Genomic DNA, 57671 nt, shown 5'->3' with positions numbered 1-57671 from the left:
CCTGGGCTACCAGGTGGTGTGGGCGACCTTGGCCCGCCGGGCCGACATCAGCGTTAGCCGCCTGTTTACCGATGGCTCCGAGCCGCTGCCCCCGACGATAGACGTGCTGGGCTTTTCGCTTTCCTGGGAGCTAGACTACGCCAACCTGCTCACCCAGCTCGAAACCCTTGATATTCCCATCTTTGCCAGCGATCGCACCGAAGCTCACCCCCTGCTCTTCGGCGGCGGCCCGGTGCTGACCGCCAACCCTGAGCCCTTTGCCGACTTTTTTGATGTGATCTTGCTAGGGGATGGCGAGACGCTGCTGGACGATTTTTTTGACGCGCTGGTTGAGCTAAAATCCGCTAGCCGTACACAAACCCTGCGCCGGCTAGCGGCGGTGCCTGGGGTGTATGTGCCGTCGTTGTACAGCGTCACCTACGAGGGGCCGACTGGCGGGGTGCGGGCGATCGCCCCTGTGACCAGCGAAATCCCTGCTACCGTACAAAAGCAGACCTACCGGGGCAATGTGCTTTCGGCCTCGACCGTGGTTACCCCCCACGCCGCCTGGGAAAACATCTTTATGGTGGAGGTAGTGCGCAGCTGCCCCGAGATGTGCCGCTTTTGCCTGGCCAGCTATCTGACGCTGCCGTTCCGCACCGCCAGCCTGGAAGACTCGCTGCTGCCCGCCATTGAGCAGGGGCTGGCGGTGACCAATCGGCTGGGGTTGCTGGGGGCGTCGGTGACCCAGCACCCCGAATTTGAGACCCTGCTGGATTATTTAAATCAGCCCCAGTTCGACGATGTGCGACTCAGCATTGCCTCGGTGCGCACCAACACCGTCACCCCGAAGCTGGCCGAAACCCTCACCCGCCACGACACCCGCTCGATCACCATTGCGATCGAGAGCGGCTCGGAGCGGGTGCGCCAGATTGTCAACAAAAAGCTTGAGACCGACGACATTGAGCGCGCCGCTGTCAACGCCAAAGCTGGTGGCCTCAGCGCTATGAAGCTCTACGGCATGGCGGGAGTGCCGGGCGAAACCATGGCCGACCTGGAGCAAACCGTTGCCCTGATGCTGCGGCTCAAAAAAGCGGCCCCCGGCCTGCGCCTCACCTTTGGGTGCAGCACCTTTGTGCCCAAGGCCCACACCCCCTTTCAATGGTATGGCGTGAACAAGGAGGCCGAAAAGCGGCTCAAATACCTGCAAAAGCACCTGCGCTCTAAGGGCATTGACTTTCGGCCCGAAAGCTATAACTGGTCGGTGATTCAAGCGCTGATCTCGCGGGGCGATCGCCGCCTTGCCCCCGTGCTCGAACGGGTGCGCCACTACGGCGATAGCTTAGGCAGCTACCGCCGCGCCTTCAATGACTTTCAGGGCCAAATTCCACCGCTGGAATACTACGTCCACGAAGACTGGGATTTGCATCAGCCGCTGCCTTGGGATCACCTGCTGGGGCCGCTGCCCAAGGCCACCCTGCAAAAGCACTTTGACTCGGCAGGGGTGGAAGTAGTGGCGGTGTGAGGACGCTGTGTGAGGTAGACCCCCGAGGGCAAACGACCGTTTGCCCCTACCTCATCCAACCATCCACCCATTTACCGACAGCCCAAACTGTCTCTGGTCGCCACTCCAGTAATTTCATTCACGCCGTCGGCGTACTTGCACATTTGGGCGACCTGAAAGCGATCGATAATCGCTCCTGAGAAATCGGCCCCGGTGATGTTAGCCTCGCCAAAGCTGCTGCTGGTGAGCAGGGCATCGGTAAAGATGGCGTTGGACAGGTCAGCGCCGTCAAAAATGACGCGATCGGCGAAGGTGCCCGACAGGTCGGCAAACGAGAGGTTGGCCCGCAAAAACGAGGCCTTGGTCAGAATAGTTTTGCTCAGGTTGGCCTTTCTAAAATTGGCCTCCCGCATTTCTGCCGCCGCAAAGGAGGTGCCCGAGAGCTGCTTGCCCGAAAAGTCGCGGAAGCTGAGGTCGGTGAGGGTGTAGTCAACAGTGTTGTCCTGGGCGTAGGCGGCGGGGGTAATGCCGCACCAGCCAGCGATCGCAACGACCAGAGTGCAGACTACAGCGAGGGCTTGGGTGAGGGTGAAGAACATAGTTGGGGCAACCGTAGAATGGGCAAGGGGGCCAGGCCGTGCCCAGCCAAACTTAGCGCTAGAGCGCATTGGGCACACTTTGCTCATCCTACAAAGTTTTGGGCTAAGTTTTGAGGCCGGGGTTTTGGGGTAGCGCAGACCAATGCCTGCATCAAAGCATAGTCGCTAGGGCCGTTTGCAGGGGGTCGGGCAGGCGGCGCAGCACCCGCCGAGTTTTGACATCGACCGGAACCAGCGTCACGCTGCCCTCAATACAGGTTTCCTGGGTAGCGGCATTTTGAATGTCGTAGTGCCACACGAAGCGTACTCCTTTAGCTGGCCCCAGGCGGGCTTTGACTAGGGCCGTGTCGCCCATGGTGAGCGATCGCCGATATTTCAACCCCAAATCTACCACCGGCAGGTCAACGCCAGCCTTGACCCAGTCGGCAAAGCTCAGCCCACAGTCGCTGAGGTAGTTCACCCGCGCTTCCTCCATCCAGGCGATGTAGGTGCCGTGCCAGACAATACCTGCGTAATCGGTGTGGTGGGGCTGCACTACGACCCGGTGCTCATACCAGTGGTAAGGGTTGATCAAGGTTGTTTCACGCATCGATCTGCCGGTTGGGCAGACTCTACTACAAATTATGAATCGCGCCAAAATAGGCTCAAAACCAGTGCCTATGATGATTGAGAACACATTAACTCACTTTTACATCCCGTTGATCCGCTGTTTTAGCGGAGTGAGATGAGGCATAGCCTAGGATCCTTGCGGTCACCCATCGGGGCACCTGCTGTGGTTCTACCAGTGTCCGCTCAGCCCTATGCCGTCGAGCGCAACCCTACGAGGACATCATGATAGAAAAAATTCTTTTGGCCGATTCTGGCACTGGCAATACCGAAGCCATGATGAAGGCGCTAATGAATATTCCCCTGGTGCAGCGAGCCTCGATCACGGTGCTGCACGTCGTGCCCTCTCAGGTGTCTGCCGAAACCATGGCCGAGCGCTGGGAAGCCGGGGGGCGCACCCTGGCTGCCGCCATTACCAACCTCAACCTCGACCCCAGCCGGGTAAACGCCGTGCTGCGGGAGGGCGACCCCAAAGATGTAGTGATTCGGGTCGCCGAAGAAGTCGATGCCGACCTAATCATCATGGGGTCGCGGGGCTTGCAGGGGCTAAAGGCCATTCTCGAAAACTCGGTCAGCCAGTACGTATTTCAGCTGTCGTCGCGGCCCATGCTGCTGGTCAAAGATGATCTTTACAGCATTCGCCCCACTAAGCGGGTGATGGTGGCGATGGATAAGTCGGACTCAGCCAAGGAGGGTTTGAACATTGCCATTTCGCTGCTGCGCGATATTAAGGGCGGCGAGATCACGCTGGTGCACACGGTGTCGAGCCTCAAGACCAAGCCCTTTGATGTGGCGAGCAGCGACCCCAACCAAGACCCCATTTTGACCAATGCCCTAGCCGAGGTGAAGCGGTACGGCATCGACTACAAGCTAGCGGCCCCCGAGGGCAAGCCCGGTCGCCGCATTTGCCAGCTGGCCGAAGAGCGCAACATGGATTTGATCATTCTGGGTTCACCCGATCGCCGTCCTACTATCGCCAAGGGACTGCCCGATTTAGACAAGGTGCTGGGCGAGTCGCTGACCGACTTTGTGCGGGTGTACGCCCCCTGCCCGGTGCTGCTAACTCGAATGGCGGGCTAGGCACCTAGCCGAAAAACTCCTCTACCCCTTGGGCTATGACTTAAGAAAGATGACTTTCGGACAAGTTCTAAGCCTGACTGTGGTTCAATTGTTTCCTTAGAAAAACGGGCTTTCAGTAATAGCCTGTAAAAATTCGTAATGGAAACGGCAATCAAATCGGTCTAAGTTAAACAAACGTGTCCTTTGTAATGGCCAGTTAAGGCGCTCTCATTTTTGGCGCTGAGCCAGTCTGGGCAGGTATTGGCTAACCGAAACTCCGTTTAAACCACACCTTTTAATTCACCCTAGAGCGAGATAGTCAGCATGAGCAGTAACCTATCCACCGAGCTGCGCGAAGGCACCAAGAAGGCCCATACCATGGCCGAAAATATGGGCTTTGTGCGCTGCTTTTTGCGGGGCGTGGTCGAGAAGAACTCTTACCGCAAGCTGGTGGCCAATTTCTATTACGCCTATGCGGCGATGGAGGAGGAGCTGGAGCGTCACAAAGATCACCCCGTTGTCTCCAAAATTTACTTCCCTGAGCTGCACCGCAAGGCCTCGTTGGAGTCTGACCTGGCCTACTACTACGGCCCCAACTGGGCAAATGAAATTTCGATGACGCCTGGCGGTCAGCGCTATGTCGATCGCATTCGCGAGGTGGCGAGCACCCAGCCTGAACTGCTGGTCAGCCATTCCTACACCCGCTACATTGGTGACCTGTCGGGTGGCCAAATTCTCAAGGGTATTGCCCAGCGGGCGATGAACCTCTCCGAGGGTGAGGGAACGGCGTTCTACGAGTTCCCTGAAATCTCCGACGAGAAGGCGTTTAAGGCGAAGTACCGTGAGTCGATGGATGCGGCTCCGGTGGATGAGGCTATGGTGTCCAACATTGTGGAAGAGGCCAACGACGCCTTTGGTTTGAACATGGAGATGTTCAAGGAGCTGGAGGGGAATCTGATCAAGGCGATCGGTCAGATGCTGTTTAATACGTTGACCAGCCGTCGGCGTCGGGGCAGCACTGAGCTGGCGACCGCCGAGTAGATTGGGCTGAGGCTGGAGCGCTAGACTCTAAATTTTCGATTACGGTATTGAGGAAGCGACCTGCGATCGCTTCCTCGATTTTTTTTGGCCGTAGGGTGCATTCGCGCAGCAATGCACCGCTAGTTTGAGCGGGGAAAATGGGTTTCAAAGCCAAATCTACCGCTGGGGGCGTTTCGATTGCCCCCAGACCCCGTCGACCAGGGCCGTGCCGCCGCCCTGGACCCAACGGAAAGGAGTGATTGATCATCGGTTTAAACCTTTGTTCTGCAAACTGACCGCTTGGTAGCTCTGGTAGGGCGAAACGAGGCCCCGTTGAGCCGGCAGCATTGTAGGGTGGGCAGTGCCCACCATGTGATCAGGCCTTCTCAAAAAGCCTGTGTGGCAGGCTAGAAGGAATAGCTGAGGTTGAAAATGAAAGCAGCGGCGACCTGGTTGCGAAAACTAATCTACACCTGGGACTGGCGGCAGGCTAGTTTGGTCGCTCTTAGCGGGGTGCTGATGGCGATCGCGCTACCGCCCCTCAGCCTGTGGCCGCTGGCGTGGGTGGGGCTGGTGCCGCTGTGGTGGGTGGTCGTGGCGACGCCCTCGATCGCTCTGGCGGCGGCCTATGGGCTGCTGTGGGGGTTGGTGTACTACGGTATTTCGCTGGCCTGGATTACGCATTTGCACCCGCTGATGTGGATGGGGGTGCCGTGGCTTAGCAGCGTTGCGATCGCCCTTTCAGCCTGGATATTTATTGTGATTTGGGGCTCGGTCTGTATTGCAGCCTGGGGTGGGGCGATCGCGTGGCTAACCCATCGCTGGCCAGGGCGCAGGGTTTGGACTGTGCTGGCGGGTACGGCGCTGTGGTGCACCCTGGAAACCCTACGCAACTACAGCCCCCTCGACTGGTCGCCCCTCAGCCTTAGCCAAAGCCCCAACAACCTGTGGATACTACACCTCACCCGTCTGTCGGGGCCACAGATTATTTCCGCTATTCTCGTTGCCACCAATGGCTTGCTTGCCGTTGTCCTCACCCCTCATTCCCTCATCCCCTCATCTTTCCCATCCTCCCATCTCCTCATCCCTGCATCCCGCCGCCGCTCCCTTGCCCTTACAGCCTGCGCTCTCGTTTTTGCGAGTCACCTGCTTGGCGCACGGCTCTATGCCCAGGCCGCTCCCGCTGCCGCTGGCCAATCCCTAACCCTGGGGCTGGTGCAGGGCAACGTGCCGACCCGCGAAAAGCTCACTCCCCAGGGTGTGCGGCAGGCGCTAGAGGGCTATACCGAGGGCTACCGATCGCTGGTCGAACAGGGGGTGGCGGCGGTGGTGACGCCCGAAGGAGCGCTGCCGCAGCTGTGGAACCCCAATTCGCCCCAGCTGGCGGCTATGCTGCAAACTGTTGGTCAGGCGGGGGTGCCGCTGTGGCTGGGCACCTTTGCGCCTGTGCCGGGGGAGGGCCGTACGCAGTACACACAAAGCATTTTGGAACTGCGAACCGACGGCCAGTACCACGGGCGCTACAACAAGGTGCAGCTGGTGCCCCTGGGTGAGTACATTCCCTTTGAGGCGCTGTTGGGCCGACTGATTAGCCGCCTCTCGCCGCTGGATAGCTACCTGGTGCCGGGCCAGCCCATGCAGCAGTTTGAGACCTCGGTGGGTAAAGTCACGGTGGGGATTTGCTACGAGTCGGCCTACAGCCGCTTGTTTCGCCGTCAAACTCGGGCGGGGGGTGAATTTGTAGTCACTGCCTCTAACAACGACCCCTACCCGGTGTGGATGATGCAGCAGCACCACGGGTTTGACGTGCTGCGGGCGGTGGAGAGCGATCGCTGGGCGCTGCGGGTTACCAATACAGGCCTCTCGGGCCTGGTCGATAACCACGGTCGCACCCTCTGGCTGGGGGAGCCGCAGACGTATCTCGTTCACCGGGCCGAGCTGGAGCGCCGTCAAACCCTCACCCCCTATGTGCGCTGGGGCGACTGGCTGACGCCCTTGCTGCTGGGACTAACGGTGGCTTGGGGCTGGTGGGGCGTCAGCCGTTAGGTTCATTCAGCCCATAGGGTGTTTGGTCACGCCCGCATCCCCAACCTCTTTTTTCTGGGGGTAAAGGCTGGGGCTGGCAAATAGATGGTTACTGCTGGGCAGTACTCAACTCCTTTAGCTGGGTTTGTTCTCTATTCCAGGCCGCAGAAAATCGAGCGTAGCCAGCAACGCTCCGCCAACAATTAACCCGCAGGCTAGCCCCACCGACCAGGTGGCCTCTGCCCGTCCGGAGACAATCAGCAGCAGGGTTGAGAGCAGCGGTGCCGCGTAGGACAGCGCCCCCAGTACGCGAATATTGCCGTGCTTAACGCCGTAGTCCCAGGTGAAAAAGGCGAGGCCGACCGGCCCCAACCCCAGGCACAAAATCGCTAGCCATTCCCAGGTCGCAGGTACCACCGTAGTCTCAAACAGGGCGTGACAGACCCAGGCCAGCACCGCTGTAGCGCCGCAAAAGCCCCCCACCGCACTGGTCGGAATTGCCCCAAACCGCCGCGAGAGAATTGAGTAGCCCGACCAGGTGAGGGCGCAAACCAGCGCCGCCAGGTACCCGGTGGTGTACTGGGGATCAAAGCTGAAGCCCTGGCCCTTGGTGACGAGTAGACCCGCGCCGAGAAAGCCTGCGATCGCCCCCGCCCCGTGAAACCACCGCAGCCGCTCCCCTGGCAGCAGGGCCGAAAAAAACACAATCAGCAGCGGCCACAGGTAGGCAATTAGACTCGCCTCCACCGCTGGGGCGTGGCGCAGCGCCATGAAGTAGAAAAAGTGGTAGCCGAACAAGCCAACAATGCCGAGCACCCAAACCCGCCAGGGCAGCCTGAGGTGTTGAAGCACGTTGCCCCCAGCCTGCCGCCAGGCCGCTAGGCCAATGCCGAATGCGATCGTAAACGCCATGGCGGTGAGCTGAAACGGCGGTACCGTGCCGCTGAGGTCGGTGAGCAGGGCCAGGGTGGCCCACATGAGTACTGCTGAGAACCCAATTAGGGTCGATCGCCGCTGGTTTGAGGTAGGTGCCACTGCGCATTTCCTCTGGTGTTGCCCTGCTGTGTATTGTAGAAGTGTCTCTGCGGTAAACATTCCGGTATGGCAGATATTGGTGATCTGGTGATTGAATGAAATCTAGCCAAGCTCTGCTATCTGTCGAGGGCCTGGGTCGCCAGCTGGGCGATCGCTGGCTGTGGCGAGGGGTAAATTTTGAGCTGTTTTCGGGAGACTGCGTTGGCCTGGTTGCGCCCTCGGGGGCAGGCAAAACTCTGCTTATGCGCAACCTGGTGCTGCTCGACCCGCTTCAGCAGGGGGAGGTGAGGTTGGAGGGCAAACCTCTGTCGGCGTGGTCGCTGCCTGCCTACCGCAGTCGAGTGATGTATGTGCCCCAGCGGGCGACGCCCATCGGCATACTTGTCTCAAGTCGCGTGGCAAACGCGGCGCGAAGTGAGTTTGACGGCACAGTGCAAGACAACCTCAAGCAGGTGTTTGAGCTGGGGGTGCATCGCCAGCGCCAGTTTGACCCCGATATCATCCACACCTGGCTGGCCCGGCTGGGGCGTGGCCCCGAGTTTTTGAGTTTACAGGGTGCCAGGCTGTCGGGCGGCGAGGCCCAAATTTTGGCGCTGCTGCGATCGCTCCAGCTTGACCCCCAGGTGCTCTTGCTCGATGAGCCCACCGCCTCCCTCGATGCCGCCACCACCGCCAGCGTCGAAGCCCTGCTGCACGACTGGCTCCAGCACCCCCATCGGGCCTGCCTGATGACCAGCCACGACGCCGAGCAAATTCACCGCTTCACCCATCGCCAGCTCGACCTGAGAGACTTCGCGTAAGCGGGTATGGGGTTCAAGGTGTAAGGTTCAAGGAGCGGCCCTAAACCTTATACCTTGAACCCCTGTACCTTGACTCCTTGTATTCTGAGCATCGGCCTATGGAGAGCGACTACATTGCCATCAGCTATGGTCAACTGGCGCTGGCGGCGCTGCTGATTTTGGTGAACGTGGCGCTGTCGGCAGCGCTGCAGCTGGGCCTGGGCAAATCGCTGCTGATTGCCGCCCTGCGTATGGTGGTGCAGCTATTGCTGATTGGCTTTGTGCTGGAGTGGCTGTTTACCCAAGAAAACGCGCTGGTGGTGGTGGCGATCGCGCTGGTGATGACCGCGATCGCCGGGGTTTCTGCGGTTAACCGCACCCAGCGTCGCTTTGCGGGCATCTACTGGCACAGCCTGCTGTCTGTGCTAACGGCCTCGGCCCTGGTGACGGGCTTTGCTATGGTTGGCATTATTCGGGTGCAGCCCTGGTACGACCCGCAGTACCTGATTCCCATGCTGGGCATGGTGCTGGGCAACACTCTCAACGGCATTTCTTTAGGGCTAGACCGCTTTTTGGAAGGGCTGATTGCCCAGCGCGATCAGGTCGAAACCCTGCTGGCTCTGGGGGCAACCCGGTGGGAGGCCGCCCACGCCCAGGTGCGCAACGCCATTCGGGTCGGCATGATTCCGACGATTAATTCGATGATGGTGATGGGGCTAGTCAGCCTGCCCGGCATGATGACCGGGCAAATTTTGGCTGGGGCCAACCCCATCGATGCCGTGCGCTACCAAATTGTGATTTTGTTCATGATTGCCGCCGGGGCCGCCCTGGGAATTTTTGGCGTCGTGCTGCTGGCCTACCGCCGCCTGCTTAGCCCCGACCACCAGCTGCGGCTCGACTATCTGGAAAAAGCCAAGCGGTGAGAAATTGTGGTAGATATAGCTATTGCCAAAACGGTTAGGACATGGCTTGTATCCCCTAGAGCGGTGGCTATACGCCATGGCGCTGTCCCAGTTTTTGCCGCTGGAAGAGGCCGATGCCCTAAGCGCGATGGCCATCGCTATATACGGCAAAAAAACGGGGTTCTCGTTTGAGAGAACCCCGAATCCAAACAGGTAATTTGTAGGGGCAAGCCGCCGCTTGCCCTGAACGATCGGAGGTATGCAACCAGGATGCCGTGTTAGTTATTGGCGATCGCATCAACCGTGAAGTCAGAGCGCACGGTCAGGTCGAGATCGCTGGGGCGAATGACCACGACCGCACTGTTCGAGGTGGGCTGGTTTTCGCCGGTAATAACGGTGCCAATCACGCTGCCCAGGTTTCGGTTGCCGGTAATGGTGGTCAAAATCGACTCGGCGGCACCCGTAATCAACGCCCCCTGTAGCGTGCCGGTGTTGACGCTGGTGGTCGCGGCGATCGCGCTCGACTCGGCATTGATGTTGTAGGTGCGCCCGTTGACGGTGAGGGTGTCAGCCACAAACTTAGCCGCCGTCACATTAGCACCGCGAATTTCGACCGGCACAATCCGCCCCTGTACGCTGCTGCCCGCCGGAATTAGCACCTGGTTTTGGCTATTGCGAATGGGCTGGGCGATCTCCAGGTTGGTAGCTACAGACTGGCCGGGGGCAACCACAATATCCACGTTGGCATTGGGATAGCGCACATCTAGCCGAGTGCCGTTGGCCACCAGGCGGGGCGAGCTGTTGTTGTTGCCCGTGTTGTTGCCCGTGTTGCTGCCGGTGTTGGTGCCGGGGGTGTAGCCCACGATGTAGTTGCTAGCGCTCAATCCAGCCTGCAGGGCAGGCATCCGGCCCTGGGCCACCAGAGCCTGGTAAATAAAGGCGGCCACATCGGCGCGGGTGGCGGTGCGCTGGGGGCCTAGCACATCGACGTTGGGGTAGTTAACCACCAGCCGATTTTGGGTGGCGGCGGCCACAGGGCCACGGCCATACTCAGGAATTTGGCCCGCATCGCGGTAGGTACCCAGGACTTCGTTCACTGAGCCGCTGGCGCTGTAGTCGAGGCCGTTGGCCAGGGCAACCAGCACCTGCACCCGAGGAATCTGGGTTTCGGGCTGAAACGCGCCGTTGGGGTAGCCAGAGAGAAAGCCCTGACTGTAGGCATCGGCGATCGCGGCGCTGGCCCAGTAGCTGCTCGGCACATCGCTAAAGCGGGGAGCTGTGCGATCGAGGGGCTGCTGAAAGGCGTTGCGCACAATGGCGGCAAACTGAGCGCGAGTTACCGGCTGGTCGGGGCGAAAGGTGCCATCGGGGAATCCGGCAATAATCTCATCTTCGGCCAGGCTCTCGATGAAGGGGCGCGCCCAGTAATTGCTGCCAACATCTTCGAATTCGGCGGTTTGCGCGATCGCGGGTAGGGCCAGCGCTGCGCCTGCCACGGCCCCTAGGGTCGCCAGGGTTGCGGTTTTAGCGGATCGGTTCAGTACGGTGCTCATCATTCGGGGTTTCCTTAAACAAGGTAGTTTCAGCGCGAAGGCAGAAAAGGTCGCCAGTCGCAGAAAAGTGGCTCTAGAACAAGTCAAAGAGCCAGGGTGGAGGCAGTTATGCGAAGAACAGCCAAAATTATCGAAATTTTAAGCAGAATTGGCAGAAAAGGACACCACAAAGAGCTAACCACTGGGGGATGGCTAGGGACTAAACGGAGCAGACAAGTAAATGCACCGAAAACTCGATAACTTGTTTTGTTCTTTTAATTACAGACTGCCAGCCTGTGCTGGTGTTCCCATCCTTCATAAGACTGAATTTATAGCCATCGCCAGAACGGTTAGGACATGACTTGTGTCCCTTAAAGCGGTGGCTATACGCCATGGCGCTGTCCCAGTTTTTGCCACTGGAAGAGGCCGATATTCCAAGCGCGATGGCCATCGCTATAAGGGGGCGATCGCGGTTTTAGCCCTGTTCCTAAAGGTAAGAATTTTTGGCCCCGGTAGCTCCCGCTTCGTCCCTTAGCAAGGCACACTGGGGGTGTTGATCTGCCATTGGTTATGAAAGCTGTCGCCCTCACCCACTACCTGCCCATCAGCGATCCAGACTCACTCTTCGACGCTCGCTTGCCCAAGCCCAGCCCCACGGGCCGCGATCTGCTGGTGCGGGTCGAGGCTGTGTCGGTCAACCCGGTTGACACTAAGGTGCGTGCTCCCAAGGACAAAGTCGAAGATGACCCCAAAGTGCTGGGCTACGACGCGGCAGGGGTGGTCGACAGCGTCGGCGATGGGGTGACGCGCTTCAAGCCCGGCGATGCGGTCTACTACGCCGGAGACATCACCCGCCCCGGCTCCAACGCCGAGTTTCAGCTGGTGGATGAGCGCATTGTCGGGACCATGCCCCAGACCCTCTCGTTTGCTGAGGCCGCCGCGCTGCCCCTCACTACCATCACCGCCTGGGAAGCCCTGTTTACCCGTCTGGGCATTGGCCGCAACGGGGAAAACCGGGGCCAGTCGATTCTGATCATTGGCGGAGCCGGGGGCGTGGGGTCGATCGCGATTCAGCTAGCCAAACTGGCCGGGTTGGTGGTAGTTGCCACCGCGTCGCGGCCTCAATCCCAGGCCTGGGTACGAGAACTAGGGGCCGACCACGTGGTGGACTACAGCGAGGCGATGATCGAAGAAATGACCCAGCTGGGTCACCGTGAGGTTGACTTTATCGCCAACTTCAACAACACCGACGACTACTGGTCGTTGATGTCAGAACTGATTCGTCCCCAGGGCAAAATCGTCGGCATTGTCGAAAACACCGACCCGCTAGACCTGAATTTGCTGAAGAGCAAAAGCGCCACCTTCGCCTGGGAGTTTATGTTTACCCGCTCGATGTACCAAACCGCCGATATGGGCGACCAGGGCCACCTGCTCGACGAGGTGGCGGTGCTGATCGATGCTAAGACAGTTCGCACCTCCCTGGGGCAAACCCTCTCGCCGATCAACGCCGCCAACCTGCGCCAGGCCCATGCCCAGATCGAGTCGGGGCGGACAATTGGCAAACTGGTGCTGACGGGCTGGAGATAGGGCGAGCCCAGTGGCACCGAACATCCACGTTCGCCAGAAAACATTGCAAGCTGGCTAGCGCTAGGGGTGCTGAAGTAGGGGAACCTCTGGTCTCTGCTTCACTTAATATAATTGTCAGTAGCCGCTGGGTCTGACGATCTCGATGAGTGCTGATCAGGCGATCGCAGAACTGGGCTACGGATACAGCGATCGCTACCCAATTCTGGGGCCGCGTGGTGAAAAGTCCTCTAGGTTCGAGCCCTGCCATCGACTGGGGTGAAGCTCCAGACGTCTCGGTTTTCTTCGGTCGCGAGGCGGAGATTGCCACTCTGGCGCAGTGGGTCGATGACGACGGCTGTCGCCTGGTGGCGGTGTTGGGCATGGGCGGCATTGGCAAAACCACGCTGACGGCCAAGCTAGTCGAGACCCTGGTAGACCTGCCCCAGCCTCCCTTTGAGAGAATAATTTGGCGATCGCTGCGCCATGCCCCAGCCCTAGATGAACTGCTCGAAGACCTGGTGGGGTTTGTCTCTGACCAGCAGGATACCGGGGGCACGCTCAAACAGCTGCTCTACTGGCTGCGGCAGAGCCGGTGTCTGCTGATGCTCGACAACATGGAAACCCTGCTGCACGAGGGCGAGCGGGCTGGCTACTTTCGCGATGGGTACGAAGACTACGACGACCTGCTGCAAATTGTGGCAGAAACGCGCCACCAGAGCTGTGTGGTGGTGACCAGTCGAGAGCAGCCCGCCGTGGTGGGCATGCTGGCCGGCAACGGGCTGCCGGTGCGATCGCATCTGTTAACAGGATCTCTAGAAGCGGCCCTTGCCCTGTGCGAGGCCAAAGGGCTAATCGGCTCGGCCGACGAGAAGCGGCAGCTGGCCCACCGCTACGGCAACAGCCCCCTAGCCCTAAAAATTGTCGCCACCTCCATTCAAAGCTTGTTTGACGGTGACGTGGCCGGGTTTTTAGCCGAAGACACCGTCATCTTTAACGGTCTACAGCGCCTGCTCGATCAGCAGTTTCGGCGGCTGTCTGAGCTAGAGCGAACGGTCATGTGCTGGCTGGCCATCAACCGCGACTGGACATCAATTGCAGAGCTGGTCGCCGACATTCAGCCCTCGGTCACTCGTCCGCAGGTGCTAGAAGCTCTGGAGTCGCTGCGCTGGAGAAGCCTGATTGAGACGCAGGCGGGGCGCTACAGCCAGCAGCCCGTGGTGATGGAGTACGTCAGCGACCAGCTGATTGAGCGGATTTCCTACGAGCTGGCTAGCGCCGATCTCGTTGTATTTCTGCGCCACGCCCTGATCAAAACCACCGTCGATGACTACCTGCGCGACAGCCAGCGGCGGCTGCTCTTGCAGCCGATCGCCCGCCAGTTTAGCCACACCTTTAGCTCTGAAGCGGCCCTAGAGCAGCAAATTCTGCGGCTGCTGGGGGAGGTGCGCCGCTGCGAAGCTCAGATGCCGGGCTACGGCGGCGGCAATTTGCTCAACCTCTGCGCCCAGCTCGGCCTTGATCTGGCGGGCTACGATTTTTCTCACCTCAGCCTGCGCCATGCCTACCTGCCCAAAGCCCTGCTGCGCCGAGTTAACTTTACCCAGGCCCACTTCATTCACGCGGTCTTTAGTCAAACCTTCAGCAGCATTTTATCGATCGCCTACAGCCCAGACCGCACCCTGCTGGCGGCGGGCGACAGCAATGGCAACCTGCGGGTGTGGCGACTGGCCGACTATCAGCTGCTCTTGACCGTGCCGGGGCACACCGACTGGGCTAAGGCGGTGGCCTTTAGCCCCGATGGCCGCACCCTGGCCAGCGGCGGCGACGACGCCATGATTCACCTGTGGGATATTGCCACAGGCCAGGCGCTGCAAACCCTCGCGGGCCACACCAATTACGTGCAGGCGATCGCCTTTCATCCCCAGGGGCAGCTGGCCAGCGGCAGCCACGACGGCACCCTCAAACTGTGGGATACCCACACTGGCAGCGCTGTGGCAACCCTTGTGGGCCATGATGGCCCGGTGCGCGCCGTGGCCTTTAGCCCAGACGGTACCTATTTGGCCAGCGGCAGCTCTGACTGCACAGTGAAACTTTGGGACGCCGCCACGGGCCGTTGTGTGGCTACGCTGGAGGGCCACCGCGATCGCATTTGGACGCTGGCCTGGCATGGGGATAGTAAAACTCTGGCCAGCGGCAGCTCCGACAAAACAATTCGGCTGTGGGATGTGGCCACGCAAACCGGCTATCTGACCCTGTATGGCCACAGTCACCCCGTTCTCGCCGTGGCCTTTAGTGCTGACGGCCAGCTGTTGGCTAGCAGCAGCGCTGATCAGACCATCAAACTGTGGGAACTCCCATCGGGCAACGCGCTGCGCACCCTGCGCGATCACCACGACTGGGTGTGGGCCTTGGCCTTTAACCAGCCGCAGCTAGCCAGCGGGGGCGATGACCAAACCCTGAAATTTTGGGATGTGCAGACCGGCCACTGCCTGAAAACCCTGCGGGGATTTACCAACCAGATCTTTGCGGTTGCCTTTCATCCCCATCAGCCCTGGCTGGTGAGCGGTAGTCTGGACGGTATCGTGCGCCTCTGGGACTGGCAGACCGGGGCAATTCTGGCCACGCTGCCGGGTCACAGTCTTTGGGTGCGCGCCGCTCAGTTTAGCCCCGATGGCTGCACCCTGGCCAGCGGCAGTACCGACAAAACCATTCGCCTGTGGGAAGGGCAGGCAGTCGCTCAGCCCCAGCGCGAAAGAACCAGCCAAATTCTGCGGGGGCACACCGACTCGGTGCGATCTCTGACCTGGGACCCTACCAGTCAGTGGCTGGCCAGCGGCAGTGCCGACGGCACCATTCGGCTGTGGCAGGTGGCCACTGGCCAGTGCCTGCGGGTGCTAAGCGGCCACACCAACAAGGTGCGATCGGTGGCCTGGAACCCGGTGCAGCCCCTGCTGGCCAGCGGCGGCGATGACGAAACCCTGCGGCTGTGGCACACCGAGACCGGCGAGCAGATCCGGCTGTTGCAGGGCCACGACAAGTGGCTGCTCACCGTCGCCTGGCACCCCAACGGCCAGTGGGTAGCCAGCGGCGGTGCCGACCAGACCATTCGTCTGTGGGATAGCGCCAGCGGCGAACTGTTGCAGGTTTTTAGGGGCCACCGCAGCCAGGTGCAATCGGTGATCTTTAGCCCGGTAGAGCCCATTTTGGCCAGCGCCAGCGGCGACTCCACCATCCGGCTCTGGGATCTCGAGACCGGAGCGCTACTGCGCACCCTGGGTGGCCACACCAACCAGGTGCAGGCCGTGGCCTTTAGCGCCGATGGGCAAACCCTGGCCAGCAGCAGCAACGACGGCATGATCAAACTCTGGCGCTGCGCCACGGGCGAAGAGGTGCGATCGCTCCAGCCCGAGCGCCCCTACGAAGGCATGGTGGTTACCGGAGTTCAGGGGCTCACCGCCGGTCAGCTAGCGGTGCTGAAGGAATTGGGGGCCGTCGATCCCGCCTCGCCTGTGGGGCTACCGCCTGCGCCGCCCGCTGCTTCGGGGCCACCCCCCACCGACTCGCTATGGGAAACGGCTAGCTTTCCCAGCCACCTCACTGGCTACGACCCCACCCTGGGCTGGAGGGGGCCTGCCGCTGAGCCCTCAATCGTCGGCGCGACCTTGACCCCAAGGCCGTCCGAGGCGAGGGAGGTCGCCCCGGCTTCGGGAGAGGTGCCCCGGCTCCAAATACAGCTCTTTAATGGCTTCAGCCTGCGCTACGGCGGCGAGACCCTGGCTGTCACCAGTGAGCGATCGCAGGCGCTGCTGGCCTATCTGGTGCTCCATCCCCAGAGCCCCCACCGCCGCCAGCAGATGGCCTACGGTCTCTACCCAGATCTCGGCGAGGCGCAGTCTCGCACGGCCCTGCGCAAAGATCTCTACAACCTGCGGCAGGCGCTGCCTGAGCCAGACTCGTTTTTGCACATTGAGGCTCAGCTGGTGCAGTGGAAACCAGAGTCGAGCTTTAGCCTGGATGTGGCCGCCTTTGAAGTTGCCCTGGGCCGCGCTGAGGCCGCCCCAGCCGAAGACAGGGCCAGTCAGCAGCACGACCTGGAAGCGGCGATCGCCTACTACAGCGGTGCCCTGCTGCCCCAGCTCGACTACGAGTGGCTGGCGCAGACCCGCGATCGCCTTCACCAGCGCTACCTGGAGGCGCTAGATCGGCTTGTTGCCGTGCTTCAGCACCAGCAGCAGTATCCCCAGGCCATTCGCTACGGCCAGCTGCTGCTGCAAACCGACCCCCTGCGCGAATCGACCTACCAAGCGCTGATGCAGCTCCACAGTCAGAACGGCGATCGCGCCACGGCCATTCAGATCTATCACCAGTGCATGCAGATTTTGCAGGATGAGCTGGGCCTCGACCCCAGCGCTGACACTCAGCGGATTTATCAAACCCTGCTGCAATAGGTCAACTTCACCGCTATAGCTATCGCTCAGTCAATTAGGACATCGGGAAGTTTTCAAACCGTTCCAATGTGGGGACGTTTAGATTTTGCAACATTCCGGCAGAACTGTCTGGACTGAACTGGTGACGGCGAAATGCCCTTTTATCCACTGCATTTACCCCTAGCCAGCTCAACAGAACGCTGCCGGAACGCCCTGGAACGCTTTAGTAACGCCTCGACCTTTAGGGTGAAAACAATCTGATAGATGACTCGGTTCGACATCTACACCTGAACTGATTTACTCACCCCCTAGGAGTCAAACCCATGAAACGTTTTGCACTGTCTATATTGGCTGCTTCTGTTGCTGCGATCGCGATTGTTCCCGCAGCCTATGCAGTTGACTTTGACCAGCTGCGCCGGGAAAACCTCGACAAAGATGCCGTTGACTTTGACAGCGTCCGTCGCGAGAATCTGGAAAAATCTAACACCGCTAAATTAGATCGGCTGCGTCAAGAAAACCTTGAGAAAAGTGCCGTTGACCTTGACAGCGTCCGTCGCGAGAACCTGGAGAAATCCAACGTGATTGATTTCGATCAGCTGCGTCAAGAAAATCTCGAGAAAGGTGCTGTTAACTTTGACCGCCTGCGTCAAGAAAACCTGGAGAAATCTAACGCGGTTGACTTCGATCGGCTGCGTCAAGAAAACCTCGACAAAGATGCCGTCGATTTTAATGAACTGCAGCGAGAACATCTAGGATTCAGCCTAACTCGCTAAGTTGTGGTTTTGTAGATGACTCATGGCCTAAGCAGTGTCTCTCGCCTTTTCTGGGGACACTGCTCCACTCAACCTTAAACGCCCAGGTTCAGAACAAGTATTGCAAAGAACTCAATATCAAATCACATTCTGAACAGCACAGTAAAGCCCCCAACTATGCAGGAGAAATATTCGATGCAGAACACAAATTCTGAATTCAAAATCATGGGTCTAAACCATGTCGCCCTAGTCTGCAAAGACATGGAACGCACGGTTGAGTTTTACACCAACGTGCTCGGCATGAAGCTTATCAAAGCCTTCGATCTGCCGGCCGGTCTTGGGCAGCACTTCTTCTTCGACATGGGTGAGGGCGAGTGCATCGCCTTCTTTTGGTTCCCCGAAGCAGCCGAGCGCCAACCCGGCCTCTCAAATCCTCGCGGAAGTTTGGATATGGCAGTTGATTTTAACGATCCAGCTTCCTTAGTCTCATCCCATGGATCAATGAATCATTTCGCCTTTAACGTGCCAGCGGAAAACATTGAGGCCTATCGGCAAAAACTGATCGAGAAGGGTGTTCAGGTCAGTCCGGTAATTCACCACGATAACTCGCCGATGCAGGCCTCAGATCAGGTCAATGACCAGACCTTTGTGAGTTCGATCTATTTTCAAGACCCAGACGGTATCGTGCTCGAATTTGCCGGATGGCATCGAGAGTTTAGTACGTTATATGGCGACACCACCGATTGCCAACCGGCAACCCCAAAGGATGTTGAAAAATATCGGGCAGCAGGTAGAGCCTTCGCCATGTCTATGGCCGCTGCCAACGCGTGAGTAATTAGCTCGATCGCCCTAACCTCTAAATTTTTGGGTTTAGCAAAGTTGTCCTTAGGTGGCGACTGCGTAACCCACCTAGCACTTAGTGCCTTCCGATATGAAGACGGCCAAACCTGAGGGGATGTGTTTCCCCTTGGGATGGTTTCACCGTTGTCTTTGAGCGGGGAACGGCGATTCCCGTTCCGGGAGGCTTCGCCAACGCAAAGCAACATCTTACGCCCTGCACACCCAAGTTATTTACACCAAAAGGAAGTTTGATCATGGCGCTTATTACGGGTAGCAACGACAGCGACTTTGGCACCTCTGGCCTGGGCAACTTGCTGGGCACCGAAGAGATCGACACAATTTTTGGCTTAGACGGTGATGACCTGATCGCCAGCCTCGACGGCAACGACACACTGCTGGCTGGCGCAGGCAATGACTCGGTCTTCGGCGGCGATGGCGACGACCTGGCCTTTCTCGGCGATGGCAACGACCTCTTTGGCTGGAACCCCGGCGAAGACAACGACACCATTGAAGGCGGCAACGGCTACGACACCATGCTCTTTAACGGTGCCAATATCGCTGAACAGGTTGATATGTCTGCGGTGGGCGAGCGGCTGCGCTTTTTCCGCGATATAGCCAACGTGCTGATGGATACGAACGACCTGGAGCAGGTCGACTTTAACGCTCTGGGCGGAGCCGATACCATCACCATCAACGACCTGACGGGCACCGACGTCAAGCAGATCAACCTCAATCTGGCCGCCGCTGGCTCGACGGCTGGTGACGGGGCCACCGATACCATTATCCTCAATGGCTCAGGCAATGGTGATGCTATCAAGGTCAGCGGAGGCGCGGGCAAAACCACTGTCAAAGGCCTAGCCGCTCAGGTTGACATTGTGGGCGGCGACGGCGATCGCGATCGCCTCGTCATCAACCCATTGGCGGGCTTCGATGAGGTTACCATTGACGACCTAACCGGGGCTGGGTTGCAAACTGTCGAAGTCAACCTAGTGGCCCCGGGCTCAACTACCGGGGATGGCTCACCCGACCTCACCACCCTCAATGCCTCTCACCGCAACGACGTGCTCAATATCAGCGGCATTGGCAATAGCGCCACGGTGTCGGGGCTGGGGGCCGAGGTCAAGATTTTGGGGGCCGATCTGGGGCAAGACCTGCTAGTGGTCAATGGCCTAGGCGGCAACGACACGATTGACGCCACCAATCTCCTGGCCGACCCCAGCAGTTCTCCAGCGGGGGCCATGCAGCTTTTGCTGGATGGCGGCAAAGGCGACGACCTGCTGCTGGGCGGTGCCGCAGACGACACGCTGCTGGGCGGCGACGGCAACGACTTTGTCGATGGCAAGCGCGGCAACGACATCGCGTTCTTAGGGGCGGGCAAAGACGCGTTTCTCTGGAACCCCGGCGAAGGAAATGACCGCATCGACGGTGGTGCCGGCTATGACACGATGCTCTTCAACGGCTCCGGTGCCAGCGAAATCATTGACATGCTAGCCAACGGCGAGCGATTCACCTTCCTGCGCAACGTTGGTGCCGTGGTGATGGATACCAACAACCTGGAGCAGGTAGACTTCCGAGCCTTTGGGGGCGCTGACACCGTCAATATCAATGATCTGACCGGCACCGACATCAAGCAAATCAACCTAAATTTAGGAATTTCGGGCACTGCTGGAGGCGATGGTGAAATCGACACCATCAACATCACCGGTTCAGATCGTCACGATGCCATTCGCATCGCTACCTCAGGTCACGATGTAGTGGTCTCTGGGCTAACCGCCAACGTTTCGATCTTTCGGGCCGATGCCAGCGATCGCCTGCTGGTGTCCGGCGGCAACGGCAACGACCAAATCAAAGCCGATCACCTGGAGCTAAACCGCATTCAGCTCACCATCGAGGGGGGCGCAGGCCATGACAACATCGTCGGCAGCGTCAACAGCGACACCCTGCTCGGCGGGTTGGGGAACGACACCCTGCTAGGCGGCAAGGGTGCAGACACCCTAACGGGGAACGAGGGCAGCGACTCCTTCCGCTTTGACCACTTAGATCAGGCGGGCGACATCATCACTGATTTTGTCGCCGCTGACGACCAGATCCTAATTCGGGCGGCGGGCTTTGGCGGTGGGTTAAATGCCGGTGCGGCAATTTCAGCCAGTCAGTTTGTGCTGGGTGCTGCGGCTGCTGATGGCAGCGATCGGTTCATCTACAACAACACCTCCGGCGAACTGTTCTTTGACCGCGACGGCACCGGCAGCCATGCCCAGGTGCTGCTGGCCACGCTGGGCGGTGCGCCGACGATTAGCAACGCCGACATTGTTGTGGTCTAGGCCGCCTCGTCCAGAGGCTCATGCAGGGGGCTCTGCTCCCTCACGAGCCTCCTTACAGCAGATTAATTCTGAATACAGACATACAGACAAAAGGACACGCTATGGTCCCCCCAATTTATGCAGAAACCCATACCCAACAAGTCGTGTCAGGTGTGGAATCCAATCGTATTAGCCCTGGGCTCGTTCAGCAGGATCTATATTTCGGGCGCAATATTGCCGGTGGCGGTGAAGTTTCAGAAGCCGATTTTCAGGCGTTTATCGATGCCGAAATCACACCGCGATTTCCCGACGGGCTGACGGTTTACGACGCCGATGGGCAGTTCCTAGACAGCACCGGTAGCCTAATTCAAGAACCCAGCCAGGTAGTCACCCTCATCTTTGAGAACACTCTGGAAAACCAGGCAGAAGTTGACCAACTTATCGAAGCTTACAAACAGCAGTTTCAGCAAGAATCAGTTTTAGAAATTGTCAACGCCGATTACCTCAAGGTTGGCTTTGACGAGGCCGACGACCTGATTGAGAATGACCCAGTTCCAGAGCTGATTCAGGAAGATCTGTACTTTGGGCGCAACATCGCGGGGGGCGGCCAGGTCTCAGAGGCTGAGTTTCAAGCGTTTATCGACGCCGAAATTACACCGCGATTTCCCAATGGTCTGACGGTCTATGATGCCGATGGGCAGTTCTTAGATAGCACCGGAAACTTGGTTCAAGAGCCCAGCCAGGTGGTCTCGCTCATTTTTGAAGACACGGTAGCAAATGAGCAAAGTATCGATCAGATTATTGCTGCCTACAAGCAACAGTTCCAGCAAGAATCGGTTTTAGAAATCGTCAACGAAGCGGTTAAAGTAGGCTTTAGCCAATCGGAAGATCTAATCGATAATGACCCGATTCCAGAACTGATCCAAACCGATCTTTACTTTGGTCGCAACATTGCCGGAGGTGGCGAAGTTTCAGAGGCAGAGTTTCAGCAGTTCTTAAATCAGGAGATTACCTCGCGATTTCCCGATGGGCTCACGGTTTACGACGCTGATGGGCAGTTCCTCAGCAGCACAAATGACCTGGTTCAAGAGCCCAGCAAAATCGTCTCGCTCATTTTTGAAGACACCGTAGAAAATGAAGCAGCGATCGCTCAAATTATCCAGGCCTATAAGCAACAGTTCCAGCAGGAATCGGTTTTACAGGTTGTTGATGAAGACATTCAGGTTGCCTTCGACACCGACACGATCTTTTTAGGCGATTTGGACAACAGATTTGAGGGCTTTAAAGACTCCGGCGACATCATTGATGGCCAGGGTGGCAGCGATCGCATCCGAGGCCTAAGCGGAGATGACCTGCTGCGAGGAGGAGCAGGTGACGATGGGCTCAGTGGCAATTCTGGCGATGACATTTTGCTTGGTGAAGACGGCAATGACACCCTTATTGGCGGCAAAGGAGTCGACATTCTAACCGGTGGCGAGGGTTACGATGCGTTCCGCTTTAACAACTTGCATCAAGGAGGTGACAAAATCACTGATTTTGCTGCCGAAGGCGATCGCATCCTAATTCGAGCGGCGGGCTTTGGTGGCGGATTGGTAGCTGGCGCGCCCATTTCGCCAGAGCAATTTAGCTTAGGCACAGCCGCCGCTGATGGCAAAGATCGCTTCATCTACAACAATCTGTCAGGGGAATTATTCTTTGACTGCGATGGTAATGGCTGCCAAGCCCAGGTGCTAGTGGCCGTACTAAGCGGTGCCCCTGCTCTAAGTAACGCGGACATTGTTGTGGTCTAGGCCACGCTCAAACCAAAGCTTTCCGCCTAACTCAATTGAACACTATTGCTGTTTTTTGCAGTTGCCTTACAACGGGAATAAACCTATGAAGATTCACGTTTTTTTAGATGATAGCGATCGAGCTTTAGCAACTACGCCTGCCCCTAAACTGCCTAGTCTGTCTATATACCGGCAGAAGAAGCGATTGTATTTGACCACTCAAACCACGCGCTACTTAGCGACAATTCAGCAGCGTTTGCCGTGCTCAAAGCTTTTTTCGGCGATGCGGGGTAGAGATTGATGTGCCACCCCTGCCCCAGGCAAAACAGCGTTAAACCATCACCTAACCCCTAACAACCCCAACCAGGAGGTAAATTTACATGATTCACCACATTTCCATCGATGCTCAAGAGCCCCTGCGAGTTGCCAGCGTCTTAGCCGAAATCTGGCAAGGGAAGGTCTACACATTTCTGGTCCCCGGTAGCTTTTTGGTCATGCCTTTTGACGACTACGGCACCCACATCGTGGTGTTTAAGCAAGGCGATGCTTGGATGCCGGGAGTCGATACTGAGTCGGCCAAAGTTCGTCAAACTTCACCCGTTCAGTTTATGCCTTCCCATGCCGCCATTTCGGTGCCCACTAGCCCCGATCAAATTGAGCAGATTGGGCAGCGCGAGGGATGGCGGGTAATTGTCCGTATCCGGGGTGATGTTGTGCCCTTTAGCGTAGTTGAATTTTGGGCCGAAAATCGCATCCTATTTGAGTTTATGCCGCCAGAGTTTGTGCCTCAGTATGAAGAAGCCATGCGACCCGAGTCAATTCAAAAAATGATGGGACAGCCAATTCAGTTAGCGTCAGTTTAGGTCACATCATAGTTTGCCAAAACAATGGCATCACACGTTGACGGTCAGCAGAAAGAAATGTACACCATGACTATCCAACCTTTTGAAACTATTCTTCAGTTCTGGTTTCCCAATCAACTCAACCAGGGGCAGGCGGCCATCGTTCGCCAGTGGCAATGGTGGTTTCGAGGTGGCATAAGCGCCAGTGAAAACGAGCGTTTTTTGCCGCTGCTTGAGCAGGCCGCCCGAGGTGAACTTGATAGCTGGGCGAAGGAACCGCGATCGCGCCTAGCGCTCATCATTCTTCTTGATCAGTTTTCCCGGACGAGCTATCAAGGCACAGCCCAAGCCTTCGCCCAGGATGCAAAAGCCTGTCTACTGGCATTAGAAGGCGTTAATATCGGCCATTACGCCGCCCTAAAAACACCTTAGGAAAAAACGTTTTTCTTGCTGCCGCTGGGCCATTCTGAAGAGCTGAAAAAATTGGATTTGGCTGTTCAATTGGCCGATGAACTGGTGCAAGAGGCCCTACCTGAACATCGCGAATTGCTGGCATTTTCTGCCTCCCAAGCGCGCGCCCACCGAGAGGTGATTGCCCGGTTTGGCCGACAGCCCCACCGCAACGCTTTGCTAGGCCGCCACTCAACCCCTGAAGAACTCGATTACCTGGCGACAGGCCAGTTGGTCCACACCCGTTCAATGCCATCTCACCTGTCTGTACTACTCAGTGATCAGTGACAGGGACAATTCATTTCACCAGTCAAACTTGTCATTTATAGAGAGCGAATTCAATGGATTTCTCCCACGGTTTCTTATTGTTTTACACGGTGCTCATCTGTTACAACCTCGGTACCATCTGGTTCGCGCAGCTTGTGGTCTATCCTCTTTTTGCCAAGGTTGGCCCAGCAGAATATGTCACATACCACAAGTTTTATTCCAGTCAAATACCGCTGCCGGTCATTATTCCAGGGTTCTCCTGCTTCCTTGTGCCCATAGCGATTATCTTTCTGCGCCCCGGGTCGGTGCCCCTGGGGTTGGCTCTGGCCAATGCGGCCTGCGGTCTGCTAGGGCTTTGGGTTACGGTAGCGCTAGAGATTCCGCGCCACTTTCGGCTGGAGCGGGGCGGTAAGCAGCCTGAAGTCATTCAGGAATTAATTGCCTACAACTGGCCGCGAACCCTTGGCATTACTGGTTCCGCTGTTTTTACTCTGGCTATGCTGGCCCTGGCCTTTGCGCCAGCCTGAGCGCTATCTTGCGGTTGAGCGCGTTGGCGGGGTGTCAAAGAACTTCCAAGATCTTAGGCAACTTGACACCCGCACCGTTATTTCACCGAGACGCGGCCATCGGCTTCGATGGTGATGCTGCGATCGCTCGGTTCACTGGGCGCATCGTAAACTTCCACCCGCAGCGTATTGGGGCCGGGGCGGTTCAGTCTTGCCCGCACAGGCAGCCGTTCCTGCGACCAAAAAAACACCGATGGGTTGGGCTGAGCCGTCCAGCCCACCTGAGTTTCAATGGTGTTGCCGGTATAGAGCACGCGAGGGCCAAGCAGAGGCGGTTGCTCCAGGCTGAGGGGGCGACTGCCCACGTTGACGACTTGGATAGTGATGCGATCGCCCGGCGTAAATTGAATTTGCCCCGACTTACAGTTCACGGTGCAAGGAGCCGCTAGAGCAGTGGGCACGCTCAGCATCCAGGCCGCCAGGCCAACCAAACATCCTCCAACTAAAACACCAGACGGCAAACGCTTCTTCACAGCAACGATCCTCACAGGAAAACGGATCTTTTGTTGTAATCGCTACCGGGGCACCCTGATGCCCTGTCTACACATCTCGTTAGGAATTGGTCGTCCCTAAGGGGAAGTGTGCCCTAGGGCGAATCATCAACTCTCGCTACAATCCTTATCCCATAGGTGGTGCCACGCCCGACCCCAAAAACAGGTTAGAGGCCGTAACCGCTAGATTCTGAGGTCATCAGCAGTTAACTGCTGACAGCCCCTAGCTGCAGCCCCAGAATCATTTGCCCTTTTGAGGTGTCCTGCAGATCTTTCCGGCAGGACGCAGGGTTATTGGCATTGCCTCAAATTCCCTTGCGGGCAAGTTCTCGTCGTAGAAGATACCGTCGCCTGGAAGCATGTGGGCGGCGGTTCCTTCCTGTGTTGCAGCCTGAATACAGCAACTCGGTATGGCCTGCTGTTCTAAAACTTGGCTGCCATCATACCTGGTGAGAGTTGGGCAGAGCTTGAAGGAGATACTCGGTGGATAGAAACTAAGCTTCTATTTTTTTGATCTCAGACTAATCGTCCATACCTCTAGCGCGGCACCTTCAACAATAACAGCCATAGCCGTTCCCCAAGCGAAGTCGATAGGGACGGCTATTTTTAGACAAACCCTGGTTGCCTATCCCTGATTGGTTAGGGACAAACGACCACTTGTCCTGCGGAATATCTGTTTTGATCCGAGGGTTTTGAACCTCGCACTTGGTACCAGGCGATATCTTGCCCTGCTTGCATGGTTTAGTTTTCGTGCTGAGTGTTGCCTTGCCTAGGCACCGAAATCAGCGTTGCATCTGTGATTTGCCGTCTTTGGTAGGACGGTCTGCCCCTACAAATAGGCAGAAAACTGCTCGGATAGCTCTTTAACGGAGCCTTACTGCGGCAGCTGTTCTCTACCCATTGATAGAGTTCATCATTTGCAGGAGTAAATTAAGCTACCCACAGTTTTGGTATTACTCCACGATGATTCAGCGCAGAGGCATCTTTGGAATCGTGACTTTTTGGGAGTTTGCCAAGTCTATCCGAATTCGAGTTTTTATTTACTCTCATTTCGTGGTCACGGATTGGCTCTTCCAGATCTAGCCTTGTTGAACTTCAACTTTTGAACATCTACTAACTGCTGAAGAATCTGTAAGCAGTTTGTTCAGGTCGTCGTTGAGTTCAATCCGTCGAGGCTTCAATGCCCCCTGTCCCAAGCTGCTTGTGGCTTAGGACACATCATTTATGCTGGAACAGTTTCATGGAGATGTCTATTTTAGGACATCTCCGCTGATATGCCTCTGCCTGCTAGTCCCCTAACTCAGCAAAATTACCATTAGAGCCATGAGCAATATTCAGGCGCAGTTTTCTGCAACTTCAACCGGTTTTCGAGTTGAAGGTTATGAGAAGATCGAACTTGATTTTCAGTTTGTTGAAGGGTTGTTCGACATTCACCACCCCGAACTGGCAAGTTATTACACAACCCTCAAGCGATGTCTTGCGATCGTGGATGATACCGTTAACCGATTGTATGGCCCCCAACTGCAGCAATACTTTCAGTACTATGGAATTGATTTAACGGTCTTTCCGGTCTCTATTAAAGAGCCTGATAAAACGGTCGCAACCTGGCAGGCCATCATTGATGCCTTTTGTCGCTTTAATCTTTTACGCAAGGAACCTGTTTTAGTAATTGGCGGTGGTTTGGTGACCGATGTGGCAGGGTTTGCCTGTGCCGCCTATCGGCGGAGCACCAACTATATTCGAATTCCAACTACATTGATCGGCCTGATTGATGCCGGAATTGCCATCAAAGTGGCGGTTAATCACGGTAAGTTAAAAAACCGCTTGGGTGCCTACCACGCTCCAAAAGCTACCTTCCTCAATTTTTCGTTTCTGCGAACGCTGCCCGTCGATCAAATTCGCAATGGCATGGCAGAACTAGTTAAAATCGCCGTCGTCTCCAATCGACAGGTGTTTGACCTGCTCGATCGCTACGGCGAAGATCTGCTGTACAACCACTTCGGCTACCGCAATGATGATACTTTCTTGCAGAAGATTGGGCATCAGGTGAACTACGAATCGATTAAAACCATGCTGGAGCTAGAAACCCCTAACCTGCATGAGTTGATGCTCGATCGCGTGATTGCCTACGGTCATACCTGGAGTCCAACCTTAGAACTCACGCCAGAGCCACCGCTACTTCACGGTCATGCCGTCAACATTGATATGGCATTTTCCGCCACCCTTGCCGCTCGTCGTGGTTACATTACCTCCGCAGAGCGCGATCGCATTCTAGGCTTAATGAGTCGTCTGGGATTAGCTCTGGATCATCCTAGTTTAGACGTTGAACTGCTTTGGAAAGCCAACCAATCTATTACCCTCACCCGTGATGGTTTACTGCGGGCAGCGGTTCCTCATCCCATTGGTAAATGCCACTTTGTCAATGATCTAACCCGTGACGAACTGGAGGCAACGTTGAAAGAACACAAGAATTTGTGTGCCGACTATGCCAGAGCAGGGGATGGAATTGATGCCTATGTAAAACCAGAAGAAAGCTTTGCTAAATCCGTTCCTTCACTGGTGGGAGGTCAAGTATGACATTCGGCGTTGCAAACCCCATGCCCATATCTCCACCTCGCCCCATTACGCCTGTAACCATTGCGGCCCACCATCTGGAACAAGCGATCGCCCTGTTGCCACAGGTGACCGATGATCCTGGCGATTTAAGCATCCATCTGCAAAAAGCGCTGCTGCTAATTGCCGGGTTGGATGGCTACCTGGAGCGATCGACTACGCCCGAATCTCCTGCTTTGACGCAGATTGCCCAAAAAACGCAGCACGAACCCTGGCAGGCGAAATTTGAGGGTGGGGAAACGGAGCAACATCTAGAGCAGGAAATGTTAACCGGGCACCTGGAAGGGCAGGCGCTGAAGATGTTTGTGCGGATGGTCGGGGCAAAGCGGATTCTAGATGTTGGGATGTTCACTGGCTACTCTGCCTTGGCAATGGCAGAAGGCTTACCCGACGATGGGTCTATGATTGCCTGTGAAATCGACCCCTATGCCGCCCAATTTGCTCAGAGCTTATTTGAGCGATCGCCCCACGGGCACAAAATCGAGGTTAAATTAGGGCCTGCCTCCGACACCCTAGATCAACTGATTGCCGACCGGGCAAGCTTTGATTTTGCCTTTATTGATGCGGATAAGGCGGGTTACGTGGAGTACTACGAAAAACTGATTGGCAGCAATTTACTGGCTCCCAACGGCTATATCTGTGCCGACAACACTCTGTTTTTGGGAGAAGTTTACCTGTCAGAGTCGGAGCGATCGGACACTGCCAAGGCGATCGCTCACTTTAACCAGGTCGTTGCTGACGATCCACGAACCGAGCAGGTGCTACTGCCGGTGCGAGATGGCCTGACGCTCATTCGTCGAGTTTGAGGGCTGGGCTAGAGATTATGACCGAAACCTACAAACCCATGTCAACCGAAACGCTGCTGCCTAAGCCAACAGAGACAACATCTCCGATCAAGACCGTTACAGTGGGCCGCAATCTTCAAACTGTCGTTTGGGCAATTCTACAAAATCTTGGCGTATTGGCTCTATTGACAATTGCCCTGCCCTTTAACCTGATGCTCGTGCTTGGATCACTTCTCTGGAGTGGGTTGCGTCGTTCGTCACCATCGGTCATTGCAGCCGAGCAACCTAAAAGCATCTTAATTGCGGGCGGCAGAATGACCAAGGCACTTCAGCTTGCTCGTTCATTTCATGCGGCTGGACACCGGGCAATTTTGATTGATACAGAAAAGTTTTGGCATAGCGGCAACCAGTACTCCAACGCGGTTGCAGCGTTCTATACCGTGCCCGATCCGGCGAAAGATTTGCAGGGTTACATCAATACTCTCCAGGCGATCGCTCGGAGAGAGAAGATTGACTTGTTCATTCCCGTTGCGATTTTTTCTGTGCTTTACTACGACGGTATGACAGAGCATCCGCTGGCCGACTACTGTGAGGTCTGCCATTTTGATGCCGAAACAATTCGGATGCTGGATGATAAGTTTGCCTTTGCAGAACAGGCGCGATCGCTTTCCTTGACCGTGCCCAAGTCCTATCAAATCACATCCCCAGAACAGGTCTTAAATTTTGATTTCTCAAACGAGAAACGCAAATACATTCTGAAAAGCATCCCCTACGATTCTAAGCATCGTCTCGATCTAACCAAACTCCCCTGCGAAACCCCAGGGGAAACGGCGGCTTTTGTGAACAGTTTGCCGATTAGCGAGGCCAAACCCTGGATTTTGCAGGAGTTTATTCCGGGGCAGGAGTATTGTACCCACAGCACTGTTCGCGACGGTCGCTCAACGCTCTACTGCTGCTGTGAGTCCTCTGCCTTTCAGGTGAACTACGAGCAGGTCGATAAACCTGAAATTGCCGCCTGGGTTGAACGGTTTCTGTCGGCTGTTCCGGGTTATGGACAGGCCTCCTTTGACCTGATTCAAGCTGAAGACGGAACGGTTCACGCGATCGAGTGTAACCCCCGCACTCACTCGGCGCTCACCATGTTTTACAACCATCCCGGTGTCGCCGATGCCTACCTGAGTTCCAATGCTCCCCTAGAACCTTTGCAACCGCTCACGAGTAGCAGACCTACCTACTGGCTTTATCACGAACTGTGGCGGTTGAATGAGGTGCGATCGCTTCAACAACTGCAATGCTGGTTTAACAACATCTGGCAGGGTAAGGAAGCCGTTTTTATGGTGAACGATCCCCTACCGTTCTTGATGGTGCATCACTGGCAAATTCCTCTTCTACTGCTCGACAGTTTGAGAAAGCTGAGAAGCTGGATTCGCATTGATTTTAATATTGGGGAACTAATTGAGTAGGAGTTTGCTGGCTTTAACTCAGTTCGGCAGGCTTTTCTTTAGGTAAAGCAGGAATTGCAGCCTTCGTTAAACAAAGGCTGCAAATGAACTGAACCATCCTAGTTTGACATTCTGCGTTCGCCGACAATTTGCCAATTGCTGCTTTCGCCTACAGCGTCACAATCGGCAATGCTGCACAATTGTCGCAATTCGGAATTCAAGCGGGGCAAGAAATGCTCGCGGTCGTTGCAAAGTAACCACAAACCGTTAGGTGAGATATTGCTCACCCCTGTCTGGGAAGTAATTTTTCCATATATATTGATTTGGCCAATCGCCCCAGCCCCGAATCAGAGGTGCTAAACGAGAACCTGATTATCGACTTCGACGATGAAGGCCGCCTGGTGGGCACTATGGCGGAGCATTACAGTCGGGCCGTAACCACCCCCGCCATAGAAGTGAGCCTACCAGGGGAATTGTTGCCGACACTGACGTTGGTAGTGAATTGGATCGGCGCTATGGTCAACAATTGAAATTTACTGGGCGATCGCACCCAAACCCCCGCCCACAACCCGTTATCCTAGATAACGTGCTGCACCTGGTGAGGATTCGATGGATACTAAGGCTTTTAAGCGATCGCTCAACCACTCCGACAAGTACTTTCGCCAGGGGTTTGGCCACGGAGACGCGGTGGCCGGGCAAATGCAGACTGAGTACAACAGCGGGCTAATTCAGGAAATTCGCGATCGCAGCTACACCCTCACTCGCGGCACCGTCACTATTAAGCTGGCCCAGTCCTTTGGCTTTTGCTGGGGAGTCGAGCGGGCCGTAGCGATGGCCTACGAAACTCGCCAGCACTTTCCCACCGAGCGCATCTGGATTACCAACGAAATTATTCACAACCCCAGCGTCAACCAGCGCCTCAAAGACATGGCGGTGGAATTTATTGAAGTGGTAGACGGCGAGAAGGATTTCTCCGTAGTGGGCCAGGGCGATGTGGTGATTCTGCCCGCCTTTGGGGCTAGCGTACAGGAAATGCAACTGCTCAACGACAAGGGCTGCACTATTGTCGATACCACCTGCCCCTGGGTCTCTAAGGTGTGGAACACGGTCGAAAAGCATAAGAAACGCGACCACACCTCCATCATCCACGGCAAGTACAACCACGAAGAAACCGTCGCCACCAGCTCCTTTGCGGGCAAATATCTGGTGGTGCTCAATCTAGACCAGGCCAACTACGTGGCCGACTACATTCTTAACGGCGGTGACAAGGCCGAATTTATGGCCAAGTTTGGCCGTGCCTGCTCCGCCGGGTTCGACCCCGACACCGACCTCGATCGCATCGGCGTCGCCAACCAGACCACCATGCTCAAGGGCGAGACTGAGCAAATTGGCAAACTCTTCGAGCACACCATCTTGAAGAAGTTTGGCCCCCAGGCCCTCAACGACCACTTCCTCAGCTTCAACACTATCTGTGACGCCACCCAAGAGCGCCAAGACGCCATGTTTGAGCTGGTGGATGAAAAGCTCGATCTGATGGTGGTAATTGGCGGCTACAACTCGTCTAACACTACCCACCTGCAAGAAATTGCGATCGATCGCAGCATTCCCTCGTACCACATCGACAGCGCGAGCCGCATTGGCCCCGGCAACCGTATCGAGCACAAGCCCCTTCACGGCGACCTGACGGTAACCGAGAACTGGCTGCCCGACGGCCCCATTACCGTCGGCGTTACCTCCGGCGCGTCTACCCCCGATCGCTCTGTCGAAGACACCATCGAGCATATCTTTGCGATCAAAGCCGCTACGGCGGTGGTTTAAGCCAGGTTAGGGGCTGCCTATGGGCTACGGCGCGATGGGCAAAGCCCAAGCCTTTGGGTTCAACGCGACCCCATTACTATTAATAGAAGGACTCAAGCCATTGTTTAAGGCCAGAGCAATGACCACCACCACTACACTCAAAGACGAAATTTTAGAAGCGATAGACGACCTGCCTGCGGAAACACTGACAGAGATTTTGGTTTACATCAAATCTCGCAAGCCATTAGCCGAAACAGTTAAAGATTCCGCTATCTGGCAAGCCTATCAGCGGTCTAAGCAAAAGCGTGCCGAGGTTTATCGTCGTCTTGCCGACTCCTAATTTTCTCTGCCGAGACGATGTTTTACTGCTTCATGCCGACCAAATCGAGAGTTTTGGCGGCACTCCTGGCGTGCGCGATGAGGGGCTACTAGATTCTGCTCTGGCTCAACCAAAGGCTTCCTTTGGCGGTGAGCTGCTGCATCCTACCTTAGCGGAGCAGGCGGCGGCATACCTGTACCATCTGTCGCGCAACCATCCCTTTATTGATGGCAACAAGCGAACAGCCTTTGCGGTGATGGATACATTTTTAGAGGTAAATGGTTACGGTTTAACCCTTAGCGATGACGACGCTTACGACCTGGTGATGCGAGTCGCCCAGGGGCAGGTGGATAAGGCTACCTTGGCTGAAATCCTGGTGGGTGCTTTAGAACCGCGATCCTAAGCGGTATCGGCGGCGCGGCTGGGCTTTGACGCTTCGGTAAGCTTCGTTACGCCCTGGCTGGGGCTAATTTTGAGGATGGTAGAATAGCGGGGGCGATCGCCAAATTGTCCCAAAATCCTTGAGATTAGCCCCCAGGAGCATCTATGTCACCGAAAATGCTGCGAAATTTTTCGTTTGGCGCGATCGCCCTCGTTTCAGCCAGCACGCTAGCGGTTGCCCCAGCCCAGGCCCAGGAAACTCGCCCCCTGACCGAAAACCCCACCCTCATTCGGGGCTGTCGGCGGCTCAACCAGGCGGCTGAGATATTCGACAACTCCACCCTGGGGCCAACCGCTAACCGCATTGGTACTTTGGCAGCGGGCACGCAGGTTACCCTAACTGGGGCGATCGCAACGGGGCGAGCGCAGGTTTTCTTGGGCGGCGGTACGCTGTCTCCCGTCCAGCCCGTGGGCTGGCTCAGCGCAGCCAATCTCGGCCCCTGTGTTGGTACTCCCCCACCCCCACCCACGGGGGCCTGCTTTAGGGCCAATACAGCACTGGTGGTTAGGTCTGCCCCCTCAGCCGGGTCTTCCGTGCTGGCAGGGTACAACCAAAACGATCTGGTCAGGGCCAGCACCAACCCGCCGACTCAGCAGACTACCGCCGATGGTCGCCGCTGGATGCAGGTAAGTATCTACAGCAACGGCACGGGCTGGATCGCCCGCACCGGCTCCGGTGGGGTAGGTAGCAATGTGACCCCAATCAGCTGTCCTTGATAGCGAGATTGCGTCGCCTCACCGACTTCGCAAAGCGGTGAATCAGGCTACTCTGGGATAGAACACTTGTTCCGTGCCCATGGCTCTACCTCAGCCTAAATCGATTGCCTCTAGTGTGGCCCTGACCGCCGAGCAACAGGCGGCGCTGGCGGCTCTCGATGCGTTTGTGCAGGGCACCGAAAAGCTCTACCTTCTGACGGGCTATGCAGGCACGGGCAAAACTACGCTGCTGCAGGTGTTTGTGAATGGGCTGCGCGATCGCGGCGACGAGCGCCCCATTGTGCTGAGCGCCTTTAGCAACAAGGCCACCAAGGTGCTGGCGGCGATGGCGGCCCAGTGGCGGCTCGATATCGACGCCATGACCTGCTGCAAGCTGCTGGGCCTGCGCCCGGTCATCGACGAAGAAAACGGCAACCAGATGTTTGCGATCGATCGCCAGCAGGCCAGCCAGATCGATCGCTACCGGCTGGTCATTGTTGACGAATGCTCCATGATCAACCAGGAGCTATGGGAGCTGCTGGTCAATGCCGTGTCAAACCTGTACCGGGGCACCCAAATTTTGTTTGTGGGCGACCCGGCCCAGCTGCCCCCGGTGAACGAGCCTGAGTCGGCCTGCTTTCGCCAGATCATTCACAAATCGCAGCTCACTGAGGTCGTGCGCTACGGTGGCGCGATCGGCGTCATTGCCGAAGACATTCGCCGCCACCTGGAGCGCGACTCATTGCCCCGCTTCACCAGCGACACCAACCCCGACAAGACCGAAGGCTGCTTTGTGCTGCCCCGCCGCGCCTGGCACGACCTGCTAATTCGCGCCTTTACCAGCCCCGCCTACCAACAAAACCCCGACCAGGTGCGGGCGCTGGCCTACACCAATCGCCGCGTGGCCCAGCTTAACCACACCATTCGCAGCGCCATCTACGGCCCCAATGCCAGCCGTTTTGTACTCGGCGAGCGGCTAATTGCCGTTAACCCTTGCTTAGAGGAGGAAACCATTGTGCTGCCCACCTCCGGCGAGTGCGAGGTACTGCACATTGCGCGGGGGCGCGAGGGCGAGTGGCCCCTGTGGGTTCTCGAAGTGGAAACGGAAGCAGGAGACTTTAAAACGCTGCGGGTGCTGCACGAGTCGGGCCAGGCCGAGTTTAAGGCCAAGCTCGACTTTTTAGCCAAAGAAAAGCGCTGGATGGAATTTTGGGATTTGCAGCAGCAGTTTCACGCCGTTGACTACGCCTACAGCCTTACCATCCACAAGAGCCAGGGGTCGACGTTTCAGGATGTGTTTGTGGACGTGCCCTCGATGGCGGCGAACCGCAACGTGATCGAGCGCAATCAGCTCTGCTACGTGGCCTTTACTCGCGCCGCTAAGCGATTGTTTTTGTACCAATAACGCCTCGCGGTTGATGCAGAGATGGGATTGAGGGATAGTTATGGCGGGCTGGTGGGCAATGCCCACCCTACTTCAACTTCGCTCAGGGATCGCCACCCACCTACCCATTACCCTATTCCCCCAACTCCCGAATCACCACCTCGTCCCCCACGGCTAGGCCCAGTTCTGTGGCGCGCCCGGCCCGGAGTTCAATCACGTGGTCGACGAGCTGATTGCCGGGACCGTAGGTAGGGCAGGGGTCAGCGGTGCAGGGGGGAGCCTCCGCTAAACCCACGATCTGCCCCTGGTAGATAAACACCATGTCCAACCCCACGGGCACGTTTTTCATCCAAAAGCTGACCGGGCGGGGCCGCCCCATGGGAAACAGCATGCCGCGATCGTCTGGCAGGGCATCGCGGTACATCAGCCCCATCGCCTGCTGCTGAGGGGTGACGGCTACTTCTAGAAAAATGTCTTCACCGCCCAGGGTTGTCACCGCCGTGACGGCGAGCTGCTGGCCGCGAGGATCAGCCATAGGAGCCTCGGTAGTGGTGGGTGTGGATGTGGCACTGTCGGTGGGGGAGGAGGGTGCCGTGGTCGAAGGCGCTGGCCCGCACCCGGCCCCCAGCACCAGGGCGCTCAGCACCAGGCTCCACACCACACTTGGCCCGACGCGGCCAGATAGCCGTAGAGACACCAAACTAGCAAAACGATGGGCCATAGAGAAACCAGAGAAATCAACGGCGAATACACAGCCAGGGCGGTACTATTCTAGTCGCTCGCTGGGCGGATGTTTTCCCCTTACTCATCCACCCCCTTTCTCCCTACGAGAGACGCTAGCGCGTTGGCGAAGCCTGTCCATAGGACAAACGACTCCGCTCAGGGACCATCTCCCTTCGACTCCGCTCAGGGACCGCTACCCATTCACCCCCTTCCTCCTTACGGGAGACGCTAGCGCGTTGGCGAAGCCTGTCCACAGGACAAACGACTCCGCTTAGGGCCCATCTCCCTTCGACTCCGCTCAGGGACCATTTCCCTTCGACTCCGCTCAGGGACCGTCTCCCTTCGACTCCGCTCAGGGACCGCTACCCATCCATCTGCCTGCTTAACTCTCCCGCAGCACGTAGCCCACGCCGCGCACCGTCTGAATCAGTCGCTTGTCGTCTTCACCATCAATTTTGAGCCGCAGGTAGCGCACGTACACTTCAATCACGTTTGACTCGCCGACAAAGTCGTAACCCCAGACATTCTCCAGAATTTGCTCGCGGGGCAGCACCTCGCGGGGGTGCTCCATCATATATTTGAGCAGCTCAAACTCCTTCATGGTTAGCTCGATGACGCGATCGCCCCGCAGGGCATGGCGGTTCTCCACATCGAGCGTTAGGTCGCCAAAGCGCAGGTTTTCGCTATCGCCGGGAGTAGACTGCAGGTAGAGCTGCACCATTCTCAAAAATGCATCGGCCCGGTAGGGCTTGAGAAAATAGTCGTCGGCCCCGCACTCCAGGCAGGCAACGCGGTCTTCAAGGCTCTCTTTAGCCATCAGCAGCACAATCGGCGCTTTAATGCCCTGGCTGCGCAGGGTCTGGCACAGCACCAGCCCCGACTCGCCCCCCAGCAGGCGATCGACTACGACCAGGGCCGGGGTGCTCTCGGTCGCTAGGGCCAGTCCGGCTTTGGCACTGCTGGCCACCACCGGATGGTACCCCGCCTCCTGCAGGTCAAACTCCATCTGGCGAGTTTGACCCTCGTTGGTGCCAATCAGTAGAATGTAGGTGCCTTTGTCGGTAGTACTTATGCCCATGGAGGTGTCTCAGCGTCCTAAAGCGATTCGTGCAACGGTTCGCAGAGGTTAGATTGCCGACCAGCTCTACAAAGTAAGGCGATTATAGCGTGGCACCCTGCCCAATTCGGCCCTGGGGGCTGTTGCTACGGCTGGCGGTTGGCCAAAAAGGCGGTCAGCTCCTGGCCTGTTGACTGGGTTGGGCGTGGCAAAGCTGACTGCTCCAGCCCTGAGGCCACAATCGATGTCACGCTCCAGGGCACGGCAGTTTGCTCCACAATAGGCCCGTATTTTTAACTGAAAGCAGAGCGTTTGAGAGCGCATTTTGCCCTAGAGCCAAACGCGCCGTGTGCCTATTGTTACTGTTATTAACAGAGGCAAAATGCCTAAGCAAATCTTCCCTTTGCATCTCAGTTTGGTGTGTTAGATTGGGCGTAATTTGCTGCTAGAACCTATATCACATGACACTTGCAAAGCGCGGACTAATCCTGGGTGCAACTGCTATCGCGGTGGCTGCGGTAACTGTAACTGGCGCCGGGATTCACCTGTCCCAGAGCAAAGCTTTCTTTGAAGAAAGCCCCAAGGAACTGATTGATCAAGTTTGGCAGCTGATTGACCGCAACTACGTCGATGCTACCTTTAATCAGACCGACTGGGACGCGGTGCGTACCGACTACCTGGGGCGCAACTACACCAACCAGGAAGAGGCCTACGGCGCTATTCGCGAGATGCTGGAGAAGCTGGAAGATCCCTACACCCGCTTCATGGATCCAGAAGAGTTTCGTAGCATGCAGATTGACACCTCCGGCGAGCTGACCGGGGTTGGCATTCAAATTTCCCAGGATGAAGAAACCAAAGACATTGTGGTGGTTGCTCCCATCGAAGACACCCCTGCTTTTGAGGCTGGTATTCGTCCCCAGGACGTAATTTTGGCGATTGATGGCGAATCGACTGAGGGTATGGAGCTCAACGACGCCGTCAGCCGGATTCGGGGCACCGTTGGCTCGGAAGTTACCCTCACCATTCGTCGGGGTGAGCAGGAGCTAGAGGTGCCTATGGTCCGGGCCCGCATTGAAATTCATCCGGTGCGCTACAACGTTCAGGCTGGCCCCGAGGGAGAGGTAGGCTACATTCGCCTGACCCAGTTCAGCGCCAACGCCGCTGAGGAAATGAGCGAAGCCATTAACGATCTTGAGAGCCAAGGGGTAACGGGCTACATTCTCGATCTGCGCTCCAATCCTGGCGGACTGCTGTACTCCAGCATCGACATCGCCCGCATGTGGCTTGACGATGGCATTATTGTTTCGACAGTGAACCGCCAGGGCGTGGTGGATGAAGAGACCGCCAACAGCCGCGCGCTCACCGATAAACCGCTGGTGGTCATGGTTGACGGCGGCTCGGCCAGCGCCAGCGAAATTTTGTCAGGAGCGCTACGCGACAACGAGCGGGCACTGCTGGTGGGCACTCGCACCTTTGGTAAGGGACTGGTGCAGTCGGTGCGCAGCCTGGGCGATGGGTCTGGGGTCGCAATTACGGTGGCCAAGTACCTCACCCCCAACGGCACTGATATCAACAAGAACGGTATCAATCCCGATATTGCCGTTGAGCTCAGTGAAGAGCAGCAGGAGGAACTCTCGACTAACCGTGAGTCTATCGGTACCGCCGCCGATCCTCAATTTGCCGAGGCCCTGAGGGCGCTGGGTACTGAAATTCAGGAGGCCCGTGCTGACAATAACGTTACGACAGCGCCAAGCAACTAGCCGCGCGATCGCAAGCAACCGCTATTGTCAATGATTGGCAGAGGTCTGGGCTACGGCTCGGGCCTTTGTTTTTGGCGGGTCCGCAGCGGGTTGCCCCCCAGCACCAGCAGCACCAGAGCCGCCAGCAGCATACCCGCCGCGGCGCAAAAGGCCAGCAGCACCCCAAAGGGCATCTCAATCGACTGCAGATTGAGCAGGCGAAAGGAGACAGGGGTGGCGTTTTGGACGGCAATGATGGCGATCGCAATCACCCAAACAGCGGGCACCAGGGCAAATACAAGTCTAATCATGGGGGGAGCTTGCCAGGGTAGAGACAGCGGCTAGAGACAAGGGTTGCCAAGACAGGGTTGCCAAGACCCGATGGCGTTGGGTAGTATAGTCAACTGGGCTATACGAGAAAAATCATGGCAAAACGGGTACAGGTAGTTCTCACAGAAGACATTCGCAAGCTGGGCTATAACGGCGATCTAGTCGAGGTGGCCCCTGGCTACGCACGTAATTATCTTATCCCTAACGGGAAGGCCGTGCGCACCACCCCCGGTGTGCTGAAGCAGGTGGAGCGCCGGCGCGAGGCGCAAAAGCAGCGGCTGCTCGAGATTAAGCAAGAGGCTGAAGCTACCAAAACAGCCCTGGACACCATCGGTATGTTTACGGTTCAAAAGCCCGTCGGTGAGAATGAGGCTATTTTTGGTACCGTCACCGCCGCCGACGTGGCCGATGTGATCAAGTCGCTGTCGGGCAAAGAAGTCGATCGCCGCGATATTTCGGTGCCCGATATCAACAAGCTGGGCGAGTACCAGGCCGAGGTGAAGCTGCACCCCGACGTAACCGCCATGGTGAACCTGCGGGTAATTGCTGAGTAGGCCCCTAGCCCTAGCGCCTCACCCCTCATTATCTTGCTAAAACCTCTGAAGCCGGCCCTAGCCCTAGGGCACCAGCTTCGGGGGTTTTTAGGTTTAAACTATTCCCACCTTACGAAAAGCCACTCCCTGTCTACATCCTCCTCGCTCCCCGATCTCCCTCACCCGCCTACCTACCCACATCTTCCTCACCCACCTACTTCCCTCCCCCCCGATCGACTACAATCAACCCATCCCCAACATCTAGCGCTTTGTCTACCTCCTAGCCTCAGCCCTAGTGCCCCATCCCCCGCACCATGGATACCCCCCGCCTCCACCCCGACACCATTGAAGCGGTGCGCGATCGCGCCGATATTGTCGATGTGGTCTCCCAGCACGTGGTGCTCAAGAAGCAGGGCAAAGATTTCGTCGGCCTGTGCCCCTTCCACGAAGACAAGTCGCCCAGCTTTAGCGTCAGCCCCGGCAAGCAGTTTTACTACTGCTTTTCCTGCGGGGCGGGGGGCAACGCCTTTAAGTTTTTGATGGAGCTGAACAAGCGCTCCTTTGCCGACGTGGTGCTGGATTTGGCCCAGCGCTACCAGGTGCCTGTCACCACCCTAGAGCCCGCCAAGCGCCAGGAACTGCAGCGGCAGCTTACCCTGCGGGAGCAGCTCTACGAGATTTTGGCGCTGACGGCAAAATTTTACGAGCACGCCCTCCAGCAGATTGACGGTGCTTCGGCCCTGGCCTACCTCTACGAGCGGGGGTTGAGCGATGCAACCATTCAGCAGTTTCAGCTGGGGTTTGCGCCGGGGGGCTGGCAGACCCTCTACGGCTACCTGGTTGAGCAAAAGCATTACCCGGTGGCGCTGGTCGAGCAGGCCGGGCTGATTGTGCCGCGCCAAAAGGGCGATGGGTTTTACGATCGCTTCCGCGATCGCCTCATGATCCCGATTCGCGATGGGCAGAGCCGGGTAATTGGCTTTGGCGGCCGCGCCCTGGGGGACGAAAAGCCCAAGTACCTCAACTCCCCCGATACCGAGCTATTCGACAAGGGCAAAACGCTGTACGGGCTGGACCTGGCCCGGGCGGCGATCGCCAAAGACGACCGAGCGATCGTGGTCGAAGGCTACTTCGATGTGATCGCCCTCCACGCCGCCGGTTTAGAAAACTCCGTCGCCGCCCTGGGTACGGCCCTGAATGCGGCCCAGGTGCGCCAGCTGCTGCGCTACACCGAATCGAAGCAAATCTTGCTCAACTTTGATGCCGATGTCGCCGGGGTGAAGGCTGCCCAGCGGGCGATCGGCGAAGTCGAAGAGATGGCCTACCGGGGCGACGTGCAGCTGCGGGTGCTGAACATTCCCGATGGCAAAGACCCCGACGAGTTTTTGCGGCAGCACAGCGCTGATGACTATCGCGCCCTGATTGAAGCCGCCCCGCTCTGGATTGACTGGCAGATCCATAACTTGATCAGCGGTAAAGACCTGCGCCAGGCCGACCAGTTTCAGCAGACCAGTCAGGCGGTGGTCAAGCTGCTCAGCGATATCGCCAACGCCGACACCCGCACCCACTACGTGCGCTACTGCGCCGAGATCTTTAGCAACGGCGACAGCCGCCTGGTGCCCCTACTGGCCGAAAACCTCGTTACCCAGGTGCGTCGCCAGCGCCGCACCACCYCCTCAGAAGCCCCCCCGCGATCGGCCCCTGCGACCACCCCCAGCGCCAGTTCCCTAGAACAAGCCGAAGCCTCCCTGCTGCGAATTTTTCTCCATGCCGCCGCCTACCGCGATGAAATTTGTCAGGTGCTCGAAGACCGCGACCTGCAGTTTAGCTACTCCCACCACCGCGCCCTGTGGCGGCAGATGCAGCGACTGCTCACCGACACCGTCGACACCCGCGTTGATTTGGTGGGCCTGCTGCGCAACCAGCTAGCCGACACCGGCCTGGCCACCACACCCCTGCAAACCCTCATGCACCTGAGCGAAAAGACCAAGCGCGACATTCTCCGTGCCCCGCTGGTCATCCGCGCCGCCGCTGCCTGCATGGAAAAAAACCTTTGCGAAAAGCGCTATCGCCACTTTTTGGCCCTGTGGGAAAAGACCGACTGCACCACCGCCCCAGAGCAGTTCGCCGAGTACCAGCGCCAGATCTACGCCGAAAAGCGACGCATTGAAGCCCTCGAAAAAGATCGCCAGGTCACCTTCGAAGACTTGGCCACCATGCCCTGGGTTGGCGAGCAGTACGATTCGCTTGACCGGTAGAACGATTTCAATTTTCGATTTTAGATGTTGCTGAATTGAATCATAAATTGAGACCAGGGCAAACAGTCGTTCGCCCCTACGCAAGGTGTTGAAACAGGCAAGAGGTTTGCCCAAAACCGCAGAGTTTATGACTACCAACAGCCCAATTTGCAGAACGGCAGTTTAAACCGATGAGCGATCTCTCCTTTCCGTGAGGTCAAGGACGACGGAACGTCCTTGTCGATGGGGGTCTGGGGCCAGCGAAATGGCCCCAGCGGCAGATTTGGGTTTGCTCCCATGATTACGCGCCGCAGCAGTTGCCGCTTTTGCCCCAGTTGATGGTGGGCACTGCCCACCCTACGTCTCGCTGCCGAGCGCTATCCTGAACGGAGTTCTGATCAGAAACACCCCCATGCCCAAAGTGGTCATCGTTGGCGCAGGCCCTACCGGGGCCACGCTGGCCCTAATGCTAGCCCAGCGCGGCGTCCCAATCACCCTGATTGAAGCTGCCCGCGACTTTAAGCGCCAGTTTCGCGGTGAAGCGCTGATGCCCAGTGGCCTTGATGCCCTCAGCCAAATGGGCCTAAACCCGCTGCTAAAAACCATCCCCCATCGCCCCCTGAGCGCCTGGGAATTTTGGCTTAACGATCGCCGCCTCTTCCGCGTCGACGAGCCCTTAGGTTCAGCTCGCCCCTGCACCCTGGTTTCGCAACCGCCGCTGCTGGAAGCCCTAGTGCAAGCCGCCCAGCGCAACCCCAACTTTGAGTGGATAGCCGGAACGACCGTAAAAGATCTGCTGTGGCAGAGCGATGGCGAAGCCTCCCAAACCGAAAATCGCGTCACAGGCGTTCACCTTACCGACGGTCGCACCCTCCAGGCCGATCTAGTGATTGGGGCGGACGGTCGCGCCTCCGTGATTCGCCAAAAGGCTGAGCTAACCCTAAAAACCCAGCCTAAAAGTATCGATGTGCTGTGGTTTAAGCTTCCTGCGCCATCGGGCTATGCCGCCGACAATCGCTTTTGCACCGTGGTCAAGAGTGGTCGAGTCTTCAGCCTTTTTCACGGAGCCGAGGAGGGCAAAATGCATCTAGCCTGGGCGATCGCACCGGAGGAACCCACCGAGCAAAAAGACTGGGCCACCACCTTCGCCGCCCTGGTGCCACCGGAGCTAGTTGAGCACTTTCGAGCCGTAGGAGACAACATTTCGTCGCCCCTACGGCTCTCGGTCGTGGTTGGTCGCTGCGATCGCTGGCATCGCCCCGGCCTGCTGCTGCTGGGCGATGCGGCCCACCCCATGTCGCCCGTGCGCGCCCAGGGCATTAACCTGGCCCTGCGCGACGTGATTGTCGCCATCAATCATTTGGTACCAGTGCTGCAACGGTCGGAGAATGCGGCCTCAGCGGCGATCGATCGCGCCCTGGTCAGTATTCAGGCAGAGCGCGAACCTGAGATTATTCAGGCCCAAAAACTGCAGGCTCACGAAGCCAGCCGGGGGGAACTCCTGCGTCGATTTGAAGTTTTGCGCCAGGGGCTCAGCCAGTTTTCGCCCCTGGTTGGGCCTCTGGTGAAGCGGGTCTGGACTCAACAACAGCGGCCCCTGCGCGAGGGGATTACCCCCGTGCGGCTGGAGGTTTAGAGACGCCTGCCTCACGCCCCGCCGCTGCTATAGCCAAGCCATCGCCAGAACGGTTAGGACACGACTTGTACCCTCTGAATCGATGGCTATACGCCGGCCAGCACCGTTGACCAAAATGTGAGCGCCAAAGGCCTAAACGCCTGAGGCAACATGTGGCGATTGGTACAGGGTGTCAGCCTCGTAGCAAGCCCCCAAGATTAAAAAGGAAAGCGCTGCTATAGCGGTGGCCAGTTCGCTTAGGACATCAGTAACCACTATTGGCGAAAACTCGGGCGGCGAATTGGCGTATAGCCATCGCTCCAGAACCTCTGGCATGTCCTAACTGTCCTGGCGATGGCTATAATAGCGCCTCCCCTGCCAAGGTGTTCGAAAACGTCATCAACTTGAGCCAGCCCCGCGGCTTTTGCTGCTCCTCCCACGTCATGTATTGCTTCTTTAAAGAAACTGGTGGCAGTGCAGAAAAAATGCGACGGGCTCAAACTGGGGAACAGCTAAAGACCATCGCATTTTGCTCAAGCGCTACGGACTGATACCGAATCCTATTGGGTTACAGCCAGTTTGTAGGGGCATTACACTGCAACGCCCCTGCGAGATCCCTGTTCTAAATCAGGGGTTCTCAATGCGGATTTCGTATGATATTAGTCTTCGGGAATAGCCGAAGGATAGATGCCTGTGGCGACCAGAACAGGCCGATTGCTGTATTCAGCCTCTAGCTGTTCCTGCAGTTCTAGATCCCAGCCTAGGTCGTAGTCGCGCTCAAAGTCAGCGACCACAAAGGGACGCAGTGTGCCAGTGACGGCAACTTCTTCACCGTCAGCGATCGTAGGCAGCTGGGCCGAAGGCTGAGGCTGCTGAACCCCATCCCTAGGCGAGGCATAGATAACCAGCAAATCTTCTGAACCCAAGAGTCGGTCTTCATCCAGGGTGAAAGCAGCCCCACTCTGAATATCTTCCACTTCGCCAGTTACGGCTAGCGTTTCGCCGTAGTACTGCTCAGGATTGCTGGTGATTTCGCCCGGTTCTGGAGCCAGAGCAATGGATTGAGCAATAATAACAGGCTGCTCTTCGTAGTCTTGATAGAGGTTTGGATCAAGGGTTAAGTCAAACTCTTGCTCGGTCTCTGAAATCAGGAAGTTACGAACTTCTCCAGTTACCTGCACCTCAACATTGTCTTCCGGCAGCAGCAGGGGTTCGCCTGATGCATTGATGACCAGGATAGGCTCACTGCCAAAGAACTGTTCATCGCTAACAGTGAAGGAATTATCGCCTACCTTCTCAACGGGCGCACTCCTGATGGTGACGATTTGACCGATGTAGCCTTCGGTATTTTCGGTGATTTCCTCGGTTTGCACATTCGTTGTGCCGTCGGCGGTTTCGGTTTGAGGGGCGCTTTCAGCACAGGCCCCCATCAGTCCGGCAATTAGACCGAGAGCAAGCGTACTCCGGAGAAATTTTTGTTTTCTAGAAGAACCGCTGAGCGGCTGATCGTTGCCAAAACCGTTTTTTTTGCTAGTTGGCTGAATCATAATCGTCTACTCCAAACTTCAACACGACTATCGCTGAAGAGCTGCTGAATAAAATGCCTCGTTGGCGATTCTAAAGGCAGAATTTCTTTAGCGCATTAACTACTTACATCGATAGTCGATATTTCACTGTTGCGATCGCCAGTTGCTTTTTTACTTAACACACTTATAGTCGCTTGTAGGGTTATCTGTCGTCTGTCAAAGAGGCAGTATGGCGTATCTGTCTTTAGACATAAAGAAGACGGCTAGAGAGCGTGCCAGAGAGCGAATTTTCGCACATGTTTTCTATGTCTGTTTGAGATTTGGAGTCGAGATCTAGAGCATTGTTTTAGCGGCTGACTGGGGCTGCTGTAGTGCCGCTAGGGCTGCGTGGTACTGCTTTTCTATAGTTTTTAGGTCCTGTTGGTAATCGAAGTTTTGTTGGCTACTGTGCCAGATGGCTTCAAGGTGCTGCTGCAGGATGTAGCGCTGTTTAAAGTGGCGGGTAAACGGGGCAATGGCGGCGATCGCCGCCATCAGCCGACCCACTACGACGCTGTCGGCGCTGCCGTACTGGCGGATTTGGTTAAAGGCTGTATCTGCCAGGGTCTCAAAGTTTACCGGGGCCGCAATTACCCGCAGGGTGCGCGACTGGTCGTAGCGGTAGGGAGACGGCAGCTCACGGTCGGCAAGCCGCGCCAGCCCTTCTGCCAACCGATCGATACAGCGAATGGCCGTAAATGGATCATTGACGGCGGGAGACAAGGCCCGAAGGGCAATTTCGACCAGTTGCTCAATTGGAAACGCGACGTTCTGCTGCTCAGTTAGCTCGCGGCCCATGATAAACGCTTGATTAATCTGCTTGTCGAGGTGGTCGGTAATGCGATTGGCCGGGTAGGCCATCACCAGGGGGCTACCCTCGATAATGAAAGCGCCTGGATAGGCCTTGACCTGAAGCAAGAGATTTTCATCGCAGGCCACCTGCATCAGGGTCTCATCTTCAATCCCTTGCAGGTAGCCCGTTTGCTTAGACCGCACGGGCCGGGCGGCGGCTGCAAAATCGGTAGGCATATCCCCGGCGCTCTCGTCCTGTTGGTTGAGTTCGTGGCCTAGGGCATCTGGAAACAGACGGTTCGTGACTCGCTCTAGATCGTGGCTGACTTCGGCAATCACGTGGGATACCTGAATGATGGTAGAAGCGTGGTGAATAAAGTAAATCAGCACCCCAATGCTGGCTATGGCTAGCAAAACCCCCACCGTCACTGATATCTGGGGCACAAACAGTTGATAGTCTTCTCCCCGAATGGTACGCAGCACCAGCAAACAGTAGATAAACGTGGCAATGAAGGTGCCTAGCACGATCTGATTGCCCTGATCCTGCATAAAGTTGCGCAGTAGGCGCGGCCCAAAATGGGACGACGCCAGCTGCAGGGCCACAACGGTAATTGAAAAGGCAGTAACGGCTACGGTCACCATTGACCCCGCAATGACCGACAGCACTGCCCGTGCCCCATCGGCTCCGCCCTGGTAGATCCAGCTAAAGGCGCTAATATCGACAGATTTTGAGCGGTCTAGGGCTAGCAGAGAAAACGCCAATGCGATCGCCTCAGCAGCCATGAGCGTTGGCAAAAACCAGTAGCTCGATCGCAGGCTATCCCAAAATTTGCTGAGCTTGATATGTTTCATGAACGGACCGAGATCGAGAAAGGTTAAGACGGTGGTAATTGAATTGGCCCAGCCGTTAAGCGTATTCCATCTCAATCAACGTCCCTTTAGAGGTCGCAGACTGGCCCCGTTGGGACTGTTGCCGTAAAACTTTGGCTCAGCATTGAGCTGGAACAATCTAAGCCCGGTTGGCCGAACGCCCCTTGCCGTCTGAGTTCAGTTCAGCTAGCTGGCGCAGCGAGCCTCCGATGCTGCGCGGCTGGGGTGCCTCGCCTCTGCGGACGGGCCAGCCCTCGCGCTGACGGGTGCGATCGCCGTCTGTTTCCTCGGTCTGGTCGTGGAACAAAATTTGCTGGGTAGGGAAGGGCATATCAACACCGTTCGCCGTTAGCTTATTTTTAATGTTTGTGAGTACCTGATCTTGCAGGTCGAGCACGTCGGCGCGGCGGGGTGGCTGCACCCACCAGCGGGCGCGCAGGTTGACCGTGCTATCGGCCAAGTCGACGACAATCACGTCGGGTGCGGGGTGAGGCAGTACCCCGTCTGTGTCGTGCACAGCTTCGAGAATTAGGTCTTTGGCGGTTTCGATATCATCGCCATAGCCAATGCCGACGTCGTACTCCAGACGGCGGTTTTCAAAGGCAGTGTTGACCAAAACCGAATTGGTAAACAGCTCCGAATTGGGAATTACTATGCGGCGGCCGTCGTAGGTTCTAATGGTGGTAGCGCGAGTTTCAATGTTCTCGACTGTGCCCTCAAATTCTTTAAAGATAATCTGATCGTCAATTTGAAACGGCTCGGTCAGCAAAATTAGAATGCCCGCCAGGAAATTTTGCAAGATATCCCGAAAAGCAAAACCGATGGCAACCCCGCTGATACCCAAAAGCTGAATTAGGTCTCCGGCCTGCAGCGATGGAATAATAATTGAGAGGGCGACAAAAAGACCGACCAAAACGGTACTACCCTGGGCCAAACGTCCCAGAACCAGGCCCACATTTCGAGTGCGCCGCTGCCGCTGCGTCAGTCGCCTAACCGTTGTTCGAATGCCCTTGGCAACTAAAAAGAAGATCAAAAATACGACAATGGCCAAGGCGATGTTGGGCAATAACGCCAGAAAGCCGTTGGCCATCGCCTGAATTTTTTCCCAAATGGGAGAATAGTCAAAATTCATGAAGCTAGAGAATAATATCTCTGCCAGCTTATAGAAGAATAAGGGATTTGACCTCTATCTTCAGCGGGCTAATGGGCCTGGTGGATCAATTACGAGAAGGAGGGGCTTCTAAAACACTGATGCTGACCAGCGGCGTCACATCAAACCCCTGGTCGAGCAAGTGGGTTTGAATCGCCTGGGTCAGCTCAGCTCGAATCGCGGCGTCAGAGTCATCACTGCCGGGCTGGCGCTGCACGTAGATCTCAGACAGCAGTGTGTTTTGGCCCTGAATGCTGGATCGAGTAAACCGGGACGTTGACTCTACCAAGTCGACCTGGGGAAATTGCTGAATGACGGTTTGCACCTCGGCATTGGCCCGCTGGGCGCGACTGGAGCGCTCTAAACTGGGCGGGTTTGACAGCTGCCAGGTGAGCAACGCGGCGATCGCGATCGCACTTACCCCTAGCGCCACCGGAAACACCCCGCGTTTGCCCCGCCGGTAGCGCGCCCCCTGGGTAGATAGCCCAAAGGTGCGGAACAAAACTGCCGCCGACAGGTTAATGCCGCTGAGCTGCAGCAGCAGCAGAAACACCCCGTTGACCACCATATCCCAGCGGCCAATGGCCATCGACATGCCGATAATGCCCGCCGGGGGAGCTAGCGAGGCGGCCACCAGCATGCCGGTAGCCGTGCCCGAAACCAGGCTGCTGCGCTCAGACTGCACCAGGTTGGCTGCCCCCGCCGCCCCTGCCGCCAGGGGCAGCAGCACCGCCACCGCTGAAATCTGGCTGTTATCGATCATCAGCGGGGTGGCAATCTGCTGCCGAAACACCAGGCTGAGCAGGGCCGCCACCCCAATAGTGACCAGCAGAGCAATGAAGTAGCGCAGCACGCTGCGGCCAATCAGGTGGCGATCGCCCCGGGCCGAGGCGATCGCCGTATTCATGGCGGGTCCGGCAAAGGGGGCAATTAGCATCGCCGCTACCAGCAGATAGTTGGTGTTTGTAAACAGCCCAATCCAGACGACCACGCCTGCGATCGCGGCATAGCTCAAAAACCCTTTCCACGAGCCCACGCTCTGCAGCCCGGCCAGAAAAATCTCAATCGGGCTGCGCTCCTCCACCTGGGTGACCTGTTCCGCCGCCTGCTCGGCGGGAGGATGCAGAGCCATAACCCCGCTCGGCAGCAGGGTAACCCTTAGCTCCGGCAGATCCTGAAGCGCCTCTAGCAGCGGCTCTACTCGCTGATTGGAGACATGCACCAGCACTATGTCGTGGGGCGTATCACCCGTGGTCTGCCACTGGGCTAGGTTAGTGCCCCGGCAAGCCTGGGCCTTTTGCAGCACCGTCTGGCCGCAGCCCCAGGGCGCTTGAATCAACAGTTGGCGCATAGCAAGTCTAGAGATAGAAATCGTTCAATCACGTTCCTATCCTGAGGATGGTTGGCGGTTTGGGCATCGCCTGTAGGGGGAGTAGCCGGTTGGGTCGAAGGGGATAGGTTTGTAACTGTTCCTTGAGCGAAGTCGACAGAACGGCTATTTTCAGCGCCGGTCCCTGTCGTGTATCCCCAATTTCTAAAAGGCCAAACTCTAGGGGCGCAGGCGTAGCCGAGCCAAAGGCTCCGTCGCCAGCGATCGCAGTCGATAAAACGCCAGGAACTACGGCGGGCCAGCACCCACAGCAACAGCTTTTCGAGCGTGAGCGGCGTGGAGCGCTCGCTCGAAAAGCTTAGTCTAGCCCCAGCTCGCGCTTGAGCAGGTTGATCGACTTTTCGCCAATGTAGTTGTCGCAGACCACCAGCTTGGGCGGGCGAATTAAGTCTTCGCGGGCTTCGGCGATCGCCTCTTTGACCGAGGGCAAGCTAGCCTCGTCAAATACCACAATGGTCTGGGCGCTATGGATGACGGCGTTGAGCTTGTAGGTGTCGTCGGTTTGGGCCGACATCAACAAAATCTCGTCGCCCCGCAGGCTGTAGCTGATCACCTCCGCCGCCCGCAAAATGCCGGTGCTAACGCTGACCATACCCAGGCAGGTGCCCTTGGGCAGATCCTTCAGCAGGCCCAGCTCTTTTTTGTAGTCATAAATATCGACCGGAATCACCCGCACCGACTTGGGCGCGGCGATCGCCTCCGCCTCACTAATAAAGTAGCGGCTGGTAACCACCGTACCCGATCGCGTTTGGGCCAAAATCATGTCGAGCTCTTCGAGCGGCACCAGCTGCACCGGAATGTGCAGCGCGCTCTCTAGCTCGCGCACCATTAGCTGCCCGGCCCCAATGTCCTGACTCGGAGCCGTCACCAGCACCCGAGCGCTACAGCGCAGCCGCCAGTCGATTTCGGCCAAAAACAATTCTCGCGCCTGGTTGAGTGAGCAGCCCTGGCGCAGCAGCTCGTCGAGACCCGACTCGACCACGTCGCGGGCTTGGGGAAACTCGGCCCACAGCACGGTTTGGGGGCGGGCGCTCTCGGTGCTGTTTTGCTCGCGCACGTAGATGCCAGAGCCGGGCATGGCCTCGACCACCCCGGCATCTTCGAGCTGACGGTAAACTTTGCTGATGGTGTTGCGGTGCAGCCCCGTCTGCATGGCCAGCTGCCGGGTGCTGGGCAGTCGGTAGCCAGGTGGGTACTGCCGCGATGCGATCGCAAACCAAATCTGGTCGTAAAGCTGGGTCGACGCCGGAATCTCGCTGTCGGGCTGAATGTGAAACTGCACCACCAAACTACCTCCCGGCTGTCGCTAGACAACACAATTTCAACAAACTCAGTCTATATACACCGGCCATACTGCTAATTTAGGACGAATTTTAGAAAAGTCGCCGGGTTCTGGCCGACCGCTGCGGCTGCCGCAATGATTTTTGACATATTGATTTTTTTGACAATTGTAGATCTCCTGACCGAGGTTGGGGGTCGACGGCCGAGCGATCGCCCCCAGCCCAGCGCTTAAACCCCGGCGCTAAACCCTGAGGTTAAAGTAAACGTGACGACTATGGGCAATCCTGCCATGACTTCTCTAGTACGTACCGAAACTATTGCCATTCCCAGCGGCGATACCGAAATTTTGGCCTACCTGGCCGCCCCCTCGCGCCCCGGCCGGTTTGGAGCCGTGGTGGTGATCCAAGAAGTGTTTGGCGTCAACAGCCACATTCGCGAGGTGGTCGAGAGAGTCGCCGGGGCAGGCTATGTGGCGATCGCCCCCCACATCTACCACCGTCAGGCCCCCAGGTTTGAGGTGGGCTACGACGAGGAGGACCTGGCCCTGGGCCGCACCTACAAACAGGGCACCAAGGCCGCAGAACTGCTGGCCGATGTGCAGGGGGCGATCGCCTACCTCTACAGTCAAGACAACGTCGCCCCCGATGGCGTTGGCTGCATTGGCTTTTGCTTTGGCGGCCACGTCGCCTACCTGGCCGCTACCCTGCCGGAGGTGAAGGCTACCGCGTCATTCTACGGCGCAGGCATTGCCACCCTAACCCCCGGCGGCGGCGAGCCCACCCTCAGCCGCACCTCTAAGATCGGCGGCACCCTCTACGGCTTCTTTGGCGAAAACGACGCGCTGATTTCGGCCCAGGAGGTTGACCAGATCGAAGCGGCCCTGAGCGAGCACGGCGTGCCCCACAAAATCGTGCGCTACCCCGGTGCCGACCACGGCTTTTTCTGCGATCAGCGAGCCAGCTACAACCCCGCCGCCGCCCGCGACGCCTGGGAGCAGGTTCTGGAACTGTTTAAGACCACGCTGCCTGTCGCTACGCCTTAATTTACAGAATCCTGTCGCTACCCAATATGCGGTCTAGCATTGTCTGCCAGCTCAGCTCGATGCTGGCAGTGCTCTACTTTTCGTAGCTATTGCCTCTGTAAGCGATGTCGTAAATAAAAATCTCGTCGTCGTCTGTCCTGATTTGAAAGATGACGCGCACCTTACCGACGCGAATCCTAGAAAACTGCTCTAGCCCTCCCTTGAGCTTTTTGATATCTAGTTCTTCGGGTGGATAGATTTTTTGGGTTTCGAGGCAAGTCTTGAGAATGCCTATTTTTGCCAAAACAGAGCCGCAAGCTTTGGTTCTAGCTGTTTCAGAAACCGATCTGCTGATTTACTGAGTTTGACTTTCATCGCCAAACCAGCCGGTTACGTCAATAAAATCCTTGTCTTCGTAGTCGCTGGGGGAGAAACTTGCTTCAATATCGGCCTGTTCCTCATCATCTACGTAGGGCGTTAACAGTTCAAAAAACTTTAACCACTCTTCGCGCATAACTTCCCGAACGCTCTCTTTGATTAGCGCTTTAAGGGCTTGGGCGTTGAGGGTGATGGTTGGTTCCATGAGCCTTACTCTAAGTTCCGTGGCGCTTGATGATGGTGGAATGCCGTCTTTCGTCTATTATCGCACCGGGACTGGCGACATTTGGTGGCTGGGCCGTGTTTTCAACCCACACAGGAGGGACGGCCCCTGGCCTGTTTTTGGGGATCAGGCGTGGCAACGCTGATGGGAATAAGGACTTTAGCCCCAGAATTGATCACACGCCCTATGCTCACCTATAGCGATCGCTTATGTTCCCCTTCAGCCTTTTGAACCATTGCCTGCGCCCCGCCGCGAGATAATGTAAAAGCTGATACTTTTTTGCCGGGGGTGGCGAATCGCTAGCCCCAGACTCCGCTTTTATTCCCGCTCCTCCATCGCCCACACCCCCTATGGCCTACTATCTCTCCCCCCGGTTTCTCGAAAAGCTGGCGGTGCACATCACCAAAAACTACCTGAAGCTGCCCCAGGTCAAAATTCCGCTGATTTTGGGCGTGCACGGCCGCAAGGGCGAGGGCAAAACCTTTCAGTGCGAGCTGGTGTACGAGCGCATGGGCATTGAGGTCGTACACATCTCAGGTGGCGAGCTAGAAAGCCCCGACGCAGGCGACCCGGCCCGGCTAATTCGCCTGCGCTACCGCGAGGCCGCCGAACTGGTGCGGGTGCGGGGCAAAATGGCCGTGCTAATGATCAACGACATTGACGCTGGGGCGGGCCGCTTCGACGCCCTCACCCAGTACACCGTCAACACCCAGCTGGTCAACAACACCCTGATGAACATTGCCGACAACCCCACCAATGTTCAGCTTCCCGGCAGCTACGACGAAAACGAGATTCAGCGGGTGCCGATTATTCTCACCGGCAATGACCTCTCGACCCTCTACGCGCCGCTGATTCGCGACGGCCGCATGGAGAAGTTTTACTGGGAGCCAGACCGCAGCGATCGCATCGGCATTGTGGGCGGCATCTTTGAGCCTGACAGACTCTCCCAGTCTGACATCGATACGCTGGTCGATACCTTTCCCACCCAGGCGATCGACTTCTTTGGTGCCGTGCGAGCCCAGATCTACAACGAGCAAATCCGCGACTTCATCTATTCTGTGGGGTTAGAGAACGTCTCTCGCAGCGTGGTTAACACTACCACGCCGCCCACCTTCCGCAAGCCCGACTTTAGCCTGTCGCATTTAATTGAGGTGGGCGATCGCCTGGTGCGCGAGCAGCGCCGCGTCAGCGACATGCGCCTGGCCAACGAATACAACCGCGTCCTGCAGGGGGCTATGCCGGGGGCATCCTCAGCGCCCACCTCAGACAGCTTCTACCGTGCCTACAACCCCAACGACACCCCCGCCGCTGCTGAGGGTGCTACCGGGGGCGATGCCGTCAGGCCGTCTAGCAACGGCAACGGCGGCTCGTGCCCCATGCCCGATTCCTCCCAGTCCATCTACTCCCCTACCCCACCCATCTACGCTCCTACCCATCCACCCTCCCCCCCATCCACCCTCCCCCCCGACCTGCGCCAGCAAATCAACGCCATTCTCTCCCAGGGCTATCGCCTGGGCATTGAGCATGTGGATAAGCGACGGTTTCAAACCAACGCCTGGCAGAGCGGCCCCGCCATCTCCGGGCAGGATGCGGCTACCGCCAGCGCCGCAGTGGAGCGCTGCCTGAGCGACTACGCCCAGGACTACGTGCGGCTGATCGGCATCGATCCCAAAACTAAGCAGCGGGTGATGGAGCAGATTATTCAGCGACCTGGGCAATAACCCCCTTGCTGCCCCATTTTTGCAATCACTATTATTTACAATCATCAATCATTCAGCAGGAGCATTTGGTGGCACGATGAAGAGCTAAAGCCTCTCCTGACCCGATAGGCGCGAGGAGCGGCTGCTGCTTTGAGCTAATAGGTAGATTTGACCAAAATGCACGAGAATGATCGCCTTTCGTCAGGTATTAAGGGACTCAATGAAGTCTTGGACGGAGGGCTACCGGCGGGGCAGACGTACTTGGTTAGGGGAGGGCCAGGCTGCGGCAAAACGACTTTAGGGTGGCATTTCCTCACCGCCGATCTAGACGATGGTACCCCCCGGCTGTTTATCAGTTTGGGAGAATCCCTCGATCAGCTGCGGCGCAATGGTGCGGCCTCGGGCTTTGCGGTCGATGCGGTGGAGGTCTTAGATTTAAGCCCCAGCGCCGACTTTTTTGTCCATAACCAGGGCTACGACATTTTTGCCGCCGCCCAGGTCGAACAAACTCCGCTAACGGAGCGCATTGTTGAGCAGGTCAACGCGCTCAAACCCAAGCGGGTGTTTATCGATTCGATGACTCAGCTGCGCTACCTCTCTACCGATGCCTACCAGTTTCGGCAGCAGGCAGTGGGGTTTCTGCGATTTTTAGTCGCCGCTGGGGCGACGGTGCTGTTTACTTCCGAGGGCAGTCAGGAAGCCCCCGATGAAGATTTGCAGTTCATCAGCGATGGCATTATGACCCTGCAAATACAGGACTATGGGCGGGTTCTGGAGGTGACTAAACTGCGGGGTAGCTCGTTTCGCAAGGGCCGCCATGCAATGCGCATCTGCGATCGCGGCCTGGTCGTGTTTCCGCAGCTGGTCTCTAGCGGAAGTCCTGGGGCAGCCGCGCCGGGGCGAATTTGCCCGGCGGGTATTCCTGAGATTGACGAGCTGCTCAACGGCGGCATCGAGAGCGGCACCGTCACGATTATTTCCGGCCCCAGCGGCGTGGGCAAAACCACCCTGGGTTTGCAGTTTATTAAAGAGGCGGCGGGGCGGGGCGATCGCTCGGTCGTCTACCTGTTTGAGGAGGCGGTCGAGACTCTGCTCAACCGCTGCGAGGGCATTAACATTCCGGTGCGGGCCATGGTCGAACGGGGCACCCTGGCGGTAATTAAGGTTGACCCGCTGCTGTACTCCCCCGACGAGTTCGCCAACCAGGTGCGGCTGGAGGTTGAACAGGCCAATGTCCAAATCATCATGATCGACAGCGTGCTGGGCTATAAGCTGTCTTTTCAGGCCGACGACCTGATTCGCAATATCCACAGCCTCTGTCAGTACCTCAAGGGTCAGGGCGTTACCACCCTGCTGACCAACGAAGTTGAGTCGATTACCGGCGACTTCAAGGCGACGGAGCTGGGCGTGTCCTACCTGGCCGACAACATTATTTTTCTGCGATACCTGGAAATTCGCGGCCAAATGCGGCGGGCGATCGGCGTTTTGAAGAAGCGCCTCAGCGATTTTGAGAAGACTTTACGGGAGTTTGAAATCTCGCGCTACGGCATCAAGGTGGGGCGGCCGTTGACTCAGCTGCGGGGCATCTTGAGCGGAGTTCCTGAATTTATTAAATCGTCTGATGATGAGCGTTGATTCTGACCAAGGCTCGTCTGAGCCACCTGTCGATCTAGATAGCCGCTATCAATATCGCATCTTTTTAGGCATTGAGCATCAGCAAAATCAGCAGCTGCTGGCAAAATTGCTGGGGCAGTTTTACAGCCTGCAAACCTCTCCCATAGATGTGCGGAGCTGGGGCAGCGCCTATGATTTGTGCATTTTTGACAGTCTCTTTTTGGGTCGGTTTAAAGAGCGCATTGCGGCCCAGCGGGAGGCGGCCAGCCCCGTTTTTTTGCCCTTTTTGCTGCTGCTAAAGCGAGCCCACCTGCCTTTGCTAACGCCCTCGCTGCGTCAGCAGGTCGACGATGTGATTACCATGCCCGTGGATCAAACTGAGCTGCTGCTGCGGGTGGAGTCGCTGCTGCGGGCCAGGCAGCAGGCCCTCAAGCTCAGCGCCCTGCTGGCCCAGGAGCAGCTGCTAGAGCAGCAAATTTTGGCCGATAACCAGGTTCTGCAGGCGATGGCGGTGCAAGATAGCCTCACCGGCATTTCTAACCGCCGCGCCTTTGACGACAAGCTGGCCTACGAGTGGAAGCTGGGCCGCCGGGAGCAGACCTCGCTAGCGGTGGTGCTCTGCGATGTTGACCACTTCAAAGCCTACAACGACACCTACGGGCATGTTTTGGGCGATCAGTGTCTGCGGGCGATCGCCGGGGTGCTCGATACCGTTATTCGCCGTCCGGCCGATATGGCGGCTCGCTACGGCGGCGAGGAGTTTGCCCTGGTATTGCCCAACACCGATCGCGAGGGAGCAATGCACATTCTCAACCGCATTCGCCGCACCCTCAAAGCCCGCGCCATTCCCCATCAAAACTCGCCCACCAGCCCCTACGTCAGCTTCAGCGTGGGGATGGCGGTGGCGGTACCCTCTGACACCATTCAGCCTGACGATCTGGTGAGAGCTGCCGATGCTGCTCTCTACCAGGCTAAAGCCGCAGGTCGCGATCGCGCCGTTGTTGCCCCTGCCCTAGACGGGGGCTAGCTGCCTCGGTAGGTACTGTACGACCAGGGCGACACCAGCAGCGGCACATGAAAATTGCCGCTGGGGTCGGCCACCGTAAAGCGAACGGGAATTTGATCTAAAAACGGTGGTTCCGACAGAGCTGCGCCGGTTTTGGCAAAGTAGGCCGCCACATCAAAGGTAATCTCGTAGGTGCCTTTGTGCAGCTCGTCGCCCTCCAGCAGGGGGGCGTCGGTGCGGCCATCGCTGTTGGTTTCGACAGTGGTTAGCGCCGTCTTGATATCGGCCTCTTTATTAATGGCCCAGACCGTCAGCCGCAGTGAGGCGGCAGGTTTACCCAAGGCTGTGTCAAGAACGTGGGTGGTAAGTCGGCCCATTGTGATGTCAAATCGTGCGGAATAGCTACAGACAAAGCATATAGTAAGTCGCTAACAAGAGGGGCTATCGGGGGGCACATTCCGCACAAATTGCCTCAAAACGGCATCTACCGACTTTTGGGCGACTTTGAGGGCAATGGCCGATAATAAAGACTCTGTATAGCAGTATGTCTAGCGCCCCATGTCTAACGCCTTCCTCGATCGCCTCCACAGCCCCGATCGCCCGGTCATGGTCTTCGACGGGGCCATGGGTACCAACCTCCAGGTGCAAAACCTGACCGCCGACGATTTTGGCGGCCCCGAGTACGAAGGCTGCAACGAATACTTGGTGTTCACCAACCCTAAGGCGGTCGAAACCGTGCACCGAGGGTTCCTCGAAGCCGGGGCCGACGTGATCGAAACCGACACCTTTGGCGGCACTGCGATCGTGCTTGCCGAGTACGACCTGGCCGACAAAGCCTACGAACTCAACAAAACCGCCGCCGCCCTGGCCCGCCGCGTCGCCGACGAATACTCCACTCCTGAGAAACCCCGCTTTGTGGCAGGCTCCATGGGACCCGGCACAAAGCTGCCCACCCTGGGCCATATCGACTTCGACACCCTCAAAGACTCCTACGTCGACCAGGCGAAAGGGCTGATCGACGGCGGTGTCGATCTAATGCTGGTGGAAACTTGCCAGGACGTGCTGCAGATCAAAGCCGCCCTCAACGGCATTGAGGAAGCCTTTACCGCCACCGGCAAGCGCCTGCCGCTGATGGTCTCCGTCACTATGGAGCAGCAGGGCACCATGCTGGTCGGCACCGAGATGGCGGCGGCGCTAGCGATTCTCGAGCCCTACCCCATCGACATCTTGGGCCTCAACTGCGCCACCGGCCCCGACCTAATGAAAGACCACGTGCGCCACCTGGCCGAGCAGTCGCCCTTTGTGATCTCCTGCATCCCCAATGCCGGTCTGCCAGAGAATGTGGGCGGCCACGCCGTCTACCGCCTCACCCCCACCGAGCTGCGCATGTCGCTGATGCACTTCATTGAAGACCTAGGCGTGCAGGTAATCGGCGGCTGCTGCGGCACCCGGCCGGAGCATATTGCGCAACTGGCAGAATTGGCGAAGGATCTGCGGCCAAAGCAGAGACCCGTTAGGGTAGGCGAGTGGGCGAGTGGGCGTGTAGGCGAGTCGCCCAATGCAGAACACCCACCCTCCTATCCATCCACCCTCCTACCCTCCTACCCTCCTACCCCCCCCCCCCCCCCCCCCCCCCCCCCCCCCCCCCCCCCCCCCCCCC

General features: G+C 57.3%; 51 protein-coding genes and 1 pseudogene (1 of these 52 running past the window's edge). 33 read left to right on the top strand and 19 right to left on the bottom strand.

The annotated features are described in order from the left end of the window. On the top strand, window positions 1–1504 hold the 3' portion of the coding sequence (locus IQ265_RS27305) for a radical SAM protein (RefSeq protein ID WP_194059533.1). It extends 116 nt beyond the left edge of the window; the window shows 1504 of its 1620 coding nt (coding positions 117–1620); its start codon lies beyond the left edge, outside the window; its stop codon occupies window positions 1502–1504. A gap of 71 nt (window positions 1505–1575) precedes the next feature. Here the strand turns inward: IQ265_RS27305 and IQ265_RS27300 are convergent, their stop codons facing one another. Both IQ265_RS27300 and IQ265_RS27295 read right to left on the bottom strand, forming a co-directional pair. Next, a complete protein-coding gene (locus IQ265_RS27300) occupies window positions 1576–2082 on the bottom strand; it encodes a pentapeptide repeat-containing protein (RefSeq protein ID WP_194052051.1) in 507 nt (168 codons plus the stop codon). A gap of 151 nt (window positions 2083–2233) precedes the next feature. Next, window positions 2234–2671, bottom strand: coding sequence for a thioesterase family protein (locus tag IQ265_RS27295; protein WP_228037688.1), 438 nt, complete (start codon window positions 2669–2671; stop codon window positions 2234–2236). 242 nt (window positions 2672–2913) lie between these two features. Between IQ265_RS27295 and IQ265_RS27290 the strand changes: the two genes are divergently transcribed. Next, window positions 2914–3768 (top strand): universal stress protein, encoded by an 855-nt coding sequence (locus tag IQ265_RS27290; protein ID WP_194052049.1) that lies wholly within the window; start codon window positions 2914–2916, stop codon window positions 3766–3768. 303 nt (window positions 3769–4071) lie between these two features. Further along, window positions 4072–4788: a heme oxygenase (biliverdin-producing) gene (locus tag IQ265_RS27285; protein WP_194052047.1), complete on the top strand. Its 717-nt coding sequence runs from the start codon at window positions 4072–4074 to the stop codon at window positions 4786–4788. On the opposite strand, the gene IQ265_RS27280 is transcribed toward IQ265_RS27285, so the two are convergent. Continuing rightward, window positions 4730–5035, bottom strand: coding sequence for a hypothetical protein (locus IQ265_RS27280; RefSeq protein ID WP_194052045.1), 306 nt, complete (start codon window positions 5033–5035; stop codon window positions 4730–4732). The two genes, IQ265_RS27285 and IQ265_RS27280, sit on opposite strands and share 59 nt — an antisense overlap. 164 nt (window positions 5036–5199) lie before the next feature. Here IQ265_RS27280 and lnt point away from each other — a divergent pair, with 164 nt between their 5' ends. Then, window positions 5200–6813: an apolipoprotein N-acyltransferase gene (gene lnt, locus IQ265_RS27275; protein ID WP_194052043.1), complete on the top strand. Its 1614-nt coding sequence runs from the start codon at window positions 5200–5202 to the stop codon at window positions 6811–6813. A gap of 114 nt (window positions 6814–6927) precedes the next feature. Here the strand turns inward: lnt and IQ265_RS27270 are convergent, their stop codons facing one another. Beyond that, complete coding sequence (locus IQ265_RS27270; protein WP_194052041.1) at window positions 6928–7827, bottom strand: EamA family transporter; 900 nt, start codon at window positions 7825–7827, stop codon at window positions 6928–6930. Window positions 7828–7922: 95 nt separating this feature from the next. On the opposite strand from IQ265_RS27270, the gene IQ265_RS27265 reads away from it, so the two are divergent. Next, window positions 7923–8627: an ATP-binding cassette domain-containing protein gene (locus IQ265_RS27265; RefSeq protein WP_194052039.1), complete on the top strand. Its 705-nt coding sequence runs from the start codon at window positions 7923–7925 to the stop codon at window positions 8625–8627. A gap of 98 nt (window positions 8628–8725) precedes the next feature. Next, window positions 8726–9529 carry an iron export ABC transporter permease subunit FetB gene (fetB, locus tag IQ265_RS27260; RefSeq protein ID WP_194052037.1) on the top strand — a complete coding sequence of 268 codons (804 nt, stop codon included), beginning with the start codon at window positions 8726–8728 and terminating at the stop codon, window positions 9527–9529. A gap of 257 nt (window positions 9530–9786) precedes the next feature. Here the strand turns inward: fetB and IQ265_RS27255 are convergent, their stop codons facing one another. Beyond that, the gene (locus tag IQ265_RS27255) at window positions 9787–11061 is read right to left on the bottom strand and encodes an S-layer homology domain-containing protein (protein WP_194052035.1); all 1275 of its coding nucleotides are present in this window, start codon (window positions 11059–11061) and stop codon (window positions 9787–9789) included. A 199-nt stretch (window positions 11062–11260) separates the two neighbouring features. Continuing rightward, window positions 11261–11491: a hypothetical protein gene (locus IQ265_RS27250; RefSeq protein WP_194052033.1), complete on the bottom strand. Its 231-nt coding sequence runs from the start codon at window positions 11489–11491 to the stop codon at window positions 11261–11263. 119 nt (window positions 11492–11610) lie between these two features. Between IQ265_RS27250 and IQ265_RS27245 the strand changes: the two genes are divergently transcribed. From IQ265_RS27245 to IQ265_RS27205, 9 genes and pseudogenes are all read left to right on the top strand, one after another. Next, window positions 11611–12627: a zinc-binding alcohol dehydrogenase family protein gene (locus IQ265_RS27245; RefSeq protein ID WP_194052031.1), complete on the top strand. Its 1017-nt coding sequence runs from the start codon at window positions 11611–11613 to the stop codon at window positions 12625–12627. A 215-nt stretch (window positions 12628–12842) separates the two neighbouring features. After that, window positions 12843–17054: a BTAD domain-containing putative transcriptional regulator gene (locus IQ265_RS27240; protein ID WP_194052029.1), complete on the top strand. Its 4212-nt coding sequence runs from the start codon at window positions 12843–12845 to the stop codon at window positions 17052–17054. Between the two features lie 302 nt (window positions 17055–17356). Continuing rightward, complete coding sequence (locus IQ265_RS27235; RefSeq protein ID WP_194052027.1) at window positions 17357–17806, top strand: hypothetical protein; 450 nt, start codon at window positions 17357–17359, stop codon at window positions 17804–17806. A gap of 156 nt (window positions 17807–17962) precedes the next feature. After that, window positions 17963–18616, top strand: a complete 654-nt coding sequence (locus IQ265_RS27230; RefSeq protein ID WP_228037687.1) for a VOC family protein — start codon at window positions 17963–17965, stop codon at window positions 18614–18616. Window positions 18617–18879: 263 nt separating this feature from the next. Further along, window positions 18880–20946 carry a calcium-binding protein gene (locus tag IQ265_RS27225; protein ID WP_194052025.1) on the top strand — a complete coding sequence of 689 codons (2067 nt, stop codon included), beginning with the start codon at window positions 18880–18882 and terminating at the stop codon, window positions 20944–20946. Window positions 20947–21098: 152 nt separating this feature from the next. Continuing rightward, window positions 21099–22715 (top strand): DUF3574 domain-containing protein, encoded by a 1617-nt coding sequence (locus IQ265_RS27220; RefSeq protein WP_194059523.1) that lies wholly within the window; start codon window positions 21099–21101, stop codon window positions 22713–22715. A gap of 359 nt (window positions 22716–23074) precedes the next feature. Next, on the top strand, window positions 23075–23557 hold the full coding sequence (locus tag IQ265_RS27215) for a hypothetical protein (protein ID WP_194052021.1): 483 nt from the start codon (window positions 23075–23077) through the stop codon (window positions 23555–23557). A gap of 24 nt (window positions 23558–23581) precedes the next feature. Next, a pseudogene (locus tag IQ265_RS27210) lies at window positions 23582–24274 on the top strand (DUF924 family protein). Between the two features lie 53 nt (window positions 24275–24327). Continuing rightward, entirely contained in the window at window positions 24328–24780 is a 453-nt protein-coding gene (locus IQ265_RS27205) for a hypothetical protein (protein WP_194052019.1), read from the top strand. Between the two features lie 77 nt (window positions 24781–24857). On the opposite strand, the gene IQ265_RS27200 is transcribed toward IQ265_RS27205, so the two are convergent. After that, complete coding sequence (locus IQ265_RS27200) at window positions 24858–25292, bottom strand: hypothetical protein (protein WP_194052017.1); 435 nt, start codon at window positions 25290–25292, stop codon at window positions 24858–24860. A gap of 1341 nt (window positions 25293–26633) precedes the next feature. Here IQ265_RS27200 and IQ265_RS27195 point away from each other — a divergent pair. The 9 genes from IQ265_RS27195 to IQ265_RS27155 all read left to right on the top strand — a co-directional run bounded on the left by IQ265_RS27195 (window position 26634) and on the right by IQ265_RS27155 (window position 34808). Next, a complete protein-coding gene (locus tag IQ265_RS27195; RefSeq protein WP_194052015.1) occupies window positions 26634–27887 on the top strand; it encodes a sedoheptulose 7-phosphate cyclase in 1254 nt (417 codons plus the stop codon). Between the two features lie 20 nt (window positions 27888–27907). Further along, window positions 27908–28729 (top strand): class I SAM-dependent methyltransferase, encoded by an 822-nt coding sequence (locus tag IQ265_RS27190; RefSeq protein WP_194052013.1) that lies wholly within the window; start codon window positions 27908–27910, stop codon window positions 28727–28729. Between the two features lie 38 nt (window positions 28730–28767). Continuing rightward, the gene (locus tag IQ265_RS27185; RefSeq protein WP_194052609.1) at window positions 28768–30171 is read left to right on the top strand and encodes an ATP-grasp enzyme; all 1404 of its coding nucleotides are present in this window, start codon (window positions 28768–28770) and stop codon (window positions 30169–30171) included. Between the two features lie 302 nt (window positions 30172–30473). Further along, window positions 30474–30680 carry a DUF2283 domain-containing protein gene (locus IQ265_RS27180; RefSeq protein ID WP_228037685.1) on the top strand — a complete coding sequence of 69 codons (207 nt, stop codon included), beginning with the start codon at window positions 30474–30476 and terminating at the stop codon, window positions 30678–30680. 79 nt (window positions 30681–30759) lie between these two features. After that, window positions 30760–31968, top strand: coding sequence for a 4-hydroxy-3-methylbut-2-enyl diphosphate reductase (locus IQ265_RS27175; RefSeq protein ID WP_194052011.1), 1209 nt, complete (start codon window positions 30760–30762; stop codon window positions 31966–31968). A 19-nt stretch (window positions 31969–31987) separates the two neighbouring features. Then, window positions 31988–32287: a hypothetical protein gene (locus IQ265_RS27170; RefSeq protein WP_228037684.1), complete on the top strand. Its 300-nt coding sequence runs from the start codon at window positions 31988–31990 to the stop codon at window positions 32285–32287. Next, window positions 32274–32669 carry a type II toxin-antitoxin system death-on-curing family toxin gene (locus tag IQ265_RS27165; protein ID WP_194052009.1) on the top strand — a complete coding sequence of 132 codons (396 nt, stop codon included), beginning with the start codon at window positions 32274–32276 and terminating at the stop codon, window positions 32667–32669. The genes IQ265_RS27170 and IQ265_RS27165 overlap by 14 nt, the downstream gene beginning before the upstream one ends. Window positions 32670–32812: 143 nt before the next feature. Beyond that, window positions 32813–33424 carry a hypothetical protein gene (locus IQ265_RS27160; protein ID WP_194059521.1) on the top strand — a complete coding sequence of 204 codons (612 nt, stop codon included), beginning with the start codon at window positions 32813–32815 and terminating at the stop codon, window positions 33422–33424. A gap of 79 nt (window positions 33425–33503) precedes the next feature. Then, complete coding sequence (locus IQ265_RS27155) at window positions 33504–34808, top strand: AAA family ATPase (RefSeq protein ID WP_194059519.1); 1305 nt, start codon at window positions 33504–33506, stop codon at window positions 34806–34808. Window positions 34809–34920: 112 nt separating this feature from the next. On the opposite strand, the gene IQ265_RS27150 is transcribed toward IQ265_RS27155, so the two are convergent. The 3 genes from IQ265_RS27150 to IQ265_RS29770 form a co-directional block, all read right to left on the bottom strand. Then, window positions 34921–35508: a DUF192 domain-containing protein gene (locus IQ265_RS27150; protein ID WP_228038573.1), complete on the bottom strand. Its 588-nt coding sequence runs from the start codon at window positions 35506–35508 to the stop codon at window positions 34921–34923. Between the two features lie 384 nt (window positions 35509–35892). Continuing rightward, window positions 35893–36588, bottom strand: a complete 696-nt coding sequence (gene nblR, locus IQ265_RS27145) for a response regulator transcription factor NblR (protein WP_194059517.1) — start codon at window positions 36586–36588, stop codon at window positions 35893–35895. A 125-nt stretch (window positions 36589–36713) separates the two neighbouring features. After that, a complete protein-coding gene (locus tag IQ265_RS29770) occupies window positions 36714–36845 on the bottom strand; it encodes a hypothetical protein (protein ID WP_255524046.1) in 132 nt (43 codons plus the stop codon). Window positions 36846–37028: 183 nt separating this feature from the next. On the opposite strand from IQ265_RS29770, the gene ctpC reads away from it, so the two are divergent. Next, window positions 37029–38327, top strand: coding sequence for a carboxyl-terminal processing protease CtpC (ctpC, locus tag IQ265_RS27140; protein ID WP_194059515.1), 1299 nt, complete (start codon window positions 37029–37031; stop codon window positions 38325–38327). A gap of 50 nt (window positions 38328–38377) precedes the next feature. Here ctpC and IQ265_RS27135 read toward each other — a convergent pair whose 3' ends face one another. Further along, entirely contained in the window at window positions 38378–38617 is a 240-nt protein-coding gene (locus IQ265_RS27135; RefSeq protein ID WP_194059514.1) for a lipopolysaccharide assembly protein LapA domain-containing protein, read from the bottom strand. Between the two features lie 114 nt (window positions 38618–38731). Here IQ265_RS27135 and rplI point away from each other — a divergent pair, with 114 nt between their 5' ends. The 3 genes from rplI (at window position 38732) to IQ265_RS27120 (ending at window position 43042) form a co-directional block, all read left to right on the top strand. Then, a complete protein-coding gene (gene rplI / locus IQ265_RS27130) occupies window positions 38732–39190 on the top strand; it encodes a 50S ribosomal protein L9 (protein WP_194059512.1) in 459 nt (152 codons plus the stop codon). A 293-nt stretch (window positions 39191–39483) separates the two neighbouring features. Beyond that, a complete protein-coding gene (dnaG, locus tag IQ265_RS27125; protein ID WP_194059510.1) occupies window positions 39484–41427 on the top strand; it encodes a DNA primase in 1944 nt (647 codons plus the stop codon). A gap of 391 nt (window positions 41428–41818) precedes the next feature. Beyond that, a complete protein-coding gene (locus IQ265_RS27120; protein WP_194059508.1) occupies window positions 41819–43042 on the top strand; it encodes an FAD-dependent monooxygenase in 1224 nt (407 codons plus the stop codon). Between the two features lie 638 nt (window positions 43043–43680). On the opposite strand, the gene IQ265_RS27115 is transcribed toward IQ265_RS27120, so the two are convergent. The 5 genes from IQ265_RS27115 to IQ265_RS27095 all read right to left on the bottom strand — a co-directional run bounded on the left by IQ265_RS27115 (window position 43681) and on the right by IQ265_RS27095 (window position 50073). After that, entirely contained in the window at window positions 43681–44451 is a 771-nt protein-coding gene (locus IQ265_RS27115; RefSeq protein WP_278002879.1) for a hypothetical protein, read from the bottom strand. 429 nt (window positions 44452–44880) lie between these two features. Further along, window positions 44881–46230, bottom strand: a complete 1350-nt coding sequence (locus IQ265_RS27110) for a DUF2254 domain-containing protein (RefSeq protein WP_194059504.1) — start codon at window positions 46228–46230, stop codon at window positions 44881–44883. Window positions 46231–46387: 157 nt separating this feature from the next. Beyond that, a complete protein-coding gene (locus tag IQ265_RS27105) occupies window positions 46388–47380 on the bottom strand; it encodes a mechanosensitive ion channel family protein (RefSeq protein WP_194059502.1) in 993 nt (330 codons plus the stop codon). A gap of 85 nt (window positions 47381–47465) precedes the next feature. Then, window positions 47466–48749 carry a DUF389 domain-containing protein gene (locus IQ265_RS27100; protein WP_194059500.1) on the bottom strand — a complete coding sequence of 428 codons (1284 nt, stop codon included), beginning with the start codon at window positions 48747–48749 and terminating at the stop codon, window positions 47466–47468. Window positions 48750–49086: 337 nt separating this feature from the next. Then, entirely contained in the window at window positions 49087–50073 is a 987-nt protein-coding gene (locus IQ265_RS27095) for a GntR family transcriptional regulator (protein WP_194059498.1), read from the bottom strand. Window positions 50074–50358: 285 nt separating this feature from the next. Between IQ265_RS27095 and IQ265_RS27090 the strand changes: the two genes are divergently transcribed. Beyond that, window positions 50359–51111, top strand: coding sequence for a dienelactone hydrolase family protein (locus tag IQ265_RS27090; protein WP_194059496.1), 753 nt, complete (start codon window positions 50359–50361; stop codon window positions 51109–51111). 73 nt (window positions 51112–51184) lie between these two features. On the opposite strand, the gene IQ265_RS27085 is transcribed toward IQ265_RS27090, so the two are convergent. Both IQ265_RS27085 and IQ265_RS27080 read right to left on the bottom strand, forming a co-directional pair. Then, window positions 51185–51394: a cytotoxic translational repressor of toxin-antitoxin stability system gene (locus IQ265_RS27085; RefSeq protein WP_228038568.1), complete on the bottom strand. Its 210-nt coding sequence runs from the start codon at window positions 51392–51394 to the stop codon at window positions 51185–51187. A gap of 51 nt (window positions 51395–51445) precedes the next feature. Then, entirely contained in the window at window positions 51446–51673 is a 228-nt protein-coding gene (locus tag IQ265_RS27080; RefSeq protein WP_194059494.1) for a hypothetical protein, read from the bottom strand. Between the two features lie 368 nt (window positions 51674–52041). Between IQ265_RS27080 and IQ265_RS27075 the strand changes: the two genes are divergently transcribed. The 3 genes from IQ265_RS27075 (at window position 52042) to IQ265_RS27065 (ending at window position 56032) form a co-directional block, all read left to right on the top strand. Continuing rightward, window positions 52042–53412 carry a ribulose bisphosphate carboxylase small subunit gene (locus tag IQ265_RS27075; RefSeq protein WP_194059492.1) on the top strand — a complete coding sequence of 457 codons (1371 nt, stop codon included), beginning with the start codon at window positions 52042–52044 and terminating at the stop codon, window positions 53410–53412. A gap of 156 nt (window positions 53413–53568) precedes the next feature. After that, window positions 53569–55026, top strand: a complete 1458-nt coding sequence (locus IQ265_RS27070) for an ATPase domain-containing protein (RefSeq protein WP_194059490.1) — start codon at window positions 53569–53571, stop codon at window positions 55024–55026. After that, window positions 55016–56032, top strand: a complete 1017-nt coding sequence (locus IQ265_RS27065) for a diguanylate cyclase (protein ID WP_194053072.1) — start codon at window positions 55016–55018, stop codon at window positions 56030–56032. The genes IQ265_RS27070 and IQ265_RS27065 overlap by 11 nt, the downstream gene beginning before the upstream one ends. On the opposite strand, the gene uraH is transcribed toward IQ265_RS27065, so the two are convergent. After that, window positions 56029–56388, bottom strand: a complete 360-nt coding sequence (gene uraH / locus IQ265_RS27060; RefSeq protein ID WP_194053070.1) for a hydroxyisourate hydrolase — start codon at window positions 56386–56388, stop codon at window positions 56029–56031. The genes IQ265_RS27065 and uraH overlap by 4 nt on opposite strands. Window positions 56389–56569: 181 nt before the next feature. On the opposite strand from uraH, the gene IQ265_RS27055 reads away from it, so the two are divergent. Continuing rightward, a partial coding sequence (locus tag IQ265_RS27055; protein WP_228038566.1) for a homocysteine S-methyltransferase family protein occupies window positions 56570–57671 on the top strand: 1102 nt, incomplete at its 3' end.

Origin of the sequence: Nodosilinea sp. LEGE 06152, from assembly GCF_015207525.1 — a bacterium.
Lineage (GTDB): Bacteria > Cyanobacteriota > Cyanobacteriia > Phormidesmidales > Phormidesmidaceae > Nodosilinea.
This window is presented reverse-complemented; position numbering and strand designations above follow the sequence as displayed.

Coding starts and splice junctions, on each gene's coding strand:
- IQ265_RS27245 (WP_194052031.1), top strand. CDS start 11,611: ATGAAAGCTGTCGCCCTCACCCACTACCTGCCCATCAGCGATCCAGAC.
- IQ265_RS27065 (WP_194053072.1), top strand. CDS start 55,016: ATGAGCGTTGATTCTGACCAAGGCTCGTCTGAGCCACCTGTCGATCTA.
- IQ265_RS27175 (WP_194052011.1), top strand. CDS start 30,760: ATGGATACTAAGGCTTTTAAGCGATCGCTCAACCACTCCGACAAGTAC.
- IQ265_RS27225 (WP_194052025.1), top strand. CDS start 18,880: ATGGCGCTTATTACGGGTAGCAACGACAGCGACTTTGGCACCTCTGGC.
- IQ265_RS27190 (WP_194052013.1), top strand. CDS start 27,908: ATGCCCATATCTCCACCTCGCCCCATTACGCCTGTAACCATTGCGGCC.
- IQ265_RS27250 (WP_194052033.1), bottom strand. CDS start 11,491: ATGGCCATCGCGCTTGGAATATCGGCCTCTTCCAGTGGCAAAAACTGG.
- IQ265_RS27215 (WP_194052021.1), top strand. CDS start 23,075: ATGATTCACCACATTTCCATCGATGCTCAAGAGCCCCTGCGAGTTGCC.
- IQ265_RS27135 (WP_194059514.1), bottom strand. CDS start 38,617: ATGATTAGACTTGTATTTGCCCTGGTGCCCGCTGTTTGGGTGATTGCG.
- IQ265_RS27115 (WP_278002879.1), bottom strand. CDS start 44,451: ATGGGGGCCTGTGCTGAAAGCGCCCCTCAAACCGAAACCGCCGACGGC.
- IQ265_RS27235 (WP_194052027.1), top strand. CDS start 17,357: ATGAAACGTTTTGCACTGTCTATATTGGCTGCTTCTGTTGCTGCGATC.
- nblR (WP_194059517.1), bottom strand. CDS start 36,588: ATGGGCATAAGTACTACCGACAAAGGCACCTACATTCTACTGATTGGC.
- ctpC (WP_194059515.1), top strand. CDS start 37,029: ATGACACTTGCAAAGCGCGGACTAATCCTGGGTGCAACTGCTATCGCG.
- uraH (WP_194053070.1), bottom strand. CDS start 56,388: ATGGGCCGACTTACCACCCACGTTCTTGACACAGCCTTGGGTAAACCT.
- rplI (WP_194059512.1), top strand. CDS start 38,732: ATGGCAAAACGGGTACAGGTAGTTCTCACAGAAGACATTCGCAAGCTG.
- IQ265_RS27070 (WP_194059490.1), top strand. CDS start 53,569: ATGCACGAGAATGATCGCCTTTCGTCAGGTATTAAGGGACTCAATGAA.
- IQ265_RS27080 (WP_194059494.1), bottom strand. CDS start 51,673: ATGGAACCAACCATCACCCTCAACGCCCAAGCCCTTAAAGCGCTAATC.
- IQ265_RS27295 (WP_228037688.1), bottom strand. CDS start 2,671: ATGCGTGAAACAACCTTGATCAACCCTTACCACTGGTATGAGCACCGG.
- IQ265_RS27090 (WP_194059496.1), top strand. CDS start 50,359: ATGACTTCTCTAGTACGTACCGAAACTATTGCCATTCCCAGCGGCGAT.
- IQ265_RS27120 (WP_194059508.1), top strand. CDS start 41,819: ATGCCCAAAGTGGTCATCGTTGGCGCAGGCCCTACCGGGGCCACGCTG.
- IQ265_RS27170 (WP_228037684.1), top strand. CDS start 31,988: ATGGGCTACGGCGCGATGGGCAAAGCCCAAGCCTTTGGGTTCAACGCG.
- IQ265_RS27100 (WP_194059500.1), bottom strand. CDS start 48,749: ATGCGCCAACTGTTGATTCAAGCGCCCTGGGGCTGCGGCCAGACGGTG.
- IQ265_RS27110 (WP_194059504.1), bottom strand. CDS start 46,230: ATGAAACATATCAAGCTCAGCAAATTTTGGGATAGCCTGCGATCGAGC.
- fetB (WP_194052037.1), top strand. CDS start 8,726: ATGGAGAGCGACTACATTGCCATCAGCTATGGTCAACTGGCGCTGGCG.
- IQ265_RS27230 (WP_228037687.1), top strand. CDS start 17,963: ATGCAGGAGAAATATTCGATGCAGAACACAAATTCTGAATTCAAAATC.
- IQ265_RS27280 (WP_194052045.1), bottom strand. CDS start 5,035: ATGATCAATCACTCCTTTCCGTTGGGTCCAGGGCGGCGGCACGGCCCT.
- IQ265_RS27195 (WP_194052015.1), top strand. CDS start 26,634: ATGAGCAATATTCAGGCGCAGTTTTCTGCAACTTCAACCGGTTTTCGA.
- IQ265_RS27185 (WP_194052609.1), top strand. CDS start 28,768: ATGTCAACCGAAACGCTGCTGCCTAAGCCAACAGAGACAACATCTCCG.
- IQ265_RS27155 (WP_194059519.1), top strand. CDS start 33,504: ATGGCTCTACCTCAGCCTAAATCGATTGCCTCTAGTGTGGCCCTGACC.
- IQ265_RS27290 (WP_194052049.1), top strand. CDS start 2,914: ATGATAGAAAAAATTCTTTTGGCCGATTCTGGCACTGGCAATACCGAA.
- IQ265_RS27300 (WP_194052051.1), bottom strand. CDS start 2,082: ATGTTCTTCACCCTCACCCAAGCCCTCGCTGTAGTCTGCACTCTGGTC.
- IQ265_RS27160 (WP_194059521.1), top strand. CDS start 32,813: ATGTCACCGAAAATGCTGCGAAATTTTTCGTTTGGCGCGATCGCCCTC.
- IQ265_RS27265 (WP_194052039.1), top strand. CDS start 7,923: ATGAAATCTAGCCAAGCTCTGCTATCTGTCGAGGGCCTGGGTCGCCAG.
- IQ265_RS27285 (WP_194052047.1), top strand. CDS start 4,072: ATGAGCAGTAACCTATCCACCGAGCTGCGCGAAGGCACCAAGAAGGCC.
- IQ265_RS27255 (WP_194052035.1), bottom strand. CDS start 11,061: ATGAGCACCGTACTGAACCGATCCGCTAAAACCGCAACCCTGGCGACC.
- IQ265_RS27205 (WP_194052019.1), top strand. CDS start 24,328: ATGGATTTCTCCCACGGTTTCTTATTGTTTTACACGGTGCTCATCTGT.
- IQ265_RS27075 (WP_194059492.1), top strand. CDS start 52,042: ATGGCCTACTATCTCTCCCCCCGGTTTCTCGAAAAGCTGGCGGTGCAC.
- lnt (WP_194052043.1), top strand. CDS start 5,200: ATGAAAGCAGCGGCGACCTGGTTGCGAAAACTAATCTACACCTGGGAC.
- IQ265_RS27105 (WP_194059502.1), bottom strand. CDS start 47,380: ATGAATTTTGACTATTCTCCCATTTGGGAAAAAATTCAGGCGATGGCC.
- IQ265_RS27150 (WP_228038573.1), bottom strand. CDS start 35,508: ATGGCCCATCGTTTTGCTAGTTTGGTGTCTCTACGGCTATCTGGCCGC.